Raw genomic sequence first — 56,809 nt, 5'->3', positions numbered from 1 at the left:
GCGGCCCTTCACCGGATCGCGTGGACGAGCGTTCGGAGCCACGTGATCCGTTGTCGGCCTTGCGCTCCGGCGACCCGGACCCGGCGGCGTTCTCCGCGTGCGCCGACCAGCCCAGGCCCCGAGTGATCGTCCGCAGCTGCCCGTGCAGGTCCTGCCATTCCCTGATCCGCAGGTAGTGCAGGAACTCCTCGCGGCACATACGCCGGAACTGATTGGAGGACAGCGATTTGCGCTGCCCGCCGAGGTACTCCCACAGTCGCAGATAGGCCAGGAAGTCCGAGCCGTCGACAGTGAATCGCGCGTGTTTGCCGTCGGCGGCCTGCTGGTGCTCGGCAGGCCGCTCCCGCACATCCTGGATCGACAGAGCCGCGACGATGACCAGCACGTCGCCCAGACAGCCGTTGCGCTGCGCCTGCACCAGCATCCGCGCCATCCTGGGATCGACCGGAAGCTGAGCCATCTCGCGCCCGATCGGCGTGAGCGACAGGGTGGCATCGTCGTCGCGGGTACTCGCCCTCGGGCGACTTGCCATGTCGGCGGCGCCACCCCGTCGCGTGTCCTCCTGTGCCGGTGCGGTATCCGACCGTGGCGCAAGCTTGCCGATTCGCCGCGCGAGTGCCCCGAGCTCCTCGAGCAGGGCGACGCCGTCGCGGATGGCACGGCGGTCCGGCGCCTCGACGAACGGGAAGTTCTCGATGTCACCGAGCCCTAGCGCGGTCATCTGCAGGATGACCGCGGCCAGGTTGGTGCGTAGGATCTCGGGTTCGGTGAAGGAGGGCCGGGATTCGAAGTCGTCTTCGGAGTACAGCCGGATACAGATGCCGTCGGCAACCCGCCCGCAGCGCCCGGATCGCTGCCGGGCCGACGCCTGCGACACCGGTTCGATCGGTAGCCGCTGCACCTTGGTTCGCATCGAGTACCGGGAGATCCGCGCGGTCCCCGGGTCGATGACATACCGGATTCCCGGAACCGTCAACGAGGTCTCCGCGACGTTGGTCGCCAGTACCACTCGCCGGCCGGTGTGTGGAGCGAACACCCGATGCTGCTCGGCCGCCGACAGTCGCGCATAGAGCGGCAGGATCTCGGTGCGCGGCAGCTTCAGATCGCGTAGGGCGTCGGCGGTGTCCCGTATCTCGCGTTCGCCGGACAGAAACACCAATACGTCGCCGTCGCCCGCGGCGAACAGCTCGGTGACCGCCTCGCCGATCGCGTCCACCGGGTCCCGGTCGACGATGCGGGAGTCTTCGTCCTCTTCGCCGTCGGCGACCGGGAGTTCCAGCGCGAGCGGCCGATACCGGATCTCCACCGGGTAGGAGCGACCGGAGACCTCGACAATCGGTGCGGGAGTGCCGCTGTCAGCGGCGAAGTGCCTGGCGAACAGTTCCGGGTCGATGGTCGCCGAGGTGATGACGACCTTGAGATCGGGACGCCGTGGCAGCAGCTGCTGGAGGTAGCCGAGCAGGAAGTCGATGTTGAGGCTGCGTTCGTGTGCCTCGTCGATGATGATCGTGTCGTAGCGGCGGAGCAGCCGGTCGCGCTGTATCTCGGCGAGCAGGATGCCGTCGGTCATCAGCTTGACCAGCGTTTGCTCGGAGGCATGGTCGGTGAACCGCACCGTGTAGCCGACGACGTCGCCCAGCTCGGTGTCGAGTTCCTCCGCGATGCGCTCGGCGACGGTGCGTGCGGCCAGCCTGCGCGGCTGGGTGTGCCCGATCGTGCCGCGGATGCCGCGGCCGAGCTCGAGACAGATCTTGGGAATCTGGGTTGTCTTCCCGGAACCGGTCTCGCCCGCGACGATCACGACCTGGTGCGTGGCGATGGCCGCGGCGATGTCTTCGCGGCGAGCGGTGACCGGCAGCTGCGGCGGGTAGCGGATCTCCGGCACCGCGGCGCGGCGGGCGTCGACACGGAGTTCGGCCGCCGCGATCTCGGCTTCGACCTCGCCGAGGTCGCCATCGCGCGCCCGGTCCAGCCGGCGCCGCAGCCGGTGCTCGTCGCGGAGGGAGAGATTCGCCAGGCGGGTGCGGAGGTCGCGGGGATCGGTGGCAGCTGTCCTGGTCATTGCATCGACAAGCCTAGCGAAACCCGCCACCGGATATTTCCGCGAGGATGAGGGACGAGGTTGCCGTGGTCGCCGCGGTCATCAACGGCCTGGCCCGATGCCGCACCGACAACAGCGGCGCGGGCGGCGGTGCTCGGTGGTTGCTGCGCTGCCGTCCCTTTCGCGTGCGTTGGGAATACTTCGATAGATGGGATTTCTCACCCGCAGATTCGGCCGTGTCACGGTGACCATAAGGCCCGGTGGGCGTCGGCGTTCGACCTGGTCGTGACGCCGATAGCGTTCTACCGTGGCTCGGATGCCGCGAGTCGGCGTCCGATTTCGGGTAAACGTGGAGGACATGAACTCGCTATGGCATGGATTTGCCGACATGGGTGCCGTCGAACGGGACGGCGCGTTCGTGGTTGCCCGTGGCGCGGGCGCTTACATCTTCGACCAGGCGGGCAACCGCTACCTGGACGCGACCGCGGGTCTGTGGTTCACCAACATCGGGCACGGCCGCGGTGAGATCGCCGACGTGGTGGCCGCCCAGCTGCGCACGATCGCCCACTACTCGAATTTCGGCGACTTCACCGAACCTGCCACCCAGGAGCTGGCCGAGCGGCTCTCGGCGCTGGCTCCGGTGCCCGGTAGCAAGATCTTCTTCACCTCCGGCGGCTCCGATTCCGTCGACACCGCGGTCAAGCTCGCCCGTCGCTATTGGCACGAACTCGGGCGCTCTGGCAAGACCGTCGTCGTCGGGCGGCGGATGGCCTATCACGGCATGCACGTCGCGGGCACTGCCCTGGCTGGCATCCCCGGGAACCGGGAAGGCTACGGCCAGCTGATGCCCGACGCGCGCACTGTCGAGTGGGACGACGCGAAGGCGCTGCTGGCCCTGATCGAGGAGGTCGGTGCCGAGCGTATCGCCGCGTTCTTCTGCGAACCCATCATCGGCGCAGGCGGCGTCTATCTGCCGCCGGAGGGCTACCTCGCCGAGGTTCGCCGCGTTTGCCGCGACCACGAGATCCTTTTCGTCGCCGACGAGGTCGTCACCGGCTTCGGCCGGATCGGCGGCGCATGGTTCGCCTCGTCCCGATTCGGCCTCGAACCCGATCTTATGACCACCGCGAAGGGCCTGACCTCTGGATACCTTCCGATGGGCGCGGTCTTCGTCGCCCCGCACATCGCGGAGCCGTTCTTCGCGGGCGGCGTGTGGTGGCGGCACGGCTACACCTATGGCGGTCACGCCGGTGCCGCCGCGGCCGCGCTGGCGAACCTCGATATCATCGAGCGCGAGGGGCTGCTCGACGCCGCCCTTCGTCTGGAATCCAGCCTGCGCGATCTGCTTTCGGTACTGGCCGACCATCCCAGGGTTGCTGAGGTGCGCAGCGGGCTCGGCGCCGTGGCGGCGATCCAGTTGGCCGACCCGGCCGAAGCTCTCCCGCTGGTCAAAACCTTGCGCGCCCATGGTATCTCCAGCCGCGCCGCAGGCCAGGGTGCGATGCAGATCTCCCCGGCGTTCGTCATGACGGACGACCAGGTCGTCGAACTCGTCGAAGGATTCACCCGTGCGCTCGGCTGAGACCGATCGGCCGCGTGGGCATCCCACAGCGTCCACGCCATGAATACATCGTGCGGGTCGGGGCGGTAGTCGCCGAACGGTCGCAGTAGTCGAAGCCGCGAGGCCTCGTAAAGCCAACGGGCGGGTAGGAAGAAGTCGACGCGCCGGTCCCCAGGATCGAGCGTCCGTAGTCGCGCGGTGGCCTCGGCGATGTAACCGCGCCATGAGGCTTGTGAACGCATCGTGGGCCCGCGTCTGCGACGGCAAGAGGCTCTCGGGGTTGGCCCGCGCGGCGTCGGCTGCGTCATGTGTGCGGCGGCCGAATGGTGTTGCCACGCCGCCGCTATGCCTCGCCAGGGCCGAAAAGGGCGCCCTTATCACCAGAGGGTGCGAGCATGGAAGGGCGGCGACCATGGTCGCCGTGACGAGAGGTGGTGGGGTGTGGCGCAATTCGTGCAGGAGTACGCCGTGTTCCGGTGGATGGCGGTCGCGGCGTTCCTGATCGCGGCGACGGTCGTGGTGGCGCGGTTGGTGGCGCCCGCGGCGCTGCCGGCCCGGCCCGTCGATCTCACCGCCGCGGGCGGAGCCGCTGAACAGACTGGGCCGCAGGATGATTCGGCGAACATCGACCACCCCGAGTCCGACGCCGCGCATCTGGTCATGTGCCTGGTCATGCTCGGTATGCTGCTGTTTCCCTCGGGCGTCAGCCCGCACGCTCTGCGCGGCGTGCTGACGGCGATGATCGTCGTCCTCGCCGGGCTGCTGGTGACCCGCGTCCTGGAAGGTTCCACGCATGCTGGACCTCTTCCGATCGACCGGCTGGTCCCGCTCGGATACCACATCGCGGCTGCGGCGGCGATGCTCTACGCGATGTCCGGACACACGGCCTCCGGACACGTGGGTGGTCCCCCGGCCGGTCCCGCGCTCGGTCTTGCCGCGCTGTTTCTGCTCGACGCCCTTCTCGTCACGCTGGCCGCCCGCGCCGGGTGTACGCACGCGCAACCGCGCGGACCGCTGGGTGTTCTGGTGCGCTCCGGCGGGTGTGTCGCCGCTCTCACCGGCCCGGCTGTGCCGTGGGCGGCGGTGCCGCATGTGGTGATGGACGCGGGCACCGCGTACATGCTGCTGGCCGTGATCTCGGGTTGACCGGCTCCCGGACCAATCCGGCTGGTGCTCCATACCGAACCCTGTTTATGCAGGCAGGGGATTCGGCCATGAGCAATGAGCACGGTTCTGCTTCAGCGCGTCGGTCCGGCGATCCAGCGATGGGCAGGGAGGACGACGATGACGAGGCATCCGTGTGCCCGCTTCCCGCCGGATACGACGGGAAGCGGGCCACCCTCGCGACCCGTCGGCTGGTCGGCTTGCTCGCGGCGGCAGGCGCGGGCGATCGTGCCGCGTTCACCGAGTTCTACCAGCTCACCAGCCCGCGAGTGTTCGGGATTACGGTGCGCATCCTCCGGAGCCACGCCGCCGCCGAAGAGGTCACCCAGGAGGTCTACCTCCAGGTGTGGTCGATGGCCGATCGCTATGACCCCAAGCTGGCGAGCCCGCTCGGCTGGGTTCTGATGCTCGCGCACCGCCGCGCGGTAGACCGGGTTCGCGCGGAGAGTTCGGCATCGTCCCGGGACCTGGTCTATGCGCATGCGCAGCTGGGTCGCGACCACGACGTCGTCGCCGAATCGGTGACGCAGCGCATCGAGGAGCAGCAGGTGGCAGGATGTCTGGACACACTGACTCCCACGCAGCGCGAAGCGATCGCTCTCGCGTACTACAGCGGGCACACCTACCGTGAGGTGGCCGATCGTCTGGCGGTACCGCTGCCCACCATCAAAACCCGCATCCGCGACGGGTTGAAGAGATTGGAGAAGTGCTTGTCCGGGGAAGGCGCCCATGGTTGACACCCCACCGCGATTGGATGCGGAACTGCTCGACCTCGCCTATCCGTGCGCATTGGACGCGGTCGCCGATATCGAACGAAGGCATATCGATGCTCGGCTGGCGGCCGCGGACCCGGCCGTGCGGCAAGAGTTCTCCGATACCGTATGGCAGCTGCGCGAGGTCATCGGGCGGCTGTCGGTGCTCGACGCGTTGGCGCCGCCGCCGGAATTGGAGGCGCGAATACTGTCGGCGTTGCCGCACACCGATCCCGGCGCTGTCGCGTCGGTGGTGCACGTCTTTCCATGGCGGCGGCTGCGGTGGGCGGTCCCGGTCGCCGCGGTCGCATGTCTGGTGCTCGGCGGAAGCGTGGTCGCGGAGCGGCTCATCGGTCCAGCACCGAGTGCGCCCGCCGTGGAACAGGTGGACGGTCAGCGGGATGTGCGGACCGTGCAGGAGCCGGTCGCCGGCGGTGGCTCGCTCATGGTGGAGGCCTCGCTTCGGCTCGGGCGCGCGGTGGTCGCGTTCGACGGGGTCGCGCCCCCGCCCATGGACCGGGTGTATCAGGTGTGGCTGGTGTCCTCCGGAGGGCAGCCTCGGTCGGCCGGGGTGCTGACCGACTTGCCGTCTGCGACCCGGCCCTTCGTGACGCCGTTCCAGTCGGGTGAGTTGCTGGCGGTGAGTGTCGAACCGTCCGGTGGTTCGCACGCGCCGAGTACCGACCCGATCGTGGGTGTACTGCTGCCCTGAGTGCGCGGGTCTAGATCTCCAACGGCTGGTCGGCGACGACGCGTCCGCCTAAGCGCACCCAGCCGTCGGAGTCCCACTCCGTGAACAGCTGGGAGCCCTTACCCTGAGTGATCACGAGGCCCTGCCGCAGCAGCGCCGTCAAGGCGACGGCCGCCGCGCCGGTAGCCTCGTCCTCGGCGATACCCATGGTCGGCGCGAACATGCGCGATCGCAGCGCACCGCGATGTTCGTCGGTCCAGGCCCACAGATAGTGTGGGCCGCCCGGAAAATCGGCCGGGTGCAGAGTCGCCAGCTCCTCGACGTCGGCGCGCTGGTGGAAGGTGAATGGCGGCGCCCATTCGCCGCGGGCGGTGATCCAGGTCAGTCCGTCGGCGAGCCGAACCGCCACGGGGCCTGCGGGCACCTCCAATGTTTGCACCGGCGTGCCCTGCGACGCGAACCACCATGCGGTGCCGACCGAGGGGTGCCCGGCGAACGGGAGCTCCACCTTCGGCGTGTAGATCCGCACCTTGGCGATCTCGTCGACCGGCTCCTCGACCACGACGGTCTCGCTGTAGCCGACCTTCGCCGCCAGCGCCTGTGGGTCGGCCGTGGCCAAGTCCGCTGACCGTGTGATTCCCAGCTCGTTGCCGAACCGCCCTGCGGCATCGGTGAACACTCGCACCACGTCAACCTGTGTGCCCATGGTTGCTGAGCCTACCTGTGTGCACCACGTCGAGCCGGCGCCTTCGGCACACTGAACGCGGCGAGGGGCCCTGTCCGCGGACAGGGCCCCTCGCCGGGTCGAGGATCAGATCGCGGCTGTGGTCAGAGCCTCCGTCGACTGCACCGCCTGGCCTACCCCGGCCACGATGGCGGCGGCGCGCAGCGATTCGAAGATCACCTCGCGGGACACGCCCGCCTCGCGCAGCGTGTGTTCGTGCGCCTCGAGGCAGTGCGCGCAGCCGTTGATCGAGGAAACAGCGAACGACCAGAGCTCGAAATCAGCCTTGTCCACGCCGGGGCTGCCGATGATCTGCATCCGCAGTCCGGCCCGCAAGTCGTCGTAGCGACCACCGAGAAACGCCTTGCCCCTATAGAACACGTTGTTCATGCCCATGATCGAGGCAGCGCCGAGCGCGGCGTTGTACGCCTCCGCTGACAGCACGTCGGCGGCTTCTTCGGCGATCTCCCGCAGCGTGGCCGTCGACCGGGTCGCGGCCGCAGACGCCAGCAGGGTGCCCCACAGCTGTTGCTCGTTCAGCACAGTGGTGCGCGCGATCGATGACAGATTGAGCTTGAGGTCCTTGGCGTACTCGGGAAGGGAGTTCTTCAGGTTCTCAATGCTCATTCGGCGATTCCTCTGTTCGGATCGGCCCCGTGTGTGGCACGGGGGTAGGTCGTGTTCTCGATGGACTACGCGATGCCGCGCCCGTAAGGACGAGCGCAGCAAGGGTTTCAGACGCTGGCGGCGAGGAGCTCACCCGCGTTGATGGTCGGGTCGCCCTTCTTCCAGTTGCAGGCGCACAGCTCGTCGGACTGCAGTGCGTCCAGCACGCGCAGCACCTCGTCGACATTGCGGCCCACCGAACCCGCGGTGACCGAGACGAACTGGATCTCGTTGTTGGGGTCGACGATGAAGGTGGCGCGATCGGCGACGCCGTCGGAGTTGAGCACGCCAGTGGCCGTGGCCAGTTCGCGCTTCAGATCCGACAGCAGTGGGAACGGGAGTGTCCTGAGGTCCTCGTGCTGGGCCCTCCACTGGAAGTGCACGAACTCGTTGTCGACCGACGCGCCGAGCACCTGTGTGTCGCGGTCCGCGAACTCCTCGTTGAGCTTGCCGAACGCGGCGATCTCCGTGGGGCATACGAAGGTGAAGTCCTTGGGCCAGAAGAAGACGACTCGCCACTTGCCCGCGTGGTCGTCGCTGGTGATCCTGGTGAAGTAATCGTCTGGCTGCTGAGCGTCGACCTTCGACAGGTCACCGCCGATGACAGCGGTGAGGTTGTACGTCGGGAATTGGTCGCCGATGGTCAGCAGGGCCATGCTTGTCTCCTCGTCATGTTGGTTTGCTAGCGCTGTGTTCGATGTGCGGTCTCAGCGGAGCCACGAGCGATCTTGCCGAAGGGTCGGTAAAAGGTAAAGGTGATCAGTCGCACTACACTGATAGGCGTGACTGATCAGACTTATCAGCCGACCCTGTCACAGCTGCGTGCATTCGTGGCGATCGCGGAATACCGCCATTTCGGCACCGCGGCCGCCAGACTCGGTGTGAGTCAGCCCACGCTATCGCAGGCGCTGGCGGCACTCGAAAACGGGCTCGGGCTCCAGCTGATCGAACGGAGTACCCGACGTGTGCTGGTGACCGCCGCCGGGATGCGGTTGCTGCCAAAGGCTATGGCGACGCTGGAGGCGGCCGACCGGTTCGTGGCATCGGCGACCGGTGACGGGCTCGGCGGCACGCTGCGGATGGGCATCATCCCGACGGTCGCCCCCTATGTGCTGCCCGGTCTGTTGCCCGAGCTACGCAAGAAGCTTCCCGCGTTGCATCCGCAGATCATCGAGGATCAGACCGCGCGACTGCTGGAGGGGCTGCGCACCGGCGTGCTGGACGTCGCGCTGCTCGCGCTGCCCACCGAGGTGCCCGGCCTGGTCGAGATCCCGCTTTACACCGAAGAATTCGTGCTGGTCACCGCGCGCGGCCACGAGCTCGCCGGGCGCAAGGACCTCTCGGCGTCGGTACTGGACGCCCTGCCGCTGCTGCTGCTGGACGAGGGGCACTGCCTGCGCGATCAGACGCTGGATTTGTGCCGTTCGGCCGACGCCCACCCCGCCGCCGTCGGCGACACCAGGGCTGCTTCCTTGGCGACAGTGGTGCAGTGCGTCGCGGGCGGTCTCGGCGTGACCCTCATCCCGGAAATGGCGGTCACCGCCGAAACTGCCCGTGGCACACTGGATATCGCCCACTTCGCCGCGCCGGCCCCCGGTCGTACCATCGGTCTGGCCTTCCGTGCCTCGAGCGCCCGTGCCGACGACTACGAATACCTGGCCGCCATCATCCGCGTCCAGCGCCCGACCTGACCCAGTGCCCGATACAGGTGGGTGCCCCGCGCCGAGTTTGCGCAGAACGGGCACAGTGGGAGATGTGAGTGAGGGGAGAGGTGAATGGAGTCGCGGATCGGCACTGGACGGCTGAGTGGAATCGGTGGGCCGGATCATGCCTTATTCGCCTACGGCACGCTGCAGTTTCCCGAGGTGTTGACGGTACTGCTCGGGCGGGTTCCCTCGCTTGAACCGGCCGAACTGACCGGCTGGCGCGCGGCGGTGCTGCCGCGGCGGGTGTACCCCGGTTTGGTCCTCGCTTCCGGCGAGCTGACTCCCGGCGCCGTGCTCGCCGGTCTCAGTGCGGCCGAGTGGATGATCCTCGACGCGTTCGAGGACGACGAATACGATCTGCGCCGGGTGCGCGTGGGCGACCGGGTCGAACCGGTGTGGACCTACGTCTGGACGGCCGCCACCGATTCCGCGGAGTGGCGACGGGATCGGTTCGCCGCGGATCATCTCGCCGTTTTCGCTAGCCGGTCCGCGCGGTGGCTCCGTGCTCCCGGTCTGTCCTCCGATCCGGGAACGCCGGTGTGGCTCGACTCGGCTGGGGGCCCGGCGGGGTGAGGCCCTGCCGGGCGCGGCTCGAGTCGGCTTGCCATTTCAAGACGACCGGTCGTATATTTTACGCATGGCACGCCCACGGCGCAGTGCGGACACGCGGCAGCTTCTCGTGGAGGAGGGCGCCGCGGGGTTCCTTATGAACGGCTACCACGGAACCGGGATCAAGCAGATCCTCGACAAGGTCGGCGTACCGAAGGGGTCGTTCTACAACTACTTCGACAGCAAGGAGAGCTTCGGTCACGCGATCATCGAGCACCACTCGCTCTGCGTGCAGCGGAATCTGGGCGAGGCGTTCGATGCCGCGCCGGATCCGGTGAGCGGACTGCGGACGTTCTTCGGGCGGCTGATAGCCGAATTCGCCGCGGCCGAATTCGCCGGCGGCTGTCTGATCGCGAATCTGGGTGGCGAGCTGGAAGGCAGTGAGCTGCTGCGGGAATCGCTGTCCGGGGCGTGGGGAGCCTGGCGCGACCGCGTCGCCGATCAGCTCGCGCAGGGGCAGCGGCTCGGTATGATCCGCTCCGACATCGCCGCCACCGAACTGGCCGATATGTTGCTCGAATCATGGGAAGGCGCGGTGATCAGAATGAAGATCGACCGAACTCCGGCGCCGCTGCGCAAGTGTCTGGATCGCCTGCTCGGCGACTACTTCCGGCCCTGACTCGGGCCTTCGCTTCCGGCGTCTTCGCATACCCATGACAAGACGACCGGTCGTATTGGATGAGAGAAGGACAATATGGCGAAGACGGTCATCGTGACCGGGTCCTCCAGCGGAATCGGGCGCGACATCGCGCGGGCGTTCGTGGCACGCGGTGACAACGTCGTGCTCAACGGGCGCGACGGGAACAAGCTGGCGGACGTGGCCGCCGGACTGGGTGTCCCCGACCGAGTGGTGGCAGTCGCGGGCGATATCGGTGCGCTCACCACGGGCACTGCGCTGGTGCGTGCCGCCGTCGAGCGATTCGGCGGGGTGGACGTGCTGGTCAACAACGCGGGCATCTTCGGAGCCAAGCCGTTCGTGGACGTCACCGAGCAGGACTTGGACAGCTATCTGAACGGAAACCTCAAAGGAACCTACTTCACCACACAAGCCGTCGTGCGGCGGCTGCGCGAGCAGGCGAGGGGCGGAACCATCGTCAACATCGGCACGGTCCTGATCAACCACGCCCTCGCCGGGCTCCCCGCCTCGGCGGCGCTGGTCAGCAAGGGCGGCGTGCACGCGCTGACCACCAGCCTCGCCGCGGAACTCGCCGCCGACGGCATCCGGGTCAACGCGGTCGCCCCCGGCATCATCCGCACCCCGCTGTTCGGCGACGGCGACGAGGACGCCTCCGGCGAGTTGGCGCTACTGAACCGGATCGGCGAAGTGTCCGAGACCACAGCCGCGGTGCTGTACCTCGCGGACGCCACGTTCACCACCGGTCACATCTTCCCCGTGGACGGCGGGTTCCTCTCGGGAAGGGCGGCCTGATGCCCGACGTGAACATCAAGGTCACCGCCGCACCTACGTCGTCATAGATGAGGTCGCGCTCACCGACTGGGGCGTTGGAGGAGTGAACGTCGAGGAGTGGCGCAAGCGACACTCCTGATACGCGAAATCCCTTTGCGGCCATGCTGTTCGGGTGTCTGCACGCTCGACGGAGCGGCGGCGCCCGAACTTCGTCATTGCGGAAACGCCCGAACACACCGGTTCCGCGATCGGAGCCGGTGGTTCAGACGTCTGCTTACACGCGCAGTGCGTGCGGTTCGATCGCGCCGCGCACCAGGGCCTGCGTGTCGATGGTCTCCGCCTTGTACGGCAGCAGGGTAAGGCGATCGGTCATCCCCTCGACCGGGTCGTCGACCTTGTCGACCAGGCCGAACAGGAACGACCATTCGTGCTCATCGCTGCCGTAGTGCACGACGGTGCCGAACTGTTCGTGGAAACGCTGCCAGGACCGCTTCAGGGTGTCGTTGCGCCACATGGTCGCGCATCCGGCCTGGGCGCACAGCACACCGCCGGGTGCGAGCAGAGCGCGACATCGGGACAGGAACTCCGTCTCGTACAGGCGGTTGTGCTGCGCGTCTTCGACGCGCTCGTCGGGCAGGTCGATCACGATGACGTCGTAGCGGGTGCCCGACTCGGCGGCACCCGCCAGGAAATCCCAACCGTCGGCGTAGTGCACCGTGATCGGTCCCTCGCCCTCGACCGCGGCGGCCAAGTCGGCGTTGGTATAGCCGTAGGGCAGATGCTCGGCGCACAACTCGACCTCGAGCTGATCGATGTCGACGTGGTCGACGTGCTGGGCGCCCGCCGCGACCGACATCTGGCTGGCCACGCCCTCGCCGGAACCGATGATGAGCACTCTGTCCAGCTTCTCGGCCAGCACGAAGGCAGGAACCATCATCGCCTCGTGGTAGGTCAGCTGGGAGAGCTCGGTGGACTGGCGGTCGTCGTCGGAGAACAAGCTGATGCCCTGCTCGGTCCGCGCGATGACCATGTGCTGGAAGGGGGTGTGGGTGTCGACGATCACCTCGTGCAGATCCCAGATCCGGGTCAGGCCCGCGCCCACTGGCTCTTCGATCCGCTGCCCGCCGTGACCCCTACGAATGACCTGCATGCGAACATCCTTGGGGCACAACGAGTCCCGAAGCGTTTCTACTGCCTTAGAGGCACCGGCGCCGATGCTGCCGCAGGTGAAGACGTCGACGAAGATGTCGCCGGACTCCGGATAGGTGTGAATCGAGGCGTGGGACTCCGACAACAGCGCGAGGACGGTCACCCCCTGCGGATCGAACTTCTTGTGTACGACATCGCAGATGGTGACGCCCGCCGCGATCAGAGACTTACGCAACGCCGATTCGAGTCGTTCGAGATCGTCGCAGAGATCCGCGTCGACACCACCGAACTCGGCTAGCACATGCCAACCGGTGAATTCCGCCGTCATGGGCAAACTCACTCTCGCTCAGCGCCCGAGACATGAACGGTCAAGGGCGGAAAACCATTGAAGGACACCGACGAATAGCTCGCGGTATAGGCACCGGTATCGAGGATTCGAACGCGATCACCGGCTCGCAACGTGGTCGGTAACAGGACTCGCGTGCGTTGATACAGTACATCGTCGCCGTCGCAGGTCGGACCGGCTACCACCGCCTCGTCGACGGGGTCGCCGTCCCGGTCCGTCGAGAACCGGTAGACGATGTACTCGTTCTCGGTCTCGGCCATTCCGTTGTACCGGCCGATATCGAGATACACCCAGCGTCGTCCGTCCGGCGCGATGCGGACGCCGACGACCTCGGCGTGGATGGTACCCGCCGAACCGACCAGCGCTCGGCCTGGTTCGACGACCAATCCGGTATTCCCGGAGAGGAATTCGGCCGCGGCGTGGTTCACCACCGCGGCGATCTCACCCAGCGCGGGTGCGTCGTCAGCATAGGAGATCGGCAGTCCGCCGCCGATGTTCACCGACGTGACCGGAATGTCCTTGTCCACCAGTGCTTCCGAGATACGGCCCGCCTGCTCGATGCCGATCCGCCACGCGTCGGGGTCCAATTGCTGCGAGCCGACGTGGAAGTACGGACCCGCGACGACGAGCCCTAGATCCCTCGCCCGAACCAGCAACCGGAAAGCCTCGCCCGGGGTACAGCCGAACTTGGTGCCGAACGGCGTGCGGGACTCCGGAGCCGAGGCGAGGAAGCGGCACTCCACCTCGGCGCGGGGGGCGTGCTCGACGATGCGCACAAGGTCGTCCTCGGTGTCGAAGGCGAAGCGGCGCACGCCCAGTGCGAATGCGTGGGCGATGTGGGTGGCCTTCTTGATCGGGTTGCCGTAGGAGAGGCGCTCCGGCGCCACCCCGAGCCCGAGGCACAGGTCGATCTCGCCGATGCTGGCGACGTCGAACTCCGCGCCCTCCACGTCGAGCAGGCGCACGATCTCCGGCACCGGACTTGCCTTGACCGCGAAGCGAATCCTCGTTGGTGCGCCGGTGCCCGCGGACAGGGCGGCATCGAGCGCACGGTAGTTCTCGCGCACTCGCTCGGGGTGGATGACCAGGTACGGTGATTCGGGCATAGGTGATCTTTCGCTTCGGCAGCGGGGGAGAGAATATCAGCGGCCCTTACCCAGAAACGAATCCGTCAAACCTCGGATTCGCCGCTCGGCCGCCGCATTCCGTATCAACGATCTATTGGAGCGTGTGTACTGCGTGTCTGCGTGTGTGGGTCAGCCGGCAGACACGGTGACGTCGTCGAAGACAACCTCGCCCGCGGCATCTGACTCGGCGAGATCCACCACTGCGTCGATCGACCAGCCATGGTCGCCCGCCGGGTCGTCGAGCACCTGCCGCACCCGCCAGAATCCCGGTCTTCGTTCGATCTGGAACAACTGGGGCCCTCGGGCATCGGGCCCGGTCCCGATCCGCTCGTATTCGGCGAAGTAGTCCGCGAGCGCGGCCGCCCAGTCCCGGCCCGGGCTCAGCTCGGCCAGCTCATCCCAGCGCCGCAGTGCGGCCAGCTCCACGCGGCGGAACATGGCGTTGCGGACCATGACCCGGAAGGCGCGCTCGTTCACGGAAATCGGGCGCACCGTCTCCGCGCCGAACGCGATCTGATCGGCGTCGGTCTCCGCACCCGGGTTGGTCAGTTGCTCCCATTCGTCCAGAAGGCTCGAATCCACCTGGCGGACAAGCTCACCGAGCCACTCCGTGATGTCGTCGAGGTCCTCGGTGCGCGCCGATTCGGGCACCGTGCGCCGCAACGCACGATAGGCGTCGGCGAGGTAGCGCAGCACCACGCCCTCGGAGCGGGCCAGCTCGTAGAAGGAGATCAGCTCCGCGAAGGTCATGGCACGTTCGATCATGTCGCGCACCACCGACTTCGGTGCCGGCGCGAACTCCGACACCCACGGGTGCCCGGCGCGGTACGTCTCGTACGCCGGCTCGATCAGCTCGGCCAGCGGTTTGGGCCAGGTGACCTCTTCGAGAAGCTCCATCCGTTCGTCGTAGTCGATGCCCTCGGCCTTCATCTCGGCGATCGCCTCGCCGCGCGCCTTGTGCTGCTGAGCCATCAGCAACTGGCGCGGGTCCTCCAGCGTGGATTCGATGAGCGACACCACGTCGAGGGTATAACTCGTAGACGCTTTGTCCAGCAGGTCGAGCGCGGCCAGCGCGAACGGTGACAGCGGCTGGTCTAGGGCGAAGTCGCGTTGCAGGTCGACGGTCAGGCGGGCGCGGCGGCCCTGCGCGTCGGGTTCCGGCAGCTGCTGCACCACACCGGCGTCGCGCAGCGCACGGTAGAGGCGTATGGCGCGGAGGATGTGTTTGCGTTGGGCGGGGCGTGGTTCGTGGTTGTCCTCGAGCAGATGGCGCATGGCGTCGAAGCAGTTGCCCGGGCGGGCGATCACGTTCAGCAGCATGGCATTGGTCACGGCGAAGCGCGACACCATCGGCTCCGGTTGGGCACCGACCAGACGGTCGAAGGTCTCTTCGCTCCACGAGACGAAGCCCTCCGGCGGCTTGCGCCGCTGGACCTTGCGCTGCTTCTTCGGATCGTCGCCCGCCTTGGCCAGCAGCCGGGTGTTCTCCACTTCGTGCTCCGGCGCCTGCACGACGACCGTGCCCATGGTGTCGTAGCCCGCCCGGCCCGCGCGGCCCGCGATCTGATGGAACTCACGGGCTTTCAGCCTGCGGGTGCGTACGCCGTCGAACTTGGTCAGGCCGGTCAGCAGCACCGTGCGAATGGGCACGTTGATGCCGACGCCGAGGGTGTCGGTGCCACACACCACCTTCAACAGGCCCTCCTGGGCAAGCCGTTCCACCAGACGGCGGTACTTTGGCAGCATGCCTGCGTGATGCACGCCGATGCCGTGCCGGATCAGCCGGGACAGCGTCTTGCCGAAGCCCGCGGCGAACCGGAAATCGCCCAGCGCCTCGGCGATCGCGCCCTTCTCCGCGCGGCTGGCGAAGTTGACGCTGGTCAGCGCCTGCGCCCGCTCCAGGGCGGCGGCCTGGGTGAAGTGCACCACATATACCGGGGCTTGGTGTGTGGTGACCAGCTCCTCCAGGGTTTCGGTGATGGGGGTACGGGCGTAGGAGAAGCTCAGCGGCACGGGGCGTTCGGTGCCCGCGACGATCGCGGTGGAGCGGCCGGTGCGGCGCTGGAGGTCGGTGGCGAAGAAATCCACCTCGCCCAGCGTCGCCGACATGAGCAGAAACTGGACGCCGCACAGTTCCAGCAACGGAACCTGCCAGGCCCAGCCCCGGTCGGGATCGGAGTAGAAATGGAATTCGTCCATCACGACTTGACCGACGTCGGCGTCGGCGCCTTCGCGCAGGGCCATGTTCGCCAGGATTTCCGCGGTGGCGCAGATGATCGGCGCCTCCGGGTTCACCGCGGCGTCGCCGGTGACCATGCCGACGCGTTCGGCGCCGAATACCTCGCACAGCGCGAAGAACTTCTCGCTGACCAGAGCCTTGATCGGGGCGGTGTAGTAAGTGCGCCTGCCCTGCGTGAGCGCGAACAGGTGCGCGCCGACCGCGACGAGCGACTTTCCGGAACCGGTGGGGGTGGCGAGGATGACGTGGGATCCGGACGCCAGCTCCAGCAGCGCCTCGTCCTGCGCCGGGTACAGCGGGGTGCCCTGCGCGGCGGCCCACATCCCGAACGACTCGTACAGCGCGTCGGCGTCGGTGCCCGGGATGTCGAGCAGTTCGGTCAGATCCACTCCGACCACCCTACGGCCTTGCTATCGGACGCCGAAGCAGGGGCGATCGGCTATCGGGACCGCGGCGCGGTCATTCCTGCTCGCCCGTGTCCTCGCCGTGGTAGCCGCCTTGCTCGGCAAGGAACCGTTCGAACTCGGCGCCCAGCTCGTCGCCGCTGGGTAGTTCGCCGTCACCGACCAGCAGGCTCGATTGCCGTTCCTGCGCGGTGACGAAGCTGTCGTACTGACGCTCCAGAGCGTGCACGACGGTCTCCACCTCGGAGTTGCCCGCGATGTGTTCATTGACCTGCTCGCGCACCCGGGCTGCGGCCTCGCCGAGCGCCGCCAGCGGAATCTCCAGGCCCGCGTTGTCGGCGACGTTCTCCAGCAGTGTCTGCGCGGCCTCCGGGTAGGCGGTCTGCGCGAGGTAGTGCGGTACGTGCACCGAGAAGCCGATCGACTCGTGACCGTGCTGGGCCATGCGGAATTCCAGCAGCGACGACGCGCTGCCCGGCACCTGCAGTTCACCCGGCCAGCGCTGATGCTCGGAGATCAAGTCGCGGTCGGAGGAGTGCGCGGTCACCCCGAGCGGGCGGGTGTGCGGAATCGCCATGGGGATCGCGCTCAAGCCGATGCTGCGGCGCACGCCCAGCTGTTCGGCGAGCAGGCGCACCGCGGTGGTGAATTTCTCCCAGCGCAGATCCGGTTCCAGACCCGCGAGCAGCAGGAACGGGGTGCCCGCGGTGTCGCGCAGTGCCCACAGGTTCAGCGTCGGCTCGGCGTAGTCGGAGAAGTGATCGGTCTTGAACGTCATGAGCGGGCGCCGCGATCGGTAGTCCAGCAGCTCGTCGACATCGAACGAGGCGACGAGCTCGCTTTCAAGACTCTCGCGCAGGTGCGTCGTGGCCAGCCGCACCGCATGCCCGGCATCGGTGAATCCTTCCAGTCCGTGCACCAGGACCGGACCCGAGCCGTCGACGGCCGACAGCTGCGGAGCGGGGAACTCCAGTTCGTACATTCGCGACTCGTAGTCCATCGCGTACTCCTTCCTGCGCGGTTCCTCCGGCCCGGGCGAGCGCCCTTGGCACACCAGGTGTGGTTGTCTGCTCGGTCGTCGACCACCGCAGTGGTACCGGACAAGCAGTCGTCCGAGACGGGAGACCACCATCCATTGTCCCCTATGCCGGTGAAGGCCACCGCGCACGGCCGGACGTCGGCCCATATGTCGAGGCAACAGCGTCGACGCCCCGCGCATTCCCGGCCCGGCGGCGTGGCAGCGCGGGCGGCCACGGGGGTTTTGGCACAGTGGGTGTGTGACCGTGGCAAATTCGACGCGCACGTGGCTGGGCTGTGTGCTGCCCGTCGCGTGGGCGGCGCTGCTCGCCGGATGCGGGTCGACCATGTCCGGGCATCCGGTCGCGTTGTCGCCGACCGCGGTGACCCGGCACGTGAGCGCCGAACTGCCGATGCTGCTGCCGGATCCGGTGCAATTTCCCGCGCCGTACGCGGCGGTGGTGTTGCCGCCGGAGGCTGCCGCCCAGGCCGCTGGGGATCTGGACGGGACAGGGCGCGGGGCGAGTGCGCAGCCGAGTGGTTGTGTGGCGCCGGAACAGAAGTTCGGGCCCGATCAGACGGCGATCGCGGTCGGTACGGACAACGACACGCGCGCCACTATGACCGTCGAATTGACCCGCACCGACGAGCCATTGGCGTCGCTGCGTGCCCGGCTGACGAGATGCGGCTCGGTGCGGGTGAGTCGCGCCGGTGCTGTGAGCACCGTGACGACCGAGCTGGATCCGCCTCCGCCGGTCGACGCCGACGACGCACTGGCGCTGCGCAGAACGGTCGCGTCGGAGGTAGGCGGCGCGAGGCTGACCCAGTCCATGCGCACGCTCATCGGTCAAGTCGGGGATGTGCGAATCTCCGTGACATACATGTCGTTTGCCGGCGAAAAGCCGGATACCTCGGCGTTGGACGAATTGTTCACGGCAGCCGTGCGGAAGGTGCGGACGAGGTAGCGCAGTGCGGTCCGGCCCGGGCCGCACGTTAGCAGGCTGCACCGACACAGACGCCGCTCAGGACGGCCGTGAGCGTGGGCCATCCACAGCCGAAGAGGCTTCCCAAACCCGTTCGAAATGCCTGGTCGCCGCTGACTTGGCGATGGCATTGGAGCGCAGGCTCGACGCATGACCACTTCCGCGACCCCGTTTTCCACTCCCGAACCGGCCGACACCGGGCATACGGGCCGGGACAATACGTTCTGCTCGCGCCTTCGCAGTCGGCGTGCGCTGCCATGTCCTGCCCCGTCTGTCGCCAGGACATGGACGGTGCGCGCCGAAACCGGTGCGCATCCGGTGTCCACGAGCAATACGGCGGACACCGAGGGAGAAGGTGCGCGTCATCCTGCTGAACGGGCACGGCGGGCCCGCTGTTCGGAGGATCCGCCGCCGTTCCTCCAAGACCCGGACCGCACTGTGCGGGTGGACGATCCGGGGGAGCTGATCGCGGCTGTGCCCGCGATGATGGGATTCACCCCGGAGCGGTCGATAGTTGTGCTCGTCCTGCGGCGGGGGGACGCCCACGGCGCTCTGGTCGACGCGGTGGTGCGATTCGATCTGGAACAGCCGGATGGGCGACGGGTGCGACCCGGGACATTGGCGGGGTGTGTGGCGCGAATCTGCGCGCACGACGAAGCGACCGAGGTGCTCGCGGTCCTCGTCGACGATCGCGCCGAAGAATCGACACCACACGAGGGCGCGGACCGTCCGCGCTGTGCCGCAGGGCGATTCGACGCGCTGGTCGGTGCGCTCGGCAGGCGGCTGGCCGCGTGCGACATCTCGCTCGGCAGTGTGTGGGCGGTGCGTGCGATCGCACCCGGGCAGCGCTGGTGGACGCTGTCGGGCCCGGACCGCCATGGGGCCCTGCGGGATCCGGCCACTTCGCTGGTAGCCCTGACCCATGTGTTGGACGGCAGGCCGATTCGCGGCTCCCGATCCGAGCTCGCCGATCTGGTCGCCGAGGATCCGCGGGCGCGTGCTGAGGTGTCGGCACAGCTGGAGGGCGCACTGGCTCTCGCGCGGGAGCGTTACGCGCGTGCCGCGCGGCGCGGTGATCCCAACGGATACAGCAGACAGGCGCTCGACTACGTGCTGTGGCAGGTCGCCAACATCGCGTCGGGCGCCGCGCTGATGGCGCCCGAGCTCGCGAAATTGGCTGCTGCTCTGCGGGATCGCGCCGTACGGGACACCATGTTCGCCCTGTCCGTCGGCGATCATGCCGCCGCGGCCGAGGCGCTGTGGGGCGCGCTGGCCCGTGCCCTGTCCGGCACGGATCGCGCGGAAGCCGCCGCCTTGCTCGGCTACAGCGCGTATGTCCGGGGCGATGGTCCGCTCGCGGGTATCGCCCTGGATGCCGCGTTGGCAGCGGACCCGGATCATCCGATGGCTGTCCTGCTGGACACCGCGCTGCGGCTGGGTATGCGTCCGGAACAAATGCGCCGCCTCGCCCGTAGCGGCTATCACACCGCCGCAGGTCTGGGTGTCGACCTCGGCACGCCTACGCCATGAAACAGCTTGTGCGCGTGGGAATACCTCGGAGCGATCGAAGCGTCCCACCGCAGCTCCGATCGTACGAGGGGGTCCACCCGGCTGTGATCCCGTTGACCACTCCACTGCGGCCCGAAGGCTTCAGGTCGAGACCGTGGTGTCCGCCTCGCCGCGTCGGCGAGGTCGCGTTCGCCCGGTCCGGCACACAACAGACGCGTATGGGCACGACCGCCCTAGCTCGCGCTGTGTGCGCGCGCTCCGAGCGACTGGAGGAAAGCCCAGGCGTCGGTGACGATCTCGTCGAGCTCGTTGTGCTCAGGGCGCCAGCCGAGTTCGGCGATCGCGCGCTCGCTGGAGGCGATGAGAGTCGCGGGATCACCAGGGCGGCGCGGCGCGTCCAGTGCGGCGATCGGCAGGCCGGTGACGCGCTCGCAGGCCGAAATCACTTCGCGGACGGAGAATCCGGTGCCGCTGCCGAGGTTGTAGACCCGGTGAGTGCCCGTTTCGGCGGTCCCCAGGGCCAGCAGATGGGCTTGCGCGAGGTCGCGGATGTGGATGTAGTCACGAACCGCGGTGCCGTCCGGGGTCGGCCAATCGGTGCCGAACACCGAAATCGCCTTGCGGTGCCCGGCCGCGACCTGCAGCACCAGCGGGATGAGATGGGTTTCGACCACCCGATTTTCGCCGAGACCGCCATAGGCGCCTGCGACATTGAAATACCGCAGGCTGGTCGCCGCCAGCCCATGCGCGATCGCGTAGGAGGTGATGGCGTGGTCGATGGCCAGCTTCGACGCGCCGTACGGGTTGGTTGGCTTGGTCGGCGCCTCCTCGGTGATCGGCACCTGCTCCGGTTCGCCGTACACGGCCGCGGTGGAGGAGAACACCAGACGCGGCGTTCCCGCCTGCCGCATCGCCTCCAGCAGTTCGAACGTCTTCACCACATTGCCATGCCAGTACTTCTCCGGCTGCTGCACCGACTCGCCGACCAGCGACTGCGCCGCGAAATGCAAGACACCATCGAAAGTTTCGGCTGCCAGGAGCGCGGGCGCGGCCACCGCCACATCACCCTCGACGAACCGCGCGCGGGAGGGTACGCCGTCGGCGTTGCCGGTCGACAAATCGTCGAGTACGACGACCTCGTGTCCCGCTTCGAGCAAAACCTGCGCGCAGACGCCGCCGACGTAGCCGGCACCACCCGTAACCAGAAGTCTCACGCGTCAGACCTGCTTCACCTGGACGGCATGGGCCATCTCGTCCGACAGCTCGAAACCGCCGTGGCCCGGCACGGTGATGACCACCGAACCCGGCTTGGTCTCCACCGTCACTCGCGCGTCCGGCACCACGCCCGCCTCGCGCAGCTGGCCGATGACCTCGGGGTCGGTCTGGATGTGCTCGGCGAGCCTGCGCACCACCACGGCGTGCATGTGGCCGTGCGGCAGGTCCGACAGCCGGACCAGCGTCTCTTCGGCGCTTGTCGGGGGCACTACACCGAGTTCGTCCAATCCGGGGATGGGGTTGCCATAGGGGGAGGTGGTCGGGTGGTTGAGCACCTCGACCAGACGCCGCTCCACATCCTCGCTCATCACGTGCTCCCAGCGACAGGCCTCGGCGTGCACGTTCTGCCAGTCGAGGCCGATGATGTCGACGAGCAGCCGCTCGGCCAGCCGGTGCTTGCGCATCACCGCGACCGCCATGCTGCGACCCTTCTCGGTCAACTCCAGGTGACGGTCTCCGGCAACCAGCAGCAAACCATCGCGCTCCATCCGCGCTACGGTCTGGCTCACCGTTGGTCCACTCTGCTCGAGGCGCTCGGCGATTCGGGCGCGCAGAGGCACCACGCCCTCCTCCTCGAGGTCGTAGATGGTACGGAGATACATCTCCGTGGTGTCGACCAGATCCTTCACCTGTTACCCCTTCGTCGGCACGAATTCTACCCACGCACGACGGCACCGCCGTGTACCGGATCGTGTCGCTCCACGCTGTGTGATGTCGCAGCCGGCACCGCGGGAACGCGGCCGGCGCACGGCGGGCCGCCGCGATCGCACTTGCTTGTATTTGTACTGCATGGAAACGTTTCGCGGGGCTGCTTGCTTCCCGCTAGCGTTGCGACTATGGCCACTGCACCGCGGAGGGAACCTCCGGCGCCGACCTCGTCCGGTGCGGGCCGGGCGGAGACCGTCATCTGGACCGATCGGTTTCTCGATTACGCCTGGACCGCGGAGCATCCGATGAAACCGGCGCGTCTGAAGTTCACCATGGCGCTGGCGGAAAGTCTCGGATTGCTCGACGGTGTCGAGCTGCTCGAGCCCAGCCCCGCCGGGCTCCCGGAGCTGTTGCGCATACACACGCCCGACTACATCGATGCGGTGGAGCACGCAGTACCTCCGGTCGGTTCGCCTGTCGCGCCGCCATACGGTCTGGGCTCGCCGGATAATCCGGTGTTTCCGCATATGCACCAGGCGGCCTCCACGATTGTCGGCGGCACCCTGGCCGCAGCGCGTGAGATCGCCGCGGGCCGCGCCGTGCGGGCGGTGAGCATCGGCGGCGGCATGCACCACGCGATGCCCGATTCGGCCAGCGGATTCTGTGTGTACAACGACCCGGCGGTGGGGATTTCCTGGCTGCTGGACCATGGTTTCGACCGCATCGCCTACATCGATGTCGACGTACACCACGGCGACGGCGTGCAGCGGGCCTTCTATGGCGACCCCAGGGTGCTGACCATCTCGTTGCACCAGCACCCGGCGACCCTGTGGCCCAACACCGGGTGGCCGGACGAAATCGGCGCGGGCGCGGCGGAGGGCACCTCCATCAACCTGCCGCTGCTGCCTGGTACAAGGGATGCGCAGTGGCTGCGCGGTTTTCACGCCGTGGTGCCGGGCGCGGTCGAGGCGTTCCGGCCGCAGATCGTGGTCAGCCAGTGCGGCGTCGACACCCATCGCGAGGACCCTCTCGCCGATCTGGCGCTCACTGTCGACGGCCAGCGTGCTGCCTTCCGCGCCATGCGCGAACTGGCCGACCGGCATGCCGAAGGGCGCTGGCTCGCCCTCGGCGGCGGTGGGTACGGCCTGGTCCGGGTGGTGCCACGGGCTTGGACGCACCTACTGGCCACCACGTTGGGCCGCTCCATCGACCCTGCGACGCCGATACCGCAGGGCTGGATCGATCGGGTCCGCGCGGAAGCGCCCCAGGCGGATCCGCCGCGCACCATGGGAGACGGCGGAGACATCGCCTACCGCCCGTGGGACGGTCCTGGCGGCACGGGGGAGACCGGGGACGCACAGTTCGACCGCGCTCAACGTGCTGTCGACCTGGCCGTGCTGGCCACCCGCCGAGCGACTTTCGGGTTGCTGGGTCTCGATCCGGAGGATCCTCGTGACTGACTCGCCCGATACCCCGGACGCCGCCGCGCCGCCTCCGCAGCACTGGTTCGCCGACGTGCTGGCCTCCGATGGCGGCGTCGTGCGACTGCGTCCGATCACGCCCGACGATGGCGACCGGCTGCAGGAGTTCCACGGTGCGCTGTCCGACCGCACCCGGTATCTGCGGTACTTCGGCCCCTACCCGCGGATTTCGCCCAAGGACCTGTACCGGACCACACATGTCGACTATCACGACCGGGTCGGGCTGGTGCTGGAGCTGGGCGAGGCGATCGTGGCGGTGGGCCGCTACGAGCTGCTGGACCGGCGTGGGCCCCGGGCCGCGGAGGTCGCGTTTGTCGTGGCCGACGGGCATCAGGGGCGCGGGCTCGGCTCGATCCTGTTGGAGCACCTGGCGGGCGCCGCCGCCGAGAACAAGATCGAGACCTTCGTTGCCGAGGTGCTCGCGGAGAACACCGTGATGGTGATGGTGTTCCGGGAGGCGGGCTATCACGTCGAACGCAGCAGGGACGGGTCGGTGTTGCACCTGGAGTTCGCCATCGATCCCACCGAAGCGCTACTGTCCGTGCGGGATTCCCGCGAGCGAGCCTCGGAGGCACGCAGCGTCGGTAATCTGCTTGCCCCGCGGTCGGTCGCCGTCATCGGTGCCACCCCGGCGGCGGGCCGGGTCGGCGGGGCGGTGCTGGCGAACCTGCTGTCGGGCGTGTTCCAGGGGCCCGTATTCCCGGTGACCCCCCATCGCAAGTCGGTGCGCGGGGTCCGCGCCTACGCGACAGTCCGGGAGATACCGGACGAGGTCGATCTCGCCGTGGTCGCGGTGCCACCTACGGCGATCGGATCGGTGCTCGACGACTGCATGGCCAAGGGTGTCAAAGGACTCGTTGTGCTGACCGCGGGCTTCGGTGAGACCGGTCAAGGCGGTGTGGCAGCCGAACACGAGCTGGTCGTGGCAGCCCGCGGCCACGGCATGCGCGTAGTCGGACCGAGCGCGTTGGGTATCGCGAACACCGACCCGGCGGTGGCCATGAACGCGACTCTGGCTCCGGTACTGCCCGCACGCGGACGGATCGGATTCTTCTGTCAATCCGGTCCGTTGGGTGCGGCCATCCTCGGTGAGGCCGCCGCGCGCAACCTGGGTCTGTCGACGTTTGTGTCCGCGGGTAACCGCGCCGACGTCTCCGGCAATGACATGCTGCAGTACTGGGACAGCGATCCGGACACCGATGTGGTGCTGCTGTACCTGGAGAGCTTCGGCAATCCACGCAAGTTCTCCCGGATCGCGCGCCGGTTGGCCAGGACGAAACCGATCGTCGCGGTGAGCAGCGGCCGCTTGGCCGCCCGCACCCAGGCGTCCGGGGACATGGACCGATCCATCGTGCGAGACTTGTTCGCGCAGGCGGGCATCGTCCAGGTCGACTCGATCTCCGAACTCTTCGACTGTGCTGCCCTGCTCGGCTACCAACCCCTGCCCCGAGGCTCGCGGCTCGGGGTGGTGGGCAACAGTGCGGCGTTGAACTGGCTGGCCGTCGACGCGGCCCAGGGCGAGGGCCTCGAGGTCGGCGATCCGGTGAACTTGGGCCCGCAGGCGACGCCTGGCGCCTATTTCGACGCGATGGTCACCGCCCTGCGGTCGGACGAGATCGATGCCGTGATCGTAGTTTTCGCGCCTCCGGTGCCGTTGCCGATCGGCGAGTTCGCCGATGCCATCCGCGCCGCGGCGGCCGCCGTGCCCGAAGCCGAGAAACCACTTCTCACCACGTTTGTCGCCGAGCAAGGGATTCCGAACTTGCTGGCGGTGCGCGGTGCGGGCGCCACCGCGGTGCGCGGTTCGATTCCGTCCTATCCCGACCCGGAACGCGCCGCGCGGGCACTGGCCCGAGTCCGTCGTTACGCCGAATGGCGAACCAGGCCCATTTCTCCGGTGGTGCGGCCGCAAGGAATCGACACCGACCGTGCCCGCAAGCTCGTCGCGGGGTGGATGGCAGGATTGGGCGGTCGGTGGCTCACCGATCTGGAAATCGTGGAACTGCTGGCCTGCTACGGCATTTCGGTTGTGGAGTTTCGTGAGGTGCGCAACGCCGATGAGGCGGTCGCGGCGGCAGGGGAACTCGGCTACCCGGTGGCGGCGAAGGCGACCGGCGAATTGTGGCGGCGCAGACCGGATCTCACCGGTGTCCGGCTCGACCTGTGGCGTCCGGAAGCGGTTCGGCAGGGGTATGCCGATCTGGCCGAGTTGTGCGGCGACCCCATGCTGCACATCCAGAAGATGGCCACCAAGGGCGTTGGCTGCATCCTACGTGTGCAGGACGACCCGTCCTTCGGCTCGGTGATCGAGTTCGGCCTGTCCGGTCTGATCATCGAGCTCCTCGGCGACCGCGCCTACCGGGCGCTTCCGCTGACCGCCGACGAGGCCACGGCTCTGATCGACGCGCCGCGCGCCGCCCCGCTGCTGTCCGGCACACCGGCCAGTCCGCGTGTCGACAAGGCCGCGCTCGCCGCGCTGGCCCAACGCATCTCGGCCCTCTTCGACGACCTGCCCGAAATGCGGGAGCTGTGCTTCGACCCGGTGCTGGCGTCGCCGACCTCGGCCGAGATCCTTTACGCACGCGGGCGGATCGGCCGGGAACCGAGCCGCTTCGACACCGGTCCGCGCAGGCTGGGCTGAGGTCCGCATGGCTGCGCCCTAAGGCTCGGCGGGGCGGAGAGGAACGTCGCCGACCGACTTACGCAAGACCCGCGGAAAGGCGGGAGAGCACTGTGACCGGTCGGCGCGAAAAGGTGACGCCTGCGGGCGAGTGACCGAGCCGGACTTCCGGCAGGTCTGGGAGTAGCCCGGCAGCGGGATTGATCAGCTGGCGTAGGCGCGGAGCCGGTCGGCCCGCTCGCCCTTGCGCAGCTTCGCCATGACTTCACGCTCGATCTGGCGCACCCGTTCGCGGGAAAGGCCGAAGAGCTTACCGATCTGATCCAGGGTGCGCGGCTGGCCGTCGTCCAAGCCGAATCGCAGCCGGATGACCTGCTGTTCCCGCTCGTCCAGGGTGGCGAGGACACTGCGCACGTCATGGTGGAGCAAACCGGCGATGACCGCGGTTTCGGCTGAGGTGGCCTCGGAATCCTCGATGAAATCGCCGAGCGGGGCCTCTTCGTCGTTGCCGACCGGCATGTCCAGGCTCACCGGGTCGCGGCTGTGGTCGAGCAGATCGGAGATCTTGTCGACCGGGATGCCGGACTCGCTGGCCAGTTCCTGGTCGGTGGCCTCGCGGCCCAGCTGCTGGTGCAGCTCCCGCTTGATCCGTGCCAGTTTGTTCACCTGTTCGACCAGATGGACGGGCAGGCGGATGGTGCGGCTCTGGTCGGCCATTCCGCGGGTGATGGCCTGACGGATCCACCAGGTGGCGTAGGTGGAGAACTTGAAGCCCTTGGCGTAGTCGAACTTCTCCATGGCGCGGATCAGGCCGAGGTTGCCCTCCTGGATGAGGTCGAGCAGCGGCATGCCGCGGCCGGTGTAGCGCTTGGCGAGCGAGACAACGAGGCGAAGGTTGGCTTCGAGCAGATGCGAGCGGGCGGTCTGGCCTTCACGCACGACGAGGGCCAGATCGCGTTTGCGGGCGGCCGACAGCCGTTTGCCGGTCTCCAACAGATGCTGCGCGTAGAGGCCCGCCTCGATGCGCTTCGCCAGCTCGACCTCGTCGGCAGCCGTGAGCAGTGCGGTGCGGCCGATCCCGTTCAGGTACACGCGTACCAGGTCGGCGGCAGGGCTCTGGGTGTCGAGGTCCAAATCGCTGGTGCGCACTCGAGTGGTGGCGGGGCTTGTCATGACTTGCCTCCTGTCGGTGGTGTCTCACTCCGATCAACGGATCCGACAAAGAGAAAGTTCCCCGCTACTGCTTTCATAAACCGCTCTGAACTGCGGTTTTTGTCACTCTCGTCTGAGAAGTTCCTGAGAAGCACCCCTGGGGGGAGCGATCCCTGCGCAGGACCTGCACCGACCTCCGCATAACGATAGCCGTGTGGTTACACGGGCTTGATCAATCCGTGACGTACCAATCCCGCTACCACGGACAGCGCATTGGTCGCGAACTCGGCGCTCACCTGGTCGGATCCGTCGGCGAGTGCCAGTAGCTCGATCAGTTCGTACAACGGGAGGCCGTCCGGGCGCATTCCCGCCAGCAACGAGACGGTGGTCTCGTCCACCTCGTGCTGCCAGCGCGGGCCGTCGCCGCGGTGCACCCGCACTACCTCGGGCGCCCAGCCGTCGGGCCCCGGCAGGTAGACGCGCTCCAGCGCAGTCGCCGGGTTGACCACGAAACGCGCGGACCAGGCCAGGCTTTCGTCACCGGCGACGGCGCGCAGCCAGGCCGAGCGCTCGAAATAGCGGACGGCCTCGTCGCCGAGTGGGTCATCGAAGCCATGCGTGAGGTCCTCGGCGAGCAGTTCGGTCGGTCCGTCGATGGCGCGCAGGTAGACGAAACCGAAGCCGATGCCCTCGACGTGCGCCGCGGCGAACGCGTTCAACCATTCCTCGGCGCGGGCCTGTGCGGACGGGTCCCGCGGGTCGAGACCCGCGTCGCGCAGCCAGGTGCCGACGTAGAGAGCGGGGTCCGCGACGTCGCGCTGCACCACCCAGGCGTCGATGCCGTGCGCGGGCAGCCAGGACGAGACGCGCCCGCGCCAGTCGTCGCCGTCGACGTGTACCCATGCCGCCAGCATCGCGGCGGTGCCTGCTGGCGCGAGCAGGTCGGCGGCCTGCGCGATCACCAATTCGCTTGCCCCGTCGAGGGCCAAGCCGGAATCGCGATAGGTGTGCTCGATGCGGGCGGGACCAACCACGAACGGCGGATTGGCCACCACTTGGTCGAAGCGTCTGCCCCGGACCGGTTCGAACCAGGAGCCTTCGAGCAGCTCGATGTCGAGCTCGTTGAGGGCGGCGGTGGCTTCGGCCAGCCACAGCGCGCGGTCGTTGACATCGGTTGCGGTGACCTGCTGGGCATAGGAGGCGGCGTGCACGGCCTGCACTCCGCAGCCGGTGCCGAGGTCGAGCACCGTGCCGACCGGGCGCGTCGGTGTGGCGCGCAGCAGCGAGAGGGAGGCATGGCCGACGCCTAGCACGTGGTCCTCGGTCAGTGCGCGCCTGCGCATCGAGTCGTCGAGGTCGGCCAGAATCCACCGGGTCCCTGCGCCCGCGTCCAGCGGGCGCAGATCCAGCGCTGCGCGGAGGACGTCGCCGTCGCGGACGAGCAGGCCCGCGGCTACCGCTCGGCCGATGTCCACCGGCGCCAGCGCGGCGGCAACCTCCCGTTCGGGCAGGGCATCGCCGAGCAGCAGCAGGCGGATGAGGGCGCCCAGTTCACCGGCGCGGCGTGCCGCGCGGCGTACCGGAACCGGCTCCGAGCGGCCCAGTGCCCCATGCGCGTCCGCGCCGAGCACGTCGAGCAGGGTATCGGCGTCGTAACCGACCCTGGTCAGAGCGGCGCGCAGGTCTGGGCAGAGCGAAGTGAGCAGCGATCCGGTGGCGGTCGATCGGTCCGTAGGCACATCAGTACTCTGCCACCGCAACCATCCAGCACCGACCACATGTGCGCCCGGTCGCGCCCGGTACTGCCCGAGGACTTGGGTGCCGTGTGTTCCAGGCGCGAACAGCGCCGTGCCGGTCCTCGATTTGTGAGCGGGATTCAGACGCCGTGCGGGTCGCGGGCGGTGACGCAGTAGGGCGTGTCGCCCGGATCGCTCAGCACGATCCAGTGTTCGCGGCGGTGCACCACGGTCGCGCCGAGCGACTCGTGCCAGGCTGCGGTGGCGTCCATGTCGGCGGCGGACAGGTCGACGTGCGCGCTCGTCGGGCGGTCCGCACCGAGGCGCTGTAACAGCAGTTGCACCGGTAGCTGTTGGGCGGGGCGCAGCCGGGCGAACTCCGGCAGTCTGCCGTGCTGGAACTCCCACCCTGTCAATGACTTCCAGAACCGGGTCTCGGCGTCGTAGTCGGCGGGGCCGATATCCAGGCAAACCTGATCCAAGCGCGAGAGCGTGCCGTCGGGCGCATGCACGGCGGGGGCGGGCCTGCCCTTGACGCGGCCGCTGGGGGTGAAGCAGAACGTCTGGCCGCCAGGGGAGCGCAGGACGGCGTAGTCCGGGTGATTCGCGACCAGTTCGGCGCCCCGCTCGAGCGCGATGCGGGCAGCGGCCGCGATGTCGTCGACGTCCAGGTCGAGGTGCACACCGCCGAGGCCGGTCACCGCCTGCATCTTGATGCCCGCCGCGGCGAACAACGCGGGATCGGGCAAGAGGGTGAGGAACTCGTCGTTCTCGCCGCGGCGAGGGGAGAGCTGGGTGTCGGTGACCGTGGACCAGAACTTCGCGCAGTCGTCGAAGCGCTGTGCCGGGCGGTCCAGGAAAGCCCAGATCCACCGAATCATGTTCACTCCTGTCTTGTTGCCCCGCCACACCCTAGGCACACCTCCCCGTGTTGTCGAGAAGAGCGGCGGCGTGCCACGTTGGCACGAACTTGGTGGTTTGTGGCCTTCCGGCCACTCGCTGCGGAGGCGAACTTCCGGCACGCTCAGCGGGTGACCGAACTGCAGACGCCGCCGGCCCCGGTTCCCGTCGTCACCGCGCCACGGCCGCGCCTGCACCCCGCGTGGCTGGTCGCGGGGGTCGGGTTCGTCGCGCTACTGGGCGCCGCCGCTTTCCGGTCGGTGCCGAGTGTGCTCATGGACCCGCTGCACGAGGAGTTCGGCTGGTCGCACGGCACTATCGGCGCGGCCGTCTCGCTGAATCTCCTGCTGTACGGCCTGATCTCGCCGTTCGCGGCGGCGCTGATGGACCGGTTCGGCATCCGCAGGGTGGTGACCTGCGCGCTGGTGCTGGTCGCCGCGGGCAGCGGGCTGACGGTGTTCATGTCCCAGCCCTGGCATCTGATCCTGACCTGGGGCTTGCTGGTGGGCATCGGGGTCGGGTCGATGTCGATGCCGTTCGTCGCGACCATCACCGGCCGGTGGTTCGTGCGGCAGCGCGGTCTGGTCACCGGCGTGCTCACCGCGGCGGGCGCGACCGGGCAGCTGATCTTCCTGCCGCTGGTATCGGCGCTGGCGCACGTGCACGGCTGGCGGTTGCCATCGCTGATCGTGGCGGGGGCGGCGCTGGCCGTGGCGCCGCTGGTGCTGCTGTTCATCCGGGACTACCCGAGCGATGTCGGCGCGACCGCGTACGGCGCCGAGCCGGGCAGCGTGGTCGGAGTGCGTGTGCGAGCGGCCGGTGGCGCGTCCCGCGCGCTGACCGTGCTCGGCACTATCGCGCGTAGGCCCGGATTCTGGCTGCTGGCCGGGGGATTCGCGGTCTGCGGCGCGTCGACCAACGGCCTGGTCGGCACCCATTTCGTCAGCGCGGCGCACGATCACGGCATGCCGCCGACCACCGCGGCGAGCCTGCTCGCGGTCGTCGGCATCTTCGATGTCGCGGGAACTATCGCCTCGGGCTGGCTGACCGACCGTGTCGACCCGCGCTACCTGCTGATCGGCTACTACACCTTGCGCGGCTTGTCGCTGCTGATCCTGCCCTCGCTGCTCGGTCCGCACACACAGCCCAGCCTGTGGGTGTTCATCATCTTCTACGGCCTGGACTGGGTCGCCACGGTGCCGCCGACGGTCACGCTGTGCCGGGAACTGTTCGGCAACGATGCCCCCGTCGCGTTCGGCTGGGTCTTCGCCTCCCATCAGATCGGCTCAGCCGTCGCGGCCACCGGCGCGGGCATCATCCGTGACATGCAAGGCACTTACAACCTGGCCTGGTACCTCGCCGGCGCGCTCTGTGCCGCCGCCGCGGTGATGTCGGCCGGCATCCGTCGAGATCCACGACTGTCCTGATGCGCGCGTGGATTCGGCGCGCCGAACTCAGCCGTCGATGGCGTTGTGCGGGCGGGACTCGATGGCGGTGCGGGGCCGGTCCCAGCGGCTGGGCTCGTCCTTGCGCCGCGGCGGGCGGTCGTTGGCGATGAGGACCGCGATCCACGGCAGGGGAATGGAGGCGACGATGATCAGGATGGACAGCAGGGGGTTGCCGAAGGTGCTGTAGGCGACCGCGGCCAGGATCAGGCACGGGATGCGGAACGCCATGATGATGGTGTACCGGCGGACGCGGGCGCGGTGCTGGTCCTCCAGCGACGGCGCGGCCTCGGTGATCAGCACCGGGTGTTTGTCGTCACTTCCCGGGAAGTATCCGGAGGAACGGCGGGGCTGCGTCGGCATCGTCACGTCGGGGTGCTCTTCGCGGTCGCGGCCGTCGGCGGAGGGGGAATCGCCGTTCTGCTGCATACACCGAGTCTTCCACTAGCGGTCCGTCCACGCACACACCATGGTCAGCCTCTGATCCCGGATGCGGCATCATGGAATGCGTGAGCACCGACACCATGGTTCGCCCGGACACGACAACCGACGAGACGACGGGCGACGACACCCCGAAGTTCTTCCACTACGTCAAAAAGGACAGGATCGCCGAGAGCGCCGTCATGGGCACTCACGTGGTCGCGCTGTGCGGAGAGGTCTTTCCGGTAACCCGTTCGGCCAAGCCCGGCTCGCCGGTGTGCCCGGAGTGCAAGAAGGTCTACGACGGCCTTCGCAAGGGCGACTGAGCGCCGTTGCCCCCCACGCGGCATCGACAGCCGCGGCGATGGCGCGCGGAACGGTGACGCTGTCACGAATTACGGATCGGACGCGGACGGTGTCGCCCCGTCGGTCGAGGGCGGCGCGGTGCGGCTCGGGTCCGGCGTGGTCCGGGCTCGCGGAGATTGATCCTCGGTCGGCGTTTCGGCGTTCGCGCCGCTGTCGCCGCGCACCTGGTTGGCGATCCACTCCTTCACCTGCTCCATGCGTGTCGCGCGGGCGGGCCAGAATTCCTGCACTGCGGCGTTGAACTCGGCGCCGAGGATCACCGCGAAGCCGAGGAAGTATGTGAACAGCAGAAACGCGATCGGGGTCGCCAGCGCGCCATAGGTCACGCCGGTCCTGGTGACCCACGCCAGGTAGCGTCGCAACATTTCGCTGGCCGTCATGAAGAACACCCCTGCCACCAGCGCCCCGCCGAAGAGCCGGTGCCAAGGCAGTGATGTGTGCAGCGCCAGCTTGTACAGGGTGGTGAGTCCGATGATCAGGAGCAGGCCGACGCCCGGGTAGTAGAAGAAATCCAGCAGCTGTAATCCGGTGGCCCGCCAGGGTGAGGGCAGCACCCGCCCGATCAGGGTCGGCCCCAGTGCCACCAGCGGCAGGATGAACACCGCCGCCACCAGGAACAGCACATACAGCAGCAACGCGAAGATGCGCTGCCACACCGGATGCCGCGCGTCCTGCTGGTCGTGCGCCTCGACGATCGCATCGACGAAGGTGGCCATCGCCGACGACCCGGCCCACAACGACAGCACAAATCCCACCGACACCACCGCGGCCCGCCCACGCCCGAGCACGTCCTGCACCGTCGGCTGGATCAGATCCGACACCACTGTCGCGCTGAACAGGTCGCGGCTGAAAATGATGATCTTGGACTCGACGATCTCCACCGTGTCCGGGCCGAACCACCCCCCGACGTACCCGAGGCTGCCGAGCACCCCGAGCAACAGCGGCGCCAGGGAGAGCGTCTGCCAGAACGCCGCCGCGGCCGACTTGGCGAAGATCGAATCCTCCCATGCCTTCGCCGCCACCCGCACGACCAGCGTGACCGTCTTCCTGCCCGCGTGCGCCGCCATCGTGCCCGCCCGGTCGGCCCAGGTCCGGGTGCGCACCGCGACGGTGCGCGAGGGTACACCGGTGCGCGGCGGATCGCTGCTGCTGAGGGCGGTGTCGTCGGTCATAGTGCCTACAGCATCGCGCATTTCGCGTGTTCGCATCGCTTTGTCGGTGCGACGTGTCGGTGCGTCGGGTGCACCCCAGCGTCCTGGCAGGTGGCGTGTGATGCCGATCGCGCACACCGCGTCGGTTTGGCGACACGCCGTGCCGGGCGGCTAGGGTCGTCTGCGTGACTGGGTCGGGTGGCGCCGCTGTGGCGGGAGAAGCGGAGACGCCGAGCGATTCGGGAGTTGTGAGCACCGCCGTCGGTGGCGCGCTACGCGCCTGGCAGCGACGTGCGCTGACGAAGTATCTGGCCACCGCACCGCGGGACTTCCTCGCAGTGGCCACCCCGGGCGCGGGCAAGACCACGTTCGCGCTGCGCGTCGCCGCGGAATTGCTGTCCGACCGCACCGTGGACCAGGTCACAGTGGTCGCGCCGACCGAGCACCTCAAGCACCAGTGGGCGCAGTCCGCTGCTCGCGTCGGGATCGCGCTGGACTCGCGTTTCTCCAACTCCACCGGTGGCACCTCGGGTGACTATCACGGCGTCGTGGTCACTTACGCGCAGGTCGCCGCGCATCCCTTCCGGCATCGGGTGCGCACCGAAAACCGCAGGACCCTGGTCGTTCTGGACGAGATCCACCACGCGGGCGATGCGAAGAGCTGGGGTGACGCGACGGCCGAGGCGTTCGGGGACGCCACCCGGCGCCTTGCGCTGACCGGTACCCCGTTCCGCAGCGACGACAGCCAGATCCCGTTCGTCATCTACGAACCCGACGAATCCGGCTTCCCGAAGTCCCGTGCCGACCACACCTACGGCTACGCCGAGGCACTTGCCGACGGTGTCGTGCGTCCGGTGGTTTTCCTCGCCTACTCCGGTGAGGCGCACTGGCGCGACAGCGCGGGCGAGGAGTACTCCGCCCGCCTCGGCGAACCACTGAACGCCGAGCAGACCGCCCGAGCGTGGCGCACCGCGCTGGACCCGGCGGGCGACTGGATCTCCGCAGTGCTGCGCGCAGCCGACATCCGGCTGCGTCAGAAACGCGCCTCCGGCATGCCAGACGCGGGCGGACTGGTGATCGCCACCGATCAGGAACGCGCCCGCGACTACGCCGAACTACTGGAACATATATCGGGCGAGAAGCCGGCGCTGGTGTTGTCCGACGACCCGGCCTCGTCGAGCCGGATCGCGGAGTTCAGCACCAACACCCAGCCATGGATGGTCGCGGTGCGCATGGTGTCGGAGGGCGTCGACGTGCCGCGCCTGGCGGTCGGCGTGTACGCGACCAGCGCCGCCACCCCGCTGTACTTCGCGCAGGCGATCGGCCGCTTCGTTCGCGCCCGCAAGTCGGGCGAGACCGCGAGCGTGTTCCTGCCTTCGGTACCGGTGCTCCTGGATCTGGCCGCTCAACTGGAGTTGCAGCGCGACCACGTCATCGGTAAGCCGCACCGGGAGAAGAACGGTCTCGACGACGAGCTGCTGGTCGACGCCAACAAGCAGAAGGACGAGCCGGGCGAGGACGAGAAACCCTTCGTCGCGCTGGCGGCCGACGCCGAACTCGATCAGGTGATCTACGACGGATCGTCGTTCGGCACCGCCACCTTCGCCGGCAGTGACGAGGAGGCGGACTACCTGGGTATTCCCGGGTTGCTCGACGTCGAGCAGATGCGCGCGCTGCTGCGCGACCGGCAGACCCGTCAGGTCGCCGACCGCGGCGGGGCCGCGGCCCCCCCGGACCCCGGCCCGCAGGTGGCCAGCGCCGCCGAACGCGTCGCCACCGCCGACCGGCTGGGCGAACTGCGCCGCGAACTCAACAGTCTGGTGGCCATGCACCACCACCGCACCGGCAAGCCGCACGGCGTGATCCACGGCGAATTGCGCCGCGAATGCGGTGGTCCGCCCACGGCGCTGGCCACCGCCGAACAACTGGGCGAGCGCATCGCCGCCCTGCGTCGGAAGTAGACGTCGCCGGCGCGAGCGTCGCGTCAGGTCATCGGGGCGGGCCAGGCGGCCATGGCACAGTCGATGGAAGCGGTGAGGTCCGCCAGGGAGACTCCGTCGCGGGCCTGGATGGACAGGCCGTAGAGGACCGTGGCGTAGAAGCTCGCCAGGGCGGCGGTGTTGGTCCCTGCGGGCAGATCACCCTCGATGACGCCGCGGTCGAGGCGCTTGTGAATGTGTTCGGTCGTCTCGCGGCGCTTTTCGATCAGGAAGTCGCGGACGCTCGCGCTGCGGGTGGTGTAGGTGGAGCCCGCGAGCACCACCATGCAGCCGTGTGGCTTGTTCTCCTCGGTGTAGGCGGCGGCGTTGTCCCGCAGCATCGCCTCGATGCCGGCCCGCGCGGTCGGCTCGTCCCGTAGCGCACGGTCGGTGTAGCCGCCGTCGGTCCGCCCATACAGGCCGACGGCCTCGCGGAACAGCGCCTCCTTGCCCCCGAACGCGGCGTACAGACTCGGGGAGTTGATGCCCATCGCGGCGGTGAGATCGCTCATCGAGGAGCCCTCGTAGCCGTGCTCCCAGAAGACCTCCATGGCACGGCGCAACGCGTCCGCGCGATCGAATGCGCGCGGTCGTCCCCGGTCGGCCATGGGGAATCCTTTCTGTGTCAATCGTTAAATATACCCATTGACACCGGTGCCGCCGATGCGGTTGGCTATTTATGTACTGATCGACACAGAATATGGAGGAGTTCCGATGTCGGATCTCACGGGCAAAGTGGCACTGGTGACCGGCGGCAGCCGCGGTATCGGGGCGGCGATCGCCCGCCGCCTCGCCGCGGCGGGCGCGGATGTAGCGCTGACCTACCAGAACGCCCAGGGGCAGGCGAAAGCCGTGGCAGGTGAAGTCGAGGCACTCGGCCGCCGCGCGATCGCGATCCAGGCCGACAGCGCCGACGCCACCGCGGTGCGTACCGCGGTGAGCACGGCCGCCTCCGAACTCGGCGGGCTGGACATCCTGGTGAACAACGCGGGCATCTTCCCGGCCAAGCCTTTCGAAGAGTTCACCGTGGCGGAGATCGACAACGCGCTCAACGTGCACGCCCGCGCAGCGTTCGTCGGCGCGCAGGCGGCGGTCGCACACATGACGGACGGCGGTCGGATCATCAGCATCGGTACCAATCTGTCCGAGCACGCGCCCTTCGGCGGCCTCGCGCTCTACAACCTGAGCAAGTCCGCGCTCAACGGCTTCACCAAGGCTCTGGCCCGCGAACTGGGCCCGCGCGCGATCACCGTGAATCTGGTGCAGCCTGGGTCCACCGACACCGACATGAACCCCCAGAGCGGCGACCACGCGCCGCTGCAGCGCGACCTCACCGCGCTCGGCCGCTTCGGCGCCGCCGACGACGTCGCGGCCGCGGTGGCCTTCCTGGCCGGCCCGTCCGGTCGCAGCATCACCGGCGCGTTCTTCACCGTGGACAGCGGCACCAACGCCTGATCATCCGGCGAAGTACCGCCCTGGTGACACTCCGACCGCACGTCGAAATGCCGCGACGTACGCGCTCGGCGTCGCGTAGCCGACCCGGCCCGCGATCCTGGCGATCGGCAGCCCGGCGGCGAGCAACGGCAGCGAGGCGGCCAGTCGGATCTGGGTGCGCCACTGGCCGAAGCCGAGTCCGGTCTCCGCCACGAACAGCCGGGCCAGCGTGCGCGGGCTGGCGGAAACGTCGGCGGCGAACTCGGCCAGGGTCCGCGTGTCGGCGGGATCGGCGGCGAGTGCGGCGGCCACCTGCCGCGCGCGGGGATCGGTGGGGTGATGCGCGCCGATCGAGATCACTTGGACCGGTTCCAGCAGATCGAACACCACCGCCTCGGCGCGCGCCCGGCGCGCCGAGGCCGTGTCGGGCGCGGTGAGCAGGTCGAACAGCTCATGCAGTAGCCGGGTCACGCGCAGCATGGTCGGCCCGCCGAAGGACACCGAGCACCGGTCGGGTTCGAGGTAGATGCCGCGCATCACCGCGCCGCCTGAGGTGCCGGTACGGTGCACGGTGCCGCCGGGGATCCACAGCGCCCTGGTCGGCGGCAGCACCCAGCGGTTGTCGCGCACGTCGACAGCGATGACTCCCCTTGACGCCCAGGCGATCTGGTGTTGGGGATGTTCGTGCAGCTCGAACCAATGCCCGGCCGGGAGCACGCCGGCGCCGAATACCATGGCGGTCGCCCCGGGTCGGGCGGGCTGAACCATGGCGTGGCCGTTCTGCGACACAGTCTGTCACCGTAGCCTGTCGTGCCCGGCGCGATCCGTTCCTAGCGTTGGTGTCATGGCGATGAACATTTTCCACCGGCTGCTGTGCCGCTCGTCGATGTGGGAGCGGACCAGCGCGACGCGCATCGTGCCGTGGGCGCTGTCCGGCCTCGATCTCGGGGCCGATGCCCTCGAGATCGGCCCCGGTTACGGCGCCAACGTGCCCGCGCTGCGGGACCGGGCCACGACACTCACCGGCGTCGAGATCGACCCGGCACTGGCTGCACGGCTGCGCGCCAGGTACGGCGGCTCGATGACCGTGATCGACGGCGACGGCACCGACATGCCATTGCTGCCAGGGGACTTCGACTCCGTGGTGTGCTTCACCATGCTGCATCATGTGCCGACGGCAGGGTTGCAGGACGCGCTGTTCGCCGAAGCCCTGCGGGTGTTGCGGCCTGGCGGGGTGTTCGCAGGTAGCGACGGGCTCGACGGGCGCCTGTTCCGGCTGATACACCTGGGCGACACCTGCCTGCCGGTTCCGCCGGAGACCGCCGCCGCACGGTTGCGCCGGATCGGTTTCACCGACGTCGAGATCGACACCGGGGCCTCGAGTTTTCGCTTTCGGGCCAGAAAACCGGACTGAGTTGCCGCGCCTCACCGACCCACCGACCCACCGTCCTGGCCTCGGCCCAGTCCGGCCCGGTTGGGATCTGCTGGGTGCTGGGTGCTCGGTCTCTGGTCCGGTCCGGTTCGGACCGCACCAGGGTCGGCCCAGTCCGGCTCCGCAGGGCCTGGCCCAGCCCACTCTGAGCCCCGACTTTCCCTGGGTCCCGGCCTGGTCGCGGGCCCGTCCCAGCCCATGCTCCGAGGATGTGCTGGCGCTCAGCCCATTGCAGGAGGAGATGTTCTCACTCTCGGCATGGCGTCGGGTGGGCCGCTCGGTGGCCGGACACTCGGCCGTGTCCCGGAATGGCTCGCAACGGTAGAATCGGTCGCGCTCTGGCGACTACCTCGATCGACGCGCGGCGGCTCAGCTCGGCACCGTATCGAAGAAGTCCGCCGGGTCGAGCGCGCTGATCGGTGTCCAACGTGCCGAGGGTGCGGGCACCGCCGAATCGTGCGACGCCGCATCGAAATAGCCCTGGATCTCCAGCGCGAGCCGTGGGTTCTCATCGATCCGGCGCGCCATCTCATAGCACACGGCGAGCGCGTGCAGGCAGCGCGAAGTACGCGCGGTGCACGAGCAGTCGGTGCCCGCGAGAACCGGTGCGAGCGCGACACCGGCCGCGACGACCGCGCGGTGCATGTCGTCGGTCAGTACGGTCGTATCCGGAACGATCTGCGCTATGGCGGTGATCGTCGTCCTGGCGAGCGGGGCGATCTCCAGCTGGGCCACCGACGCCTGGCCGCCGCGATGGATGGTGGCGCGCACCACCCGGCCCTCCACGGTGGCCCGCACGCCGTTGTTCCGTGCGATGCTGCGGGCGCGGGGAAGCAGGGGATCGGGTCTGGTCTGCCGCAGCGGCTCGGCGAGGCGCACCCAATCCATGCCCCATGCGGTGTAGCCGAATTCGTTGTCCGCCATCAGCTCTCCCTCTTGCGGCGCAGGATTTCGATCAGCTGGTCGTCGCCGAGTCCGGCCAGTGCGGCGATGCCCGCGGCGTCGCCGAGATCGGTCAGCGCCGCCTTGCGGTCGTGCATGCCCGCGATGTGCTCCTCGACGGTGGTGGTCGAGGTGAGCGTGGTGATGGTGACCGTGCGGGTCTGGCCGATCCGGTGCACCCGGTCGGAGGCCTGTGCCTCCACCGCGGGGTTCCACCAGCGGTCGAAGTGGATGACATCGGCGGCGCGGGTCAGCGTGAGACCGGTGCCCGCCGCGCGCAGGCTCAGCACCAGCACCGCTGGACCTTCCCCGGCCTGGAACCGGGACACGATCTCGCCGCGTTCGGCTTGGCTCAGCCCGCCGTGGAAGAACGGCGCCGCCACTGCGAACTGTTCGGCGAGGTGGCGGACGAGCAGCTCGCCGGTCTGCCGGTACTGGGTGAAGACCAGTGTCGGACTGGCGGTCTCGAGGTTGGTGGTCAAGATGTCGGTGCACAGGTCGAGCTTTCCGGACCGACCGGCCAGTTCGCCGAGATCGCCGGTCACCAACCCGGGATGGTTGCAGACCTGCTTGAGCGAGGTCAACGCCGCGAGCACGCGGCCATGGCGCTCGATGCCGGAACCGAATCCCTCATCGATGGCCTGTGCGAGCACCAGATCGTAGAGTTCCTCCTGCTCGGCGGTCAGGTCGCAGAGCAGGTCACTGTGGATTTTCGCGGGCAGCGCCGCGGCGACCTGGATCTTTTTGCGTGCCAGCACCACGGGTTCGATGGTGTCGCGCAACCGTGCCGCTGCGGCCGCCGATCCTTCCTGGATCGGCCGAACGAACCGTCGCCGAAACTGCGTCCTATGTCCGAACAGCCGGGGCGCCACCAGGTGCAACAGCGCCCACAGTTCGTCGAGATGGTTCTCCACCGGCGTGCCGGTCAGCGCGACCACCGCGGCGGCGTCCACTGCACGGGCAGCCTTGGCGACCTGGGTGCGCGGATTCTTCAGCGCCTGCGCCTCGTCGAACACCGCCGTAGCCCAGCGCCGCCCGGCGAGCAACCCTCCGTGCAGTCGCAGGGTCGGATACCCGGTGACCACTACGGTCCCCGCGTCGGGGGCGATCGCGCCGCCACGCCAGACGATCGCCCGCAGTCCCGGCGCGAACCGTCCGATCTCGTGCACCCAGTTTCCGACCAGTGAGGTCGGGCAGACCACGAGCTGCGGCCCCGCCTCGGCCTGTCCGAGTAGGAAGCCGATGGCCTGCACGGTCTTGCCCAGGCCCATCTCGTCGGCGAGTACCGCGCCGCCGTGCGCGTTGGTGGTCTCGCGTAACCAACCGACCCCCCGCGCCTGATAGGGCCGCAGCTGCGCCTTCAGGGCGGAGCGCAGTTCCGTCGTCACGGCTTCGGTCTCGCGTAAGACCCGCAGTGCGCGTTCGGCCGACACGATCGCGGTGCCGCAGGCGTCCGGCACCGCGTGGGCGGCTACCGGCAGGGGCGGTCGTGTGCTCTCCGTAGCGGCGTCGGTATCAGCGGCGCGTAGTGCGTCCTGCCAGAGCAGGAGCGACCGACCCGGGTATTCGATCGTCAGATCCGCGAAGGTCTCGGGATCCACGGGCGCGGTGTCGACGTCCGCGACCTCGATTGCCCCGCACTCGCCGACGGGGACGGCCAGCGCGAGGGTCTCGCGGTCGCCGTACCCGTTCGGTGCGGGTCCGGTGCCGCGTCCAGTCCACGTCCAGAGCGCGAACATGTGCCGATCCGGCAGGTAAGTGGCGTGTGTGCTGCGCAGAACGAACCCCTTAAATCAACGTATGGCGTACGGAGTATCGTAACAACGTACCGCGTACTGGATTTGTTCCGAGGAGCATATTGAGCGAGGAGATAGACGTCGAAACGGCCGAACAGCTGATGAGTCTGCTGTGGCGGCACGAGCTTCCGCCACGCCCCGCGGGCCGCGGGCCGAAGCAGACGGTCAGTTTGGACGCGGTAGTCGCCGCTGCGATCGTGCTCGCCGACCAGGAGGGCTACGCGAAGGTCTCTATTCGCGCGGTCGCCGCCGAGCTGGGATTGCGCCCGATGAGCCTGTACACATACGTGCCTAGCAAGGACGCCCTCATGGTCCTCATGGTCGATGCGGTCGCCGACGAGGACGCCCCCATTCCCTGGGATCCCTCGCCTCGCGAGCGTATGGCAGCCCTCGCCCGCCACGTTCGCGCCGAACTGATTGCGCATCCCTGGTTGCTGGAGGTTTCACCCTGGCGGCTCGTGCTCGGTCCCGGACGCATGCGCCGATACGAACGGCAGCTCGCCGCGATCGAGGGCATCGGCCTGTCGGATATCGGCATGGACCGAGTGATCGCCGTGCTGTCGGAATTCGCCACCGGCAATGCCCGGGTGGCGGTCGCCGCCGCCCGCGACACGCGGCGGATCAGTGACGCCCAGTGGTGGGAGGTGCACGGCCCGTTGCTCGCCGAGGTCATGCCGTCGAGTCTGTTTCCGCTGTCGTCGCGAGTAGGCGCCGCAGTCGGCGAGCTGTACCAGGCGCCGGCCGACCCCGATGGCGGGTTCGAGTACGGACTCGCCAGGCTTCTGGACGGCATCCTTCGGGAGGTGTCCGCGGACTGATCGGGCCCGGACATGCCGACAGCGGGCGACCTGTTGGTCGCCCGCTGTCGACGGAAACGATGTTCTGTTGTTCGATGCTGTTGTGTCAGGACGCGAGGAGCAGATCAGAGGGCGGGAGCGGACTCTGTGTCGATCACGGCGTCTAGCTCACGCAGCCGATCCATGTGTTCGTTCGCGTGGTGCTGGCAGAAGAGCAACTCTCCACCTGCGGGCAGTACGGCACGCACTCGGGCAGCCGCCCCGCAACGGTCGCAACGATCGACCGCGGTCAGTGGGGTGCTTGTCAGGGTTCCTGGCATGACTCCTCCGTCCTGGCTCTCGGTCCTGACGACCGTTCGCCTGGTGTGGGGCCCGTGGTCACTCACCACGAGCTCGCTACCGCTACTTCTCAGCAGGGGTATGACTACTCTGTCAGACGTTCGGGACGGGGGCTTTGTTCCCGCGAGTGATTCTGTGTGTTTTCGGTAACATGACCAGGGATTTTCGCTATGGGCGAACATCACAGGTCACGTCGTCGAGCACCGCTCGATCACCACCTCGATCGGCCGATCCAGTTGTCCACCGGGAGATTACCCGTGACCTACGACACTCACACGCTTGTTCACATTTGTACGTTGGTCGAGTGGCTTTGCGCTCGGCAAACGGGCGAGTACCGCGCGCCGTCACTCGCCTCGGTGGGGTTCATCCACCTCTCGGCGCCGCAGCAGGTGCACCTCCCCGCCAACCGGCTGTACGCGGGACGGCGGGATATGGTGCTGCTGCGCATCGACCCCGGCCGCGTGGGATCGCCGATCAAATGGGAGCCGGGAGTGCCGACCGATCCTGAGTCGATGCTCTTCCCACACTTGTACGGCCCACTCCCGGTGGGGGCGGTCACGGCGGTCGAACAGTACCGCCCCGACGCGGGCGGCGTGTTCGTCCCTCTCGGCAAGTGAGCTATCGGTCGCGGTTCTCGCGGGCCGTGATGGCACCCGCGGCCGCACATCGAGTTTCGCCAGCACGCGGGAGACGTACGTGGGGGACTGCCAGCGTGGCCGAACGCAGGTCCCCGCTCAGCGTCAGCGTCACGACTGAGCCGGAGAACACCGAACAGCACACCGCGGCGATCCGCGACGCTCGGCTGCCGGCGTACAAACATGGCGGATAGGTCACAGCACAGCGTTCTCGCCGCATCGTCGGTCGAAGTGATGACCGCGCGGTTTATCTGTTCGGACATCCGGCTAATCTGAATATCGTGAACGTCGACGTCACCGCACTACCCGGAATCGGTGTCCGCAAGGATTTCGAAGTGCGTTCCGGTCGCCGCATCGGCGTGGTCGCGCACCGCGACGGTGATATCGACCTCATCGTCTCCAAGCCCGACGATCCCGATGCCTGCGCCGCGCAGGTCCCGTTGACCACCGACGAGGCGGCGGTGCTCGCGAACCTGCTCGGCGCGCCGCAGCTGGTCGCCAAGCTCAACGACGACCACCGCGACCTGCCCGGGATCACTACCCGGCAGCTGCCGATCGGTGACGACTCCCCCTACAACGGTCGAGCCCTCGGCGAGACCGAGATGCGCACCCGCACGAAGGTCTCCATCGTCGCGGTCATGCGCGCGGGGCAGCTGCATCCCTCGCCCGGCCCCGATTTCACCTTCACCGCAGGGGACCTGCTCGTGGTCGTCGGCACCCCGGACGGCTTGGACGCCGCCGCGAAGATCTTGACGCACGGCTGAGCGCGTGAAGGATACCGCGCTCGCCCTGATCGAGCTCGGAGCGGTTCTTTTCGCCCTCGGCATGCTGGGTCGTGTCGCGGGCCGAGTCGGCATGTCACCGATTCCGCTGTACCTGCTCGGCGGTCTCGCCTTTGGTCAGGGCGGCTTCATCCGGCTCGGCGCGGCCAACGAATTCGGCCATATCGCCGGCGAAATCGGCGTCGTGCTGCTGCTGTTGCTGCTCGGCCTGGAGTACACGGCGGCGGAACTGGTGACCGGGCTGCGCCGCTCATGGGCGGCCGGACTGCTCGACCTCGTGGCCAACGCGACGCCGGGCGCGCTGGTGGCGCTGATTCTGGACTGGGGGGTCAACGGCGCGATCACGATGGCGGGTGTCACGTATATCTCGTCCTCGGGGATCGTGGCCAAGGTCCTAGACGATCTGGGGCGCCTCGGTAATCGGGAGACGCCGGTGATCCTGTCCATTCTGGTGTTCGAGGATCTGGGTATGGCGGTGTACCTGCCGATCCTCACGACGGTCCTCGCTGGGCTGAGCTGGGTCAGAGGGTTGCCCGCGCTGGGGATTGCGCTGCTGACTGTCACGGTGGTGCTTTTCGTCGCTCTGCGTTATGGCCGCCAGGTCTCGGCGATCGTGGACAGCGCCGACCGCGAGGTGTTCTTGCTCAAGCTGCTCGGCGCGGCGCTGTTGGTGGCGGGCGCCGCCTCGGCGCTGAGCGTGTCGGCCGCGGTGGGCGCGTTCCTGCTCGGCATCGCGATTTCCGGCTCTACCGCGGCCGAGGCGGCGAAGCTGCTCGAGCCGCTGCGTGATCTGTTCGCTGCGATCTTCTTCGTGGCGTTCGGCCTGAGCACCGACCCGAGGTCGATTCCGCCGGTGCTCGGGTGGGCCCTCGCGCTCGGGGTGATCACCATGCTGACGAAGATCGCCACCGGGTGGTGGGCCGCGGGTCGGCAGGGCATTCGCCGGATGGGCCGGGCGCGGGCCGGTGCGGCACTGGTAGCCCGGGGCGAATTCTCTATCGTCATCGCGGGACTGGCGGTGAGCACGGGCGCGGTCGATGGGCGGCTCGCCGCCCTGGCCTCGGCTTACGTGTTGCTGATGGCGGTGCTCGGCCCGGTCGCGGCGCGGGTGGTCGAACCGGTGGTCGGGCTGGTGCAGCGCCGGGTACAGCCCGCCGTCTCCTGATCAAGGCTGTGCTGTCTCGGCGCGCATCGAGGCCTTGCGCTTCAGCCAGCGCCAGAACGTGGTCGCGGTCGCGCCGACCAGTAGGCCGATCACGGCAGCGCACAGGTGGCCGTAGTCGGTGAAGGTCGGACCGATCCATAGTGCCGCGCCGAGCACCATCAGAATCGTGGCCGCCCACGCCAGCCGGACCACGCCGCGGAACCGGAAAGCCAGCGCCGCCAGCACGGCCGAAAAGCCATAGCTGGTGCCGACATCCGCGGCGACGGCCACCTTGTGGGGGATGAGGCCGCGATCGATGGCGTTCGAGATGCCGGTGACAGTCAGCAGCGTCGCCCCGATGTGACCGGTGGCGAACAGAAGTATCCAGCGTCCGGTGCCCAGCCATCGCTCCGCGTAGGCCATCACGATCAGGAAGCCGGCGATGGTCGACCAGGGAAAGCCGCCGTCGGTCCAGAACGCCGAGGCCACCAGCACCTGTACCGGGTTGTGCCGCATGTTGTAAAGGTTGGTCGAGGCGGAGAAGATCAGCCTGCGCTCGACCGTGCCACCGACACCGCGCAACGTCCACCAGGTGACAAACAGCGTGAAGGCATACGCGGTGCTGGCCGGGGCGGCCCCCAGATGTTCTCGAATCGTGGGCACGATCCGCCGCGTCAGTCTCGGGCGGCGTAGCCACGCCCACGCGACGCGCAGTTCGGCGCGGAGGTCGATCGTCCTGGTCCAGGGCGACCGAAACTGGCTGAGGGTCGAGGCAACCACCCCGCAAGTGTGCCGTGCCCGACGTGGTCGCACCGGGTGGCCCGCCCTTGTGTGCTGTGTCACCGGCTCGACACCTCGACCGTAACGTGGTTTCACACTTGGGCAACATTCGCTTCCAAGAATTGGGCCACCGACCAATTGGTATGTGGACGAGGAGTTGCGTTCGTTATGGCGATCGAGGAACCCAAGGTGACCGGTGCCGCGGCCGGTGCCGATTATCTAGCGAAACGGACCCTGCGTTCAGGCTCGGCGGGGTGGGTGCTGCTAGCCGGGCTGGGTGTGAGTTACGTGATCTCCGGTGACTACGCGGGCTGGAACAGCGGCATCGCGGAAGGGGGGTTCGGCGGTCTGTTGGTCGCAACAGTGCTGATCGCGTGCATGTATCTGGCCATGGTGCTCGGAATGGCCGAGCTGTCGGCGGCCCTCCCCGCGGCAGGCGGCGGCTACACCTTCGCGCGGCGGGCGCTCGGGCCTTGGGGCGGCTTCGCCACCGGCACCGCCGTGTTGCTCGAATACGCCATCGCGCCCGCGGCGATCGCGACCTTCATCGGCGCATATGTCGAATCGCTGAACCTGTTCGGGATCACCGACGGCTGGTGGGTGTATCTGGCCGTGTATGCACTGTTCATCGGCGTGCATCTGACCGGAGCGGGGGAGGCGCTCAAGGCGATGTTCGTGATCACGGCGATCGCGTTGGTCGGCCTCGGGGTGTTCGCGGTGTCGGCATGGGGACTGTTCGACGCGACGAACCTGACCGACATCCCGGCGGATCCGGGCGCCGTGGGCAGTTCGTCGTTCCTCCCCTTCGGCGTATTCGGCATCTGGGCGGCGGTGCCGTTCGCGATCTGGTTCTTCCTAGCGGTGGAAGGCGTTCCGCTGGCCGCCGAGGAGGCACGCGAGCCAGAGAAGAACGTGCCGAAGGGAATTATCACCGCCATGCTCGTTTTGATCGTCACCGGCGCGGCCGTCCTGCTCCTCGCGACCGGAGCCCTTGGTGCGCAGGCGATTGCTACGTCCGGAAACCCACTGGTCGAGGCACTCGGCGACGGTGGATCGGCCAAGCTGGTGAACTACATCGGCCTGGCCGGACTGGTGGCCAGCTTCTTCTCCATCGTCTACGCCTACTCGCGCCAGACCTTCGCGCTGTCGCGTGCGGGCTATCTTCCGACTGGTCTGTCTGTAACCAACGCGCGCAAGGCGCCGGTGCTCGCGCTGATTGTGCCCGGCGTCGTCGGTTTTGCTCTGTCGTTGACCGGTAAGGGCGCGATGCTGCTGAACATGGCCGTGTTCGGCGCGGCGGTCAGCTACGTGCTGATGATGATCAGCCACCTCGTGCTGCGCGTGCGCGAGCCGCACATGCCGCGCCCGTACCGCACTCCCGGCGGCATGGTGACCACCGCGTTCGCTCTCGCTATCGCGTGTGCGGCGGTAATCGCCACCTTCCTGGTCGACCCGGTGGCCGCGACCTGGACGCTTATCGTGTTCTGCGGGTTCATGGCCTACTTCGGCCTATACAGCCGCCACCGGCTGGTGGCGAACTCGCCGGACGAGGAGTTCGCCATGCTTGCTCGCGCGGAGGAGGACCTCGAATGACCAGCTACGTCCAGCAGCTGCGCGGCACCGCCTACTGCTTCGACGGACTGGTCGAGCTGCTGGCCAAGGCGACGCCGCTGCGCAGTGGCGACCAACTCGCGGGCTGCGCGGCCGAAACCGATGCCGAGCGGGCCGCCGCCCAGTGGGCGCTGGCCGAGGTGGCGCTGACCGAGTTCCTGCGCGACCCGGTCATGCCCTACGAGACCGACGAGGTCACCCGGCTGATCATCGATACACACGACCGGGGCGCGTTCCAGCCGATCGGGCATCTCACGGTGGGCGGGCTGCGGGACTGGTTGCTGACCGTCGCCGCTGGGCCGGACGCGGCAGCCGCGCTGCGCGCGGTCGCGCCCGGATTCACGCCCGAGATGGTGGCGGCGGTCAGCAAGATCATGCGAAATCAGGACCTGATAGCCGTCGCGCGCGCCGCCGAGGTGAGGGCCGGTTTTCGCACCACCGTCGGCAGGCCGGGCACCCTGGCCACCCGTTTGCAGCCGAACCACCCCACCGACGACCCGCGCGGCATCGCCGCAGCGGTATTGGACGGTCTGCTGCTGGGCTGCGGCGACGCGGTGATCGGCATCAACCCCGCCACCGACTCTCCGCAGGCGACCGCCAACCTGCTGCGCCTGCTCGACGAGGTGCGCACCCGCTTCGACATCCCCGCCCAGTCGTGCGTGCTGTCGCACGTGACCACCACGATCGGGCTCATCGAGGCGGGCGCGCCGGTGGACCTGGTGTTCCAGTCCGTCGCGGGTACCGAGGGCGCGAACGCGGGCTTCGGCGTGAACATCGCGCTGTTGCGCGAGGCGAACGAGGCGGGTCGTTCGCTGCGCCGCGGCACCGTCGGCGACAACGTCATGTACCTGGAGACCGGTCAAGGCTCGGTGCTCTCGGCGGGCGCGCATCTGGGGACCGGGGGCAGGCCCGTCGACCAGCAGACCCTCGAGGCCAGGGCCTACGCGGTGGCCCGGGCTCTGGACCCGCTGCTGGTGAACACGGTGGTCGGTTTCATCGGCCCCGAGTACCTCTACGACGGCAAACAGATCATCCGCGCGGGCCTCGAGGATCACTTCTGCGGCAAACTGCTCGGCCTGCCGATGGGCGTGGACGTCTGCTACACCAACCACGCCGAAGCCGACCAGGACGATATGGACACCCTGCTCACCCTGCTCGGTGCGGCGGGCTGCGCCTTCGTCATCGCAGTCCCCGGCGCCGACGACGTCATGCTCGGCTATCAGAGCCTCAGCTTCCACGACGCGCTGTACGCGCGGCGAGTGCTGAACCTGCGTCCCGCCCCGGAATTCGAAGCGTGGCTGGCCGGGCTCGGGATGATGGACGCGACCGGGCGGGTTCTTCCGGTGGAGCCGCTGGCCTCGCCGCTGCGGGCCTTGACGGTGGCCCGATGAACTCCGTGAACTCGCGCCCGAAGCGGCAAGTCGCCGCATCACCGCTGGACGCGGTCGAGACGGATCTGGGAATCGAGCCCCGCGACCATCCGCGTCCTGCCGCGCCGGAGTTCGTCGCGCCCCACGTCGGAGCTACAGAAGGTGCTGCGCAAGGTTTTTGGCAGGAATTGCGCCGCGACACCCAGGCCAGGATCGGGCTCGGCCGTGCAGGGGACGCGTTGCCGACCGCGCGCGTGCTGGAATTCCGGGCCGCCCACTCGGCCGCACGCGACGCCGTCCACCTGCCGCTGGATGTGCCTGCGCTGACCGAGCGTGTCGAGGCGCTCGGCCTCGGCACGGCTACCCACGTTCGCAGCCGCGCCCGCGACCGGGCCGAGTACTTGCGCAGACCGGATTTGGGGCGGCTGCCCGCCTACGGCGAGTTGGCACCGATCCCGAATCTCGCGGCCGAGATCGGATTCGTGCTCGCGGATGGGCTTTCCCCTCTCGCGCTCACCGATCACGGCCCGGCCACGCTCGCCGCACTCGTCGAAGAACTCGCGACGCGCTACCGGCTCGCCGCACCGGTGATCGCCACGCAGTCGCGCGTCGCACTCGGTGACCACATAGCCGAAGCCATGGGCGTGGAGACGGTCGTGGTGCTGATCGGGGAACGTCCCGGCCTGTCGGTCGCCGACAGCCTCGGCATCTACCTGACTCACCTGCCGCGTCCAGGTCGCACCGACGCCGACCGCAACTGTGTCTCCAACATCCACCCGCCCGAGGGCCTCGGCTATCGGCATGCGGCGAGGGTTGTGGCGGGCCTGGTGTCCGGCGCGCGCCAGCTCGGTCGCTCGGGCGTGGACCTGAAGGACACCTCTCGCGCCGACCCGGTGGGCTCGGGTGCGGTCATCTCGGTCGAGACTCCATGCGACTGAATCGGCCAGTGACCCACCGGAGTTGCCCACTGCTTCGACATCGAAGCGCGTCGACCGGTCAGCCGTGGCAGCCCATCGCCGCGGAACGCCGTGTGCACCGCGACTCGGCCCGTCCCCGTGATCACCACGGCTCTCGGGCGACGAGCGAGATCGGGCACGTGCTCACGGCGCAGTCCGAGTTCGACGCATCCTGATCGACACGATCATGCCGAGCGCGCGACATGATCGTGCCCTAGCAGACCCGCGCGACACGCGTGCACCCGCAAATGCGGAGCGCCCGCATTCATTGGACGCTGGAACAAAGCGCACAACAAACGCGGGCGACGCGGCGGGGTGACCTAGTCCAGGTAGTCGCGAAGCACCTGCGAACGGCTGGGGTGGCGCAGTTTGCTCATGGTCTTCGACTCGATCTGTCGGATGCGTTCACGGGTCACCCCGTACACTTGGCCGATCTCGTCGAGGGTGCGTGGCTGGCCGTCGGTGAGCCCGAACCGCAGGCGGACCACGCCCGCCTCGCGCTCCGACAATGTCTCCAGCACTGACTGCAGTTGATCCTGCAGCAGCGTGAAGCTCACCGCGTCCACCGCGACCACGGCCTCGGAATCCTCGATGAAGTCGCCGAGCTGGCTGTCACCCTCGTCACCGATTGTCTGGTCCAGCGAGATGGGCTCACGCGCGTACTGCTGGATCTCCAGCACCTTCTCCGGCGTGATGTCCATTTCTTTGGCGAGCTCCTCCGGTGTCGGCTCGCGGCCGAGGTCTTGGAGCAACTCGCGCTGGATGCGGCCGAGCTTGTTGATGACCTCGACCATGTGCACCGGGATGCGGATGGTGCGGGCCTGGTCGGCCATGGCGCGGGTGATGGCCTGCCGGATCCACCAGGTCGCGTACGTGGAGAACTTGTAACCCTTGGTGTAGTCGAACTTCTCCACCGCGCGGATCAGACCCAGGTTGCCCTCCTGGATCAGGTCCAGGAACGCCATACCACGGCCGGTGTAGCGCTTGGCCAGCGAGACGACCAGGCGCAGGTTGGCCTCGAGCAGGTGATTCTTGGCTCGGTTGCCGTCGCGGACGATCCAGTTGAAGTCGCGGCGCATCGCGACCGGCAGCTTCTCGCCCTGCTCGGTGAACTCGCGCACCTTCTCCGCGGCGTAGAGGCCCGCTTCGATCCGCTTGGCGAGCTCGACCTCCTCCTCGGCGTTGAGCAGCGCGACCTTGCCGATCTGCTTGAGGTAGGCGCGGACCGAGTCGGCCGAGGCGGTCAGCTCGGCGTCCTTGCGCGCCTGGCGGAGCGCCTCGGATTCCTCTTCGTCCCAGACGAAATCGCCGGAGGCCTTGTCCACGGCGGTCGGCTCGTCGGCCCCTTCGCTTTCCGCCCCTTCGGCTTCGGCTTCCTCAGCGACGTCGTCGACCAGTTCGTCGCCGTCGGCGAGATCTTCCTCGGACACCTCCAGCTCGCCGAGATCGTCGATATCGAGCGACTCGTCTCCGAGCGACTCGTCGGCACCGGGCTCGCCGTCCGGTCCCGCTTTCTTGGTTGTCTTCTTCGCCGGAGCCTTGGTCGCCTTGGCGGCCTTCTTGGCAGGAGCCTTCTTGGCGGCAACGGCCTTCTTCGCCGGAGCCTTCTTGGCGGCAGCCTTACGGACCGGCCGTGCTGCGGTTACATCTGCGGAGTCGGCATCGGCCGATTCGGCGGTCTGACGGGTATTCGTGGCTACCACGTACGCCCTTTCGTGACGGTCTCGTGCGGCGTCACGCCAGAGTGGTTTCCGGCGGAGCGGTCTGTCGGGTTGCACCGGCGGAGGGCCGGTCGGGGTTTCTCCGGCTCAGCCGGGCACGTTCCATTGTAACGATCTAACCAGGGTACTCATGGCACGATGCCCGGAACGGCATCCCCCGCCGCGTCCGCGCGCCTCAGGGGGTGATGCCCGCATCGATCGCCATGGCAGCGCCGACAATGCCCGCGGTGTTTCTCAGGTGCGCGGGGATGACCGGAGTGCGGTTGGTGAGCAGCGGAATCCACTGGTCAGCGTCCCTGCTGATGCCGCCGCCCGCAACGAACACCGTCGGCCAGATGAGGTTCTCCATCCCGATCAGCACCGTGCTCACCTCGCCGGCCCACTGCTCGTAGGACAGGCCGTCGCGGTCCTTCACCGATGCCGCGGCGCGGTGCTCGCTCTTGGTGCCGCCGATCTCCAGATGGCCGAGTTCGGTGTTCGGCACCAACGTGCCGTGGACGAGCAATGCGGAACCTATGCCGGTGCCGAAGGTGAGCAGCAGCACGAGGCCGGCGAAATCCTTTGCCGCGCCGTAGCGGTCTTCGGCCAAGCCCGCCGCGTCCGCGTCGTTCAGCACGGTGACTTCGCGGCCGCCGAGCGCGCCGGAGAACAGTGTCCGCGCGTCGGTGCCGATCCACGATTTATCGATGTTGGCCGCGGTCTGCGCTACGCCGCCGAGCACCACCGCGGGCAGCGTGATGCCGACCGGGCCCGCCCACTCGGCCTCGGCGACCAGCTCGGCCACCGCCTCTGCTACGGCGAGGGGTGTCGCCGGATGTGGCGTCGCGATCTTGATCCGCTCGTGGACCAGGTCACCGGTGGTCAGATCCACCGCGGCGCCCTTGACACCGCTGCCACCGATATCGATACCGAATGCGTGCCCGCGAGCGGACATGACTTACCCCTCGTTTCCTGTGCTGGCCGGTGTGATGACAGCGCCGCCGCGCAGGTCCCACGGCGCCACACGGGGGCGTTGCGGTGAGGTGCTCGACGACGGCGCTGTGTCGTGCACGACAAGAGTAATGCGAAATCGATGCTGCGCGTTCCCGAGGATCTGTGATGCGATGGGGGCGTGCCGGAAACCTCATCATCAGTGACCGACTACAGCTCCCAGTCCGTCGTCGCCATCGTCGCGCGCGGGGACGAGGCCGATCTGCGCCGCGTCGCGGTCGACCTCGCCGAGACTGCCGCCGCCCATGTCCGCGCCCGCCGCCTCGAGGTGTTCGGGCCCGCCGGCGCGCACGCCGAGGGCATCGTGCAGACCAAGAGCCACGCGACCGACCCGGTGACCATCGTGGACACCGAGACCGAAGAGCTGATCCGAAGACTTCTCGCCGAACAGCGTCCCGGCGACCCGATCCTCGGCGAGGAGGGTGGCGGCAGCCTCGACGACGCGACCGCGGACACCATCCACTGGGTCGTGGATCCGATCGACGGCACCGTCAACTTCCTCTACGGGATTCCCGGCTACGCGGTCTCGGTGGCCGCGCTGCGCGGCGGGCGGCCGGTCGCGGGCGCCGTGGTGGACGTCGCGCGGGCGGCGACCTACAGCGCCGGGCTCGGGCTCGGCGCACTGGGCGTTGGTGCCGACGGTGCGGTGGAGCACCTGCGGTGCACGCCGGTCGAATCTGTCTCGATGTCTTTGGTCGCCACCGGTTTCGCCTACGGCAGACAGCGCAGGACCAGGCAGGCCGCGCTGGCCGCGCAGGTGTTGCCGCACGTGCGTGACATCCGCCGTTTCGGCGCGGCCGCGCTGGACCTGTGCCATGTCGCGGCAGGTCGGGTGGACGCCTACTACGAGCACGGTCTCAACGCCTGGGATTGGGGCGCGGGGGCGCTGATCGCAGCGGAGGCGGGCGCGAAGCTGACCCTGCCGCCCGCGACGGCGCCGGGCACCGACGGTGACCTGGTGGTCGCCGCCGCGCCCGGCATCGCCGACGAACTCGGGGCGCTGCTGAACCGGGTCGGCGCTACGGAGCCGATTCCCGATCGCTGATCAGCAGCGAGCCTGCCGGGCCGCGTCGAGCAGCTCGATATCGATCGAGGTCGAGTTGCCCGGCACCGGGTTCTTCAGCGAACGCAGCACCTCCTCGGCGTCGTTGCTGGGCCGGATGTCCCGGAACAGGGAGCCGAGCACCAGATCGACCGTGTCGTCGCCGCGCTGATCCTCGATCAGCTCGGCGCACGGCGCGACCAACTGCACGGAGGCGGCGGCCGGACGGCCGCTTACCCCGAAGCGGATCTGGCCGGTGCATTCCAGGTCGCCGTTGACATACACCGAATCGTTGCCATATTGCGTCCCTGGCGCGCTCGCGAACCCGAGGTCGCCGAGCTGGGCGGCGATGTGCGCGGCCTGGCCGCGCTGGTTGTTCGCGTTCAGCACGCGCACCTTGCTCGCCGCGAGTGCTGCGGGTTCCACGTCCTGGAGCCGACCGGCGCCGACCCGCTGGCCGAGCGGAACCGGTTGCGGCGCACCAGGGTCGGCGGCCGGACTTGGAGAGTTGCACGCCATCGCGGTGGTGTCGGCGTCGTGTGTCGTCAATGCTTTGATCCAGACGATCCCGCAGATCAATGCGAGAACGCCGAGCAGGATGAGCCAGGGCTGGGGGCGGCGCCGGAGGAAGGGGCGACCTTGCGAATCCGTCGCCCTGCCTTCGGTGATCAGTGAAACCACCAGCACACTCTACGAAAATGTGTTGCGGGCGGCGCACAAGGTCTCGGCGAGTTCCACGGTCGGTGTCGATTGCCCCTCAGTTTCGACTCGTCTGTGTTTTGATTGCGACTTTTTCGCCAGGGTCCGCTATTGTCTGGCGGCCCAGATCGAATCATCGGTGGCGAAATCGGTGGTCGGTCGCGGGAACAAGAAGGGCATGCCCTGCGTTTACCGATCGCTATGTGGAGTGGATCTGCGCGATCCGCCCTGATAGGTGACCGGTGCACGTGTGACGTGCACCACCGGCGGGGCGGTACCGGTCGCCCCGATTTCGGCAGGAATCGGGTGTGAGCGGACCGGTCCGGGATATACGGAGTTAGGACGAGGGGAAGACGACATGGCAACCGACTATGACGCACCGAGGCGCACCGAATCCGACGATGTGTCGGAAGATTCGCTGGAGGAGCTGAAGGCTCGTCGTAACGAGGCACAGTCCGCCGTCGTGGATATCGACGAATCCGATACCGCGGAGTCGTTCGAGCTTCCCGGCGCCGACCTGTCCGAGGAAGTGCTGACGGTTCGTGTGATCCCGAAGCAAGCCGACGAGTTCACCTGTTCCAGCTGCTTCCTGGTTCATCATCGGAGCAGGCTGGCCAGCGACAAGGGCGGTCAGATGATCTGCATGGACTGCGCCGCCTGATCTCCCACGAGATCGGGCACTTCAGCCCGCGCTCGGTAGACCGAGCGCGGCAAGGACCTGTTCGGGCCGTCGCGTACTGACCAGCCAGTACGGCGTCGGATCGTCCGGGTCGTCGAGAACGAGCAGAACCATCGACCCGACCCACGGGCGATGTTGTACATAGGCGGCGGGGTCGAGCTGGCGACCCAGCGCCGCGCTTTTCGCGGTGGGGGCCACGGTGGCCGCGCGGGCCACGAAGTTCACCGGCAGGTGCGCGCGATCGGCGCGCAGCTCCGGTGTGCCGGCCGCGTCCGGCAGCACGTCGATCCGGTGGCGGCTCAACCACAGCAGCACCCAGACCGGGACAGGACACAACAGCACATAGGGCAGCCAGGCGCGCAATCCGGGCGCGCCCATATGGATTTCCGCGGCGAGCAACCCCGTGATGGCAAACCCCACCGGCCACCACCACAGCGGCACCCATAGACGCTCACGGTAGGGGCGTGCGGGCTGCTGTTTCTCGTCCATGGTCACGGGGTTGGGCTGGTCCGACACGAGTCAACACTAAGTCACGAGGGCGACCAGCCTACGCGTAGGCTCGTCCAACGTGAGCGCACTTTCACCTATACCCATGCTGCGGCTCGATCCCGGCATCCCCGTGCCCACGCGCGCCCATGACGGCGACGCGGGCGTGGACCTGTGCACCACACAAGACGTCATCCTGGAGCCGGGGGAGCGAATGCTGGTCGGCACCGGTGTCGCCGTCGCGCTACCGGTCGGCACGGTCGGGCTGATCCATCCGCGCTCGGGCCTCGCGGCCAAGACCGGACTGTCGGTGGTCAACACCCCCGGCACGGTCGACGCGGGGTATCGGGGTGAGATCAAGGTGTGCCTGATCAATCACGACCCGCGCACGCCGATCGAACTCCGCCGAGGCGACCGGATCGCGCAGCTGCTGGTCCAGCGGGTGGAGCTGGTGGATTTCGTGGAGGTCGACTCGCTGGACGAGACGACCCGGGGTGCGGGTGGCCACGGCTCCAGCGGAGGTCACGCGAGCCTGACCGCGAGTGGGGCGGGTCGGACGGCCGGGAAGGAGGCATGACGGGAATGTTCGGAAAGAGAAAGAAATCGTCGAGCCAGTACGCGGACGACGGATACGACGAAGCCGACGACTACAACGAAGCCGACGACTACGACGCCGCCGAATACGCGCCGGCCGACGACTACGACTACGACGATGCCCCGACCGACGAGCGCTCGTACGCGGGAGTGGACTTCGACGCCGACACGCCGCAAGGGCAGCCCGGCCCGTACGACTACGAGGACGTCGCCGAGCTGCTGGAGAATGTGTCCGAGCAGCGGCTCGACCTCGGATCGGTGCTCCTGCCGGTCCCACCGGGCGGACAGCTGCAGGTCGAGATGACGCCCGATGGTCAGCCCCAGGCGGTGCACTTGGCAACCGAGCACGGCCGGATCACGGTCGCGGCCTACGCCGCGCCCAAGTCGGAGGGCCAATGGCGTCTGGTCGCCGCGGACCTCGCCGAATCGCTGCGCAAGGACGGCGCCAGGGTGTCGGTGGAGAACGGGCCTTGGGGCCGCGAGTTGCTGGCCATCACCGAGGGCGCAGACCTGCGTTTCATCGGCGTGGACGGCTACCGCTGGATGCTGCGACTGGTCGCCGCCGGCCCTTCGGGTGCGGCGAACGACGGCAGTCCGCTGGTCAGGGCTGCGCGAGCTACCCTGAGCGAGACCGTGGTCCGGCGCGGCGAAGATCCGCTGCCGGTGCGTGAGCCGCTGCCGGTGGTGCTGCCGCAGCAGCTGTCCGAGCAATTGGCCGCAGCCCATCAGCAGCAGGTCGAGGCTCAGCAGCAGGCGATGTCGGCGCAGGCGACCGCGGCGCAGACCGGGCCGCCGAGCGTCCTTCCCCCACGCATGCCCGAGGGACCGCGGCGCGGTGCGGACGGCTCGGCCATGCAGCAGCTCGGCCTGAACTGAGCGGGCCCGAATTCAGCCGAAGGCGCCGATTCCCACGTGTCCCAGGATCGCGGGGTCGGCGCCCAGTTCGTCCAAGGTGATCCGGTGCAGCCGCGAATGCGGCACCAGCGCCGCCCACTCCTCGGCCACAGCCACCGGATGTACCGGGTCGTCGACGGCGGTGATCACGGCGACCGGCAGCGCGAAGGTGGCCAGCCGCTCGGCGTCCGGCCACTTGTAGTCGGCGGCCTCCTGCAGCGCCTCGGGCAGATGCGGCCATTGTGCCTGCCATGACTGGGTGAGCGCGTCGGCCAGCCAGCGCGGGCTGCTGGCTCGCATTCGCTCGATCACTTCGGCCAGACCGTCGGCTCGTAGCTGTGCCGCGGTGGCCGCCGCGCTCAGTGCGGCTGGACATGCGGCGGTGTCGGGTCCGGTCCACCCGGGTAGCGCCGCGAC

The 56,809-nt window shown here is 68.3% G+C and carries 54 protein-coding genes (2 of these 54 only partly in view); 28 read left to right on the top strand and 26 right to left on the bottom strand.

Annotated elements, in window-relative coordinates; all coding sequences use genetic code 11:
* Window positions 1-2,062, bottom strand: the 5' end (the start) of a protein-coding gene (gene hrpA / locus OH799_RS13040) for an ATP-dependent RNA helicase HrpA (protein WP_406279888.1). Its footprint begins 2,129 nt before the window's first position; the window shows 2,062 of its 4,191 coding nt (coding positions 1-2,062); the start codon lies at window positions 2,060-2,062; the stop codon falls past the left edge of the window.
* 337 nt (window positions 2,063-2,399) lie between these two features.
* Here hrpA and OH799_RS13035 point away from each other — a divergent pair, with 337 nt between their 5' ends.
* From OH799_RS13035 to OH799_RS13020, 4 genes are all read left to right on the top strand, one after another.
* The gene (locus OH799_RS13035; RefSeq protein ID WP_406282045.1) at window positions 2,400-3,623 is read left to right on the top strand and encodes an aspartate aminotransferase family protein; all 1,224 of its coding nucleotides are present in this window, start codon (window positions 2,400-2,402) and stop codon (window positions 3,621-3,623) included.
* 420 nt (window positions 3,624-4,043) lie between these two features.
* A complete protein-coding gene (locus tag OH799_RS13030) occupies window positions 4,044-4,748 on the top strand; it encodes a DUF5134 domain-containing protein (protein WP_406279885.1) in 705 nt (234 codons plus the stop codon).
* A gap of 68 nt (window positions 4,749-4,816) precedes the next feature.
* Window positions 4,817-5,503 (top strand): ECF RNA polymerase sigma factor SigK, encoded by a 687-nt coding sequence (gene sigK / locus OH799_RS13025; protein ID WP_406279882.1) that lies wholly within the window; start codon window positions 4,817-4,819, stop codon window positions 5,501-5,503.
* Complete coding sequence (locus OH799_RS13020; protein WP_406279879.1) at window positions 5,496-6,230, top strand: anti-sigma factor domain-containing protein; 735 nt, start codon at window positions 5,496-5,498, stop codon at window positions 6,228-6,230. Before sigK ends, OH799_RS13020 begins: the two co-directional genes overlap by 8 nt.
* 10 nt (window positions 6,231-6,240) lie before the next feature.
* Here OH799_RS13020 and OH799_RS13015 read toward each other — a convergent pair whose 3' ends face one another.
* The 3 genes from OH799_RS13015 to OH799_RS13005 form a co-directional block, all read right to left on the bottom strand.
* Complete coding sequence (locus OH799_RS13015; protein ID WP_406279876.1) at window positions 6,241-6,915, bottom strand: PhzF family phenazine biosynthesis protein; 675 nt, start codon at window positions 6,913-6,915, stop codon at window positions 6,241-6,243.
* Between the two features lie 105 nt (window positions 6,916-7,020).
* Complete coding sequence (locus tag OH799_RS13010; RefSeq protein ID WP_406279873.1) at window positions 7,021-7,560, bottom strand: carboxymuconolactone decarboxylase family protein; 540 nt, start codon at window positions 7,558-7,560, stop codon at window positions 7,021-7,023.
* A gap of 107 nt (window positions 7,561-7,667) precedes the next feature.
* Window positions 7,668-8,255: a peroxiredoxin gene (locus OH799_RS13005; RefSeq protein ID WP_406279870.1), complete on the bottom strand. Its 588-nt coding sequence runs from the start codon at window positions 8,253-8,255 to the stop codon at window positions 7,668-7,670.
* A gap of 126 nt (window positions 8,256-8,381) precedes the next feature.
* Between OH799_RS13005 and OH799_RS13000 the strand changes: the two genes are divergently transcribed.
* The 4 genes from OH799_RS13000 to OH799_RS12985 all read left to right on the top strand — a co-directional run bounded on the left by OH799_RS13000 (window position 8,382) and on the right by OH799_RS12985 (window position 11,343).
* Entirely contained in the window at window positions 8,382-9,290 is a 909-nt protein-coding gene (locus OH799_RS13000; protein ID WP_406279868.1) for a hydrogen peroxide-inducible genes activator, read from the top strand.
* Between the two features lie 84 nt (window positions 9,291-9,374).
* Complete coding sequence (locus OH799_RS12995) at window positions 9,375-9,878, top strand: gamma-glutamylcyclotransferase family protein (protein WP_406279865.1); 504 nt, start codon at window positions 9,375-9,377, stop codon at window positions 9,876-9,878.
* Between the two features lie 64 nt (window positions 9,879-9,942).
* Entirely contained in the window at window positions 9,943-10,533 is a 591-nt protein-coding gene (locus tag OH799_RS12990) for a TetR family transcriptional regulator C-terminal domain-containing protein (protein WP_406279862.1), read from the top strand.
* A gap of 75 nt (window positions 10,534-10,608) precedes the next feature.
* Complete coding sequence (locus OH799_RS12985) at window positions 10,609-11,343, top strand: SDR family NAD(P)-dependent oxidoreductase (RefSeq protein WP_406279859.1); 735 nt, start codon at window positions 10,609-10,611, stop codon at window positions 11,341-11,343.
* A gap of 253 nt (window positions 11,344-11,596) precedes the next feature.
* On the opposite strand, the gene speD is transcribed toward OH799_RS12985, so the two are convergent.
* The 4 genes from speD to OH799_RS12965 all read right to left on the bottom strand — a co-directional run bounded on the left by speD (window position 11,597) and on the right by OH799_RS12965 (window position 17,587).
* On the bottom strand, window positions 11,597-12,799 hold the full coding sequence (gene speD, locus OH799_RS12980; protein ID WP_406279856.1) for an adenosylmethionine decarboxylase: 1,203 nt from the start codon (window positions 12,797-12,799) through the stop codon (window positions 11,597-11,599).
* A gap of 8 nt (window positions 12,800-12,807) precedes the next feature.
* On the bottom strand, window positions 12,808-13,923 hold the full coding sequence (locus tag OH799_RS12975; protein WP_406279853.1) for a type III PLP-dependent enzyme: 1,116 nt from the start codon (window positions 13,921-13,923) through the stop codon (window positions 12,808-12,810).
* A gap of 150 nt (window positions 13,924-14,073) precedes the next feature.
* Entirely contained in the window at window positions 14,074-16,572 is a 2,499-nt protein-coding gene (locus tag OH799_RS12970; protein WP_406279850.1) for a DEAD/DEAH box helicase, read from the bottom strand.
* Between the two features lie 70 nt (window positions 16,573-16,642).
* The gene (locus tag OH799_RS12965; RefSeq protein ID WP_406279848.1) at window positions 16,643-17,587 is read right to left on the bottom strand and encodes a proteasome assembly chaperone family protein; all 945 of its coding nucleotides are present in this window, start codon (window positions 17,585-17,587) and stop codon (window positions 16,643-16,645) included.
* Window positions 17,588-17,864: 277 nt separating this feature from the next.
* On the opposite strand from OH799_RS12965, the gene OH799_RS12960 reads away from it, so the two are divergent.
* Complete coding sequence (locus tag OH799_RS12960; protein ID WP_406279845.1) at window positions 17,865-18,569, top strand: sensor domain-containing protein; 705 nt, start codon at window positions 17,865-17,867, stop codon at window positions 18,567-18,569.
* 168 nt (window positions 18,570-18,737) lie between these two features.
* A complete protein-coding gene (locus OH799_RS12955) occupies window positions 18,738-20,117 on the top strand; it encodes a DUF4192 domain-containing protein (protein WP_406279841.1) in 1,380 nt (459 codons plus the stop codon).
* A gap of 212 nt (window positions 20,118-20,329) precedes the next feature.
* Here OH799_RS12955 and galE read toward each other — a convergent pair whose 3' ends face one another.
* Window positions 20,330-21,310 (bottom strand): UDP-glucose 4-epimerase GalE, encoded by a 981-nt coding sequence (gene galE, locus OH799_RS12950; RefSeq protein WP_406279838.1) that lies wholly within the window; start codon window positions 21,308-21,310, stop codon window positions 20,330-20,332.
* A 3-nt stretch (window positions 21,311-21,313) separates the two neighbouring features.
* The gene (locus OH799_RS12945; RefSeq protein WP_357260905.1) at window positions 21,314-22,000 is read right to left on the bottom strand and encodes an iron dependent repressor, metal binding and dimerization domain protein; all 687 of its coding nucleotides are present in this window, start codon (window positions 21,998-22,000) and stop codon (window positions 21,314-21,316) included.
* Window positions 22,001-22,207: 207 nt separating this feature from the next.
* On the opposite strand from OH799_RS12945, the gene OH799_RS12940 reads away from it, so the two are divergent.
* Window positions 22,208-23,479, top strand: coding sequence for an acetoin utilization protein AcuC (locus tag OH799_RS12940; RefSeq protein ID WP_406279834.1), 1,272 nt, complete (start codon window positions 22,208-22,210; stop codon window positions 23,477-23,479).
* Window positions 23,466-26,141 carry a GNAT family N-acetyltransferase gene (locus OH799_RS12935; protein ID WP_406282042.1) on the top strand — a complete coding sequence of 892 codons (2,676 nt, stop codon included), beginning with the start codon at window positions 23,466-23,468 and terminating at the stop codon, window positions 26,139-26,141. The genes OH799_RS12940 and OH799_RS12935 overlap by 14 nt, the downstream gene beginning before the upstream one ends.
* A 183-nt stretch (window positions 26,142-26,324) precedes the next feature.
* On the opposite strand, the gene OH799_RS12930 is transcribed toward OH799_RS12935, so the two are convergent.
* The 3 genes from OH799_RS12930 to OH799_RS12920 all read right to left on the bottom strand — a co-directional run bounded on the left by OH799_RS12930 (window position 26,325) and on the right by OH799_RS12920 (window position 29,889).
* Window positions 26,325-27,293, bottom strand: coding sequence for a sigma-70 family RNA polymerase sigma factor (locus OH799_RS12930; RefSeq protein WP_357260910.1), 969 nt, complete (start codon window positions 27,291-27,293; stop codon window positions 26,325-26,327).
* A 197-nt stretch (window positions 27,294-27,490) separates the two neighbouring features.
* Window positions 27,491-29,011 (bottom strand): methyltransferase, encoded by a 1,521-nt coding sequence (locus OH799_RS12925; protein WP_406279830.1) that lies wholly within the window; start codon window positions 29,009-29,011, stop codon window positions 27,491-27,493.
* A 137-nt stretch (window positions 29,012-29,148) separates the two neighbouring features.
* Window positions 29,149-29,889 carry a VOC family protein gene (locus OH799_RS12920; RefSeq protein ID WP_406279827.1) on the bottom strand — a complete coding sequence of 247 codons (741 nt, stop codon included), beginning with the start codon at window positions 29,887-29,889 and terminating at the stop codon, window positions 29,149-29,151.
* 150 nt (window positions 29,890-30,039) lie between these two features.
* Here OH799_RS12920 and OH799_RS12915 point away from each other — a divergent pair, with 150 nt between their 5' ends.
* Window positions 30,040-31,335, top strand: coding sequence for an MFS transporter (locus OH799_RS12915; protein ID WP_406279824.1), 1,296 nt, complete (start codon window positions 30,040-30,042; stop codon window positions 31,333-31,335).
* Between the two features lie 27 nt (window positions 31,336-31,362).
* On the opposite strand, the gene OH799_RS12910 is transcribed toward OH799_RS12915, so the two are convergent.
* Window positions 31,363-31,716: a DUF3099 domain-containing protein gene (locus tag OH799_RS12910; RefSeq protein ID WP_357262350.1), complete on the bottom strand. Its 354-nt coding sequence runs from the start codon at window positions 31,714-31,716 to the stop codon at window positions 31,363-31,365.
* A 137-nt stretch (window positions 31,717-31,853) separates the two neighbouring features.
* Here OH799_RS12910 and OH799_RS12905 point away from each other — a divergent pair, with 137 nt between their 5' ends.
* Window positions 31,854-32,099, top strand: a complete 246-nt coding sequence (locus OH799_RS12905) for a DUF3039 domain-containing protein (RefSeq protein ID WP_406279822.1) — start codon at window positions 31,854-31,856, stop codon at window positions 32,097-32,099.
* Between the two features lie 69 nt (window positions 32,100-32,168).
* Here the strand turns inward: OH799_RS12905 and OH799_RS12900 are convergent, their stop codons facing one another.
* A complete protein-coding gene (locus OH799_RS12900) occupies window positions 32,169-33,206 on the bottom strand; it encodes a YihY/virulence factor BrkB family protein (protein ID WP_406282039.1) in 1,038 nt (345 codons plus the stop codon).
* A 293-nt stretch (window positions 33,207-33,499) separates the two neighbouring features.
* Here OH799_RS12900 and OH799_RS12895 point away from each other — a divergent pair, with 293 nt between their 5' ends.
* Window positions 33,500-35,251 (top strand): DEAD/DEAH box helicase, encoded by a 1,752-nt coding sequence (locus OH799_RS12895; RefSeq protein ID WP_406282036.1) that lies wholly within the window; start codon window positions 33,500-33,502, stop codon window positions 35,249-35,251.
* A gap of 23 nt (window positions 35,252-35,274) precedes the next feature.
* Here the strand turns inward: OH799_RS12895 and OH799_RS12890 are convergent, their stop codons facing one another.
* A complete protein-coding gene (locus tag OH799_RS12890; RefSeq protein ID WP_406279819.1) occupies window positions 35,275-35,877 on the bottom strand; it encodes a TetR/AcrR family transcriptional regulator in 603 nt (200 codons plus the stop codon).
* A gap of 106 nt (window positions 35,878-35,983) precedes the next feature.
* Here OH799_RS12890 and OH799_RS12885 point away from each other — a divergent pair, with 106 nt between their 5' ends.
* A complete protein-coding gene (locus OH799_RS12885; RefSeq protein WP_406279816.1) occupies window positions 35,984-36,724 on the top strand; it encodes an SDR family NAD(P)-dependent oxidoreductase in 741 nt (246 codons plus the stop codon).
* Here the strand turns inward: OH799_RS12885 and OH799_RS12880 are convergent, their stop codons facing one another.
* On the bottom strand, window positions 36,725-37,492 hold the full coding sequence (locus tag OH799_RS12880) for an AraC family transcriptional regulator (protein ID WP_406279813.1): 768 nt from the start codon (window positions 37,490-37,492) through the stop codon (window positions 36,725-36,727).
* A gap of 55 nt (window positions 37,493-37,547) precedes the next feature.
* On the opposite strand from OH799_RS12880, the gene OH799_RS12875 reads away from it, so the two are divergent.
* Window positions 37,548-38,117 (top strand): class I SAM-dependent methyltransferase, encoded by a 570-nt coding sequence (locus OH799_RS12875; RefSeq protein WP_406279810.1) that lies wholly within the window; start codon window positions 37,548-37,550, stop codon window positions 38,115-38,117.
* A gap of 387 nt (window positions 38,118-38,504) precedes the next feature.
* On the opposite strand, the gene OH799_RS12870 is transcribed toward OH799_RS12875, so the two are convergent.
* Together OH799_RS12870 and OH799_RS12865 are read right to left on the bottom strand one after the other, a co-directional pair.
* Window positions 38,505-39,059 (bottom strand): hypothetical protein, encoded by a 555-nt coding sequence (locus OH799_RS12870; protein WP_406279807.1) that lies wholly within the window; start codon window positions 39,057-39,059, stop codon window positions 38,505-38,507.
* Window positions 39,059-40,816, bottom strand: a complete 1,758-nt coding sequence (locus tag OH799_RS12865; RefSeq protein ID WP_406279804.1) for a DEAD/DEAH box helicase — start codon at window positions 40,814-40,816, stop codon at window positions 39,059-39,061. Before OH799_RS12865 ends, OH799_RS12870 begins: the two co-directional genes overlap by 1 nt.
* 158 nt (window positions 40,817-40,974) lie before the next feature.
* On the opposite strand from OH799_RS12865, the gene OH799_RS12860 reads away from it, so the two are divergent.
* A complete protein-coding gene (locus tag OH799_RS12860; RefSeq protein ID WP_406282033.1) occupies window positions 40,975-41,691 on the top strand; it encodes a TetR/AcrR family transcriptional regulator in 717 nt (238 codons plus the stop codon).
* Between the two features lie 104 nt (window positions 41,692-41,795).
* Here the strand turns inward: OH799_RS12860 and OH799_RS12855 are convergent, their stop codons facing one another.
* Window positions 41,796-41,990 carry a hypothetical protein gene (locus tag OH799_RS12855; RefSeq protein WP_036538000.1) on the bottom strand — a complete coding sequence of 65 codons (195 nt, stop codon included), beginning with the start codon at window positions 41,988-41,990 and terminating at the stop codon, window positions 41,796-41,798.
* 276 nt (window positions 41,991-42,266) lie between these two features.
* Here OH799_RS12855 and OH799_RS12850 point away from each other — a divergent pair, with 276 nt between their 5' ends.
* The 3 genes from OH799_RS12850 to OH799_RS12840 all read left to right on the top strand — a co-directional run bounded on the left by OH799_RS12850 (window position 42,267) and on the right by OH799_RS12840 (window position 44,591).
* A complete protein-coding gene (locus OH799_RS12850) occupies window positions 42,267-42,626 on the top strand; it encodes a DUF952 domain-containing protein (protein WP_406279800.1) in 360 nt (119 codons plus the stop codon).
* 299 nt (window positions 42,627-42,925) lie between these two features.
* Complete coding sequence (locus tag OH799_RS12845) at window positions 42,926-43,408, top strand: cation:proton antiporter regulatory subunit (RefSeq protein WP_406279797.1); 483 nt, start codon at window positions 42,926-42,928, stop codon at window positions 43,406-43,408.
* 4 nt (window positions 43,409-43,412) lie between these two features.
* A complete protein-coding gene (locus OH799_RS12840) occupies window positions 43,413-44,591 on the top strand; it encodes a cation:proton antiporter (RefSeq protein ID WP_406279794.1) in 1,179 nt (392 codons plus the stop codon).
* On the opposite strand, the gene OH799_RS12835 is transcribed toward OH799_RS12840, so the two are convergent.
* Window positions 44,592-45,350, bottom strand: coding sequence for a rhomboid-like protein (locus OH799_RS12835; protein WP_406279791.1), 759 nt, complete (start codon window positions 45,348-45,350; stop codon window positions 44,592-44,594).
* A gap of 168 nt (window positions 45,351-45,518) precedes the next feature.
* Between OH799_RS12835 and eat the strand changes: the two genes are divergently transcribed.
* The 3 genes from eat to eutC are packed head-to-tail and all read left to right on the top strand — an operon-like array spanning window position 45,519 to window position 49,269.
* Complete coding sequence (eat, locus tag OH799_RS12830; RefSeq protein WP_406279787.1) at window positions 45,519-46,943, top strand: ethanolamine permease; 1,425 nt, start codon at window positions 45,519-45,521, stop codon at window positions 46,941-46,943.
* Complete coding sequence (locus OH799_RS12825) at window positions 46,940-48,352, top strand: ethanolamine ammonia-lyase subunit EutB (RefSeq protein ID WP_406279784.1); 1,413 nt, start codon at window positions 46,940-46,942, stop codon at window positions 48,350-48,352. Before eat ends, OH799_RS12825 begins: the two co-directional genes overlap by 4 nt.
* The gene (gene eutC, locus OH799_RS12820) at window positions 48,349-49,269 is read left to right on the top strand and encodes an ethanolamine ammonia-lyase subunit EutC (RefSeq protein WP_406279781.1); all 921 of its coding nucleotides are present in this window, start codon (window positions 48,349-48,351) and stop codon (window positions 49,267-49,269) included. The genes OH799_RS12825 and eutC overlap by 4 nt, the downstream gene beginning before the upstream one ends.
* 338 nt (window positions 49,270-49,607) lie before the next feature.
* Here the strand turns inward: eutC and OH799_RS12815 are convergent, their stop codons facing one another.
* Both OH799_RS12815 and ppgK read right to left on the bottom strand, forming a co-directional pair.
* Complete coding sequence (locus OH799_RS12815; protein ID WP_406279778.1) at window positions 49,608-50,990, bottom strand: RNA polymerase sigma factor; 1,383 nt, start codon at window positions 50,988-50,990, stop codon at window positions 49,608-49,610.
* 193 nt (window positions 50,991-51,183) lie between these two features.
* On the bottom strand, window positions 51,184-51,942 hold the full coding sequence (ppgK, locus tag OH799_RS12810; protein WP_406279775.1) for a polyphosphate--glucose phosphotransferase: 759 nt from the start codon (window positions 51,940-51,942) through the stop codon (window positions 51,184-51,186).
* Between the two features lie 198 nt (window positions 51,943-52,140).
* Here ppgK and OH799_RS12805 point away from each other — a divergent pair, with 198 nt between their 5' ends.
* The gene (locus tag OH799_RS12805) at window positions 52,141-53,043 is read left to right on the top strand and encodes an inositol monophosphatase family protein (protein WP_406279772.1); all 903 of its coding nucleotides are present in this window, start codon (window positions 52,141-52,143) and stop codon (window positions 53,041-53,043) included.
* On the opposite strand, the gene cei is transcribed toward OH799_RS12805, so the two are convergent.
* Window positions 53,044-53,721, bottom strand: a complete 678-nt coding sequence (gene cei / locus OH799_RS12800; protein WP_406279769.1) for an envelope integrity protein Cei — start codon at window positions 53,719-53,721, stop codon at window positions 53,044-53,046. It lies immediately after the preceding gene.
* A 376-nt stretch (window positions 53,722-54,097) separates the two neighbouring features.
* Here cei and OH799_RS12795 point away from each other — a divergent pair, with 376 nt between their 5' ends.
* The gene (locus OH799_RS12795) at window positions 54,098-54,400 is read left to right on the top strand and encodes a DUF4193 domain-containing protein (RefSeq protein WP_014351871.1); all 303 of its coding nucleotides are present in this window, start codon (window positions 54,098-54,100) and stop codon (window positions 54,398-54,400) included.
* 21 nt (window positions 54,401-54,421) lie between these two features.
* On the opposite strand, the gene OH799_RS12790 is transcribed toward OH799_RS12795, so the two are convergent.
* The gene (locus OH799_RS12790) at window positions 54,422-54,907 is read right to left on the bottom strand and encodes a DUF3093 domain-containing protein (RefSeq protein WP_406282030.1); all 486 of its coding nucleotides are present in this window, start codon (window positions 54,905-54,907) and stop codon (window positions 54,422-54,424) included.
* A gap of 103 nt (window positions 54,908-55,010) precedes the next feature.
* Between OH799_RS12790 and dut the strand changes: the two genes are divergently transcribed.
* Window positions 55,011-55,481, top strand: coding sequence for a dUTP diphosphatase (gene dut, locus OH799_RS12785; protein ID WP_406282028.1), 471 nt, complete (start codon window positions 55,011-55,013; stop codon window positions 55,479-55,481).
* 5 nt (window positions 55,482-55,486) lie between these two features.
* Complete coding sequence (locus tag OH799_RS12780; protein WP_406279765.1) at window positions 55,487-56,374, top strand: DUF3710 domain-containing protein; 888 nt, start codon at window positions 55,487-55,489, stop codon at window positions 56,372-56,374.
* Between the two features lie 12 nt (window positions 56,375-56,386).
* Here the strand turns inward: OH799_RS12780 and OH799_RS12775 are convergent, their stop codons facing one another.
* A protein-coding gene (locus OH799_RS12775; RefSeq protein ID WP_406279762.1) for an alpha/beta fold hydrolase crosses the window boundary here: on the bottom strand, window positions 56,387-56,809 show its 3' portion. It continues 273 nt past the right edge of the window; 423 of the gene's 696 nt are visible here — the last part of the coding sequence; the start codon falls outside the window, past its right edge — the gene reads right to left on this strand; its stop codon occupies window positions 56,387-56,389.

This window comes from Nocardia sp. NBC_00881, assembly GCF_045207455.1.
GTDB lineage: Bacteria > Actinomycetota > Actinomycetes > Mycobacteriales > Mycobacteriaceae > Nocardia.
This window is presented reverse-complemented; position numbering and strand designations above follow the sequence as displayed.

Bases quoted from the DNA above. Each gene is read 5' to 3' on its own strand.
- OH799_RS13035 (WP_406282045.1), top strand. From the start codon at position 2,400: ATGAACTCGCTATGGCATGGATTTGCCGACATGGGTGCCGTCGAACGG.
- sigK (WP_406279882.1), top strand. From the start codon at position 4,817: ATGAGCAATGAGCACGGTTCTGCTTCAGCGCGTCGGTCCGGCGATCCA.
- OH799_RS13020 (WP_406279879.1), top strand. From the start codon at position 5,496: ATGGTTGACACCCCACCGCGATTGGATGCGGAACTGCTCGACCTCGCC.
- OH799_RS13015 (WP_406279876.1), bottom strand. From the start codon at position 6,915: ATGGGCACACAGGTTGACGTGGTGCGAGTGTTCACCGATGCCGCAGGG.
- OH799_RS13010 (WP_406279873.1), bottom strand. From the start codon at position 7,560: ATGAGCATTGAGAACCTGAAGAACTCCCTTCCCGAGTACGCCAAGGAC.
- OH799_RS13005 (WP_406279870.1), bottom strand. From the start codon at position 8,255: ATGGCCCTGCTGACCATCGGCGACCAATTCCCGACGTACAACCTCACC.
- OH799_RS12995 (WP_406279865.1), top strand. From the start codon at position 9,375: ATGGAGTCGCGGATCGGCACTGGACGGCTGAGTGGAATCGGTGGGCCG.
- OH799_RS12990 (WP_406279862.1), top strand. From the start codon at position 9,943: ATGGCACGCCCACGGCGCAGTGCGGACACGCGGCAGCTTCTCGTGGAG.
- OH799_RS12985 (WP_406279859.1), top strand. From the start codon at position 10,609: ATGGCGAAGACGGTCATCGTGACCGGGTCCTCCAGCGGAATCGGGCGC.
- speD (WP_406279856.1), bottom strand. From the start codon at position 12,799: ATGACGGCGGAATTCACCGGTTGGCATGTGCTAGCCGAGTTCGGTGGT.
- OH799_RS12975 (WP_406279853.1), bottom strand. From the start codon at position 13,923: ATGCCCGAATCACCGTACCTGGTCATCCACCCCGAGCGAGTGCGCGAG.
- OH799_RS12965 (WP_406279848.1), bottom strand. From the start codon at position 17,587: ATGGACTACGAGTCGCGAATGTACGAACTGGAGTTCCCCGCTCCGCAG.
- OH799_RS12955 (WP_406279841.1), top strand. From the start codon at position 18,738: ATGACCACTTCCGCGACCCCGTTTTCCACTCCCGAACCGGCCGACACC.
- OH799_RS12940 (WP_406279834.1), top strand. From the start codon at position 22,208: ATGGCCACTGCACCGCGGAGGGAACCTCCGGCGCCGACCTCGTCCGGT.
- OH799_RS12930 (WP_357260910.1), bottom strand. From the start codon at position 27,293: ATGACAAGCCCCGCCACCACTCGAGTGCGCACCAGCGATTTGGACCTC.
- OH799_RS12920 (WP_406279827.1), bottom strand. From the start codon at position 29,889: ATGATTCGGTGGATCTGGGCTTTCCTGGACCGCCCGGCACAGCGCTTC.
- OH799_RS12910 (WP_357262350.1), bottom strand. From the start codon at position 31,716: ATGCCGACGCAGCCCCGCCGTTCCTCCGGATACTTCCCGGGAAGTGAC.
- OH799_RS12905 (WP_406279822.1), top strand. From the start codon at position 31,854: ATGGAATGCGTGAGCACCGACACCATGGTTCGCCCGGACACGACAACC.
- OH799_RS12900 (WP_406282039.1), bottom strand. From the start codon at position 33,206: ATGGCGGCGCACGCGGGCAGGAAGACGGTCACGCTGGTCGTGCGGGTG.
- OH799_RS12890 (WP_406279819.1), bottom strand. From the start codon at position 35,877: ATGGCCGACCGGGGACGACCGCGCGCATTCGATCGCGCGGACGCGTTG.
- OH799_RS12885 (WP_406279816.1), top strand. From the start codon at position 35,984: ATGTCGGATCTCACGGGCAAAGTGGCACTGGTGACCGGCGGCAGCCGC.
- OH799_RS12875 (WP_406279810.1), top strand. From the start codon at position 37,548: ATGGCGATGAACATTTTCCACCGGCTGCTGTGCCGCTCGTCGATGTGG.
- OH799_RS12870 (WP_406279807.1), bottom strand. From the start codon at position 39,059: ATGGCGGACAACGAATTCGGCTACACCGCATGGGGCATGGATTGGGTG.
- OH799_RS12865 (WP_406279804.1), bottom strand. From the start codon at position 40,816: ATGTTCGCGCTCTGGACGTGGACTGGACGCGGCACCGGACCCGCACCG.
- OH799_RS12860 (WP_406282033.1), top strand. From the start codon at position 40,975: ATGAGTCTGCTGTGGCGGCACGAGCTTCCGCCACGCCCCGCGGGCCGC.
- OH799_RS12855 (WP_036538000.1), bottom strand. From the start codon at position 41,990: ATGCCAGGAACCCTGACAAGCACCCCACTGACCGCGGTCGATCGTTGC.
- eat (WP_406279787.1), top strand. From the start codon at position 45,519: ATGGCGATCGAGGAACCCAAGGTGACCGGTGCCGCGGCCGGTGCCGAT.
- OH799_RS12825 (WP_406279784.1), top strand. From the start codon at position 46,940: ATGACCAGCTACGTCCAGCAGCTGCGCGGCACCGCCTACTGCTTCGAC.
- eutC (WP_406279781.1), top strand. From the start codon at position 48,349: ATGAACTCCGTGAACTCGCGCCCGAAGCGGCAAGTCGCCGCATCACCG.
- ppgK (WP_406279775.1), bottom strand. From the start codon at position 51,942: ATGTCCGCTCGCGGGCACGCATTCGGTATCGATATCGGTGGCAGCGGT.
- OH799_RS12795 (WP_014351871.1), top strand. From the start codon at position 54,098: ATGGCAACCGACTATGACGCACCGAGGCGCACCGAATCCGACGATGTG.
- OH799_RS12790 (WP_406282030.1), bottom strand. From the start codon at position 54,907: ATGGACGAGAAACAGCAGCCCGCACGCCCCTACCGTGAGCGTCTATGG.
- dut (WP_406282028.1), top strand. From the start codon at position 55,011: ATGCTGCGGCTCGATCCCGGCATCCCCGTGCCCACGCGCGCCCATGAC.
- OH799_RS12780 (WP_406279765.1), top strand. From the start codon at position 55,487: ATGTTCGGAAAGAGAAAGAAATCGTCGAGCCAGTACGCGGACGACGGA.